Raw genomic sequence first — 56,613 nt, 5'->3', positions numbered from 1 at the left:
CATGTCGTTGATTACCGCATCGGTCAGCCGTCAGGTTGTGGCCGGTCTTGTTGCCTTTCACATTCTCATCATCATTGCCAGCAACTACCTGGTGCAGTTGCCGATCACCCTGTTCGGCTGGCACAGCACCTGGGGTGCGTTCAGCTTTCCGTTCATTTTCCTCGCCACCGACCTGAGCGTTCGACTGATGGGCAAGCAGGCCGCACGGCGGGTGATCGCCCGGGTCATGCTGCCGGCGCTGGTAGCCTCCTATGTGGTGTCGGTGCTGTTCCATGAGGCGCGCTTTGGTGGCCTGATGGCGCTCGGCGAATTCAACAGCTTTGTATTTCGCATCGCGCTGGCCAGCTTCCTCGCCTATGCCCTCGGTCAGCTGCTGGATATCCAGGTATTCGACCGCCTGCGCAACCTGCGCCAATGGTGGGTTGCACCAGCGGCCTCAACCCTGCTGGGCAATCTGCTGGATACTTATATGTTCTTCTCGGTGGCTTTCTGGCAGAGCAGCGATCCCTTTATGGCGGCCAACTGGGTGGAAATTGCCACGGTCGACTATGTGATCAAGCTGGCCATCAGCATGATGCTGTTCGTGCCGCTGTACGGCATGTTGCTGACAGCCATTGTGCGCCTGCTGCCAGCCCGGCAACTGGACGCCCTGGGAGCCAGAGGCTGAAGTCTACAGATTGACCAACGGGATACCCCAGTCACTAAGCAGGTCAGCCGCCTGCTGCACATCGTCACGGGTGCTGCCACGCATACGCAGCGCCTGGTCGGCACGCTCCGGCTGGAACACGAAACAGGCGCCGGCGCGGGCGCGCATGGCCACCCCGGCATTCGGCACCAGATCCAGGTTGTAGCCCTTGCTGGCAGCCACCATCACTGCCCGCCGCTGCACATACAGGGCCTCCAGCGTCGGGTCATCCAGCTCGGCCTCGGCCCAGCCCATCAGGTCACGCAAGTCGCGCTGATCAAACACATCCTGACTGTCGATCCGGGTGCCACGCAGGCGCCAGTCAAGCAGCTGCCGGCCATCCAGAAACAGTTCGGCATGCCGGTATTCGTGCATTGCCCCGCGCACCCGCGAGACATACTCGCGACGTCCTGGCGATAGCGCCTGGGCCAACGCGACGGTCAGCAGATCGTACTGGTGGGTGCACTGCTGCTTGGCATCAATACCCGACAAGCGGGAACTGATTCGCTGGCGCAGCGGTTGACCGACAAACGCCTGCAACTTGCGTTCGGCCTGCGGGCATACCGACCAGGGCGTGCGTTTGGCCTGACTGTGCACCGAGGTGATCTGCTCGCCATCGTGACCAACCGCCAGCTCGAAGCGGTGGTGTTCATCCTCCATCGCCACCCGGCACAGGCCGGGCTCGACCTCGAAGATCACACGGCGGTAGAACAGGTGGGGCGAATCAGCTGCAGACATGAAGAACTCCGTGGCATAAAAGAGAATCCATTCACCGCAGACCCATTCGGCGACATGGAGCGATGCCAGTCTAGCGCGGACAGCCATGATATGAACCAGCATTCCGGCCTTGAATATCGGCCTCTACGCCAAGTTGTCAGTTTTGGCCTATGCGGCTGACCTCAGCACCTCGCCGACCGCATCGGCCGAGGTTTCCCGGCGCAGCTGCTCGAACAGCGCAGCGGCCTCGGGATAGCCGCGGGTCAGCAAACCCAGCCACTGCTTGAAGCGTCCCGGCGCATGCCGATCCACCACCCGCTCGCGCACCTGGCGGTAGAACTCCAGCAACCACGGCTGCAGTTGTGCCCAGTCCAGCGGTTGCAGCGGCTGGCCATGCTGGACCTGGCGAATCTGCAAGGCCAGATCCGGGCGAGAAACCAGCCCGCGCCCGAGCATCACGTCGGCGCAGCCGCTGTCCTGGCGGATGCGCTGGTAATCCTCCAGGGTCCACACCTCGCCGTTCGCCACCACCGGCACACTGACCGCCGCGCGGATGCGCTCGATCCAGTCCCAATGCACCACCGGCCTGTAGCCTTCGAGCTTGGTCCGCCCATGTACCACGATACGCGCCGCGCCGGCATCCTGCAGGGCTCTGGCGCAGTCCAGGGTCAGGCGGGTATCACTGACACCCAGACGCATCTTGGCCGTCACCGGCACGCTGTCCGGCAACGCCTCGCGCACCGCACGGGTCAGGGCAAACAGGGTGTGAGGTTCTTCCAGCAGTACGGCACCACCCCGGTGACGGTTGACCGTCTTCGCTGGGCAACCAAAGTTCAAATCGACCACCGGAGCGCCCCAGTCGGCCAGCAGCGCGGCGTTATGCGCCATCCAGCGCAGATCCGAGCCGAGTAACTGGGCGTGCACCGGCGTGCCGGCAGGGGTTTGCCAGGCGTGGCGCATTTCCGGCACCAGCCTTTCCACGGCCGGGCGATGCAGCGGGCCGCCGGTGACCCGGATAAACTCGCTGACACACCAGTCGATACCGCCTATCCGGGTCAGCACATCGCGCATCGGCGCATCCACCAGCCCCTCCATCGGGGCCAGAATCACCTGTCCCGTCACGGCTGGATGCCGTGACTGGCGAGCAACTCAAGCAACTGTTGCTCGCTCCACACGGTGACTCCCAGTTGCTCGGCCTTGCCCAGCTTGCTGCCGGCACCGGGGCCGGCGACCACGCAATGGGTTTTCGCCGAAACACTGCCGGCAACCTTGGCGCCGAGGCTTTCCAGATGCGCCTTGGCGACATCCCGGGAGAAGGTTTCCAGGGTGCCGGTCAGCACCCAGGTCTGGCCGGCCAGCGGCTGACCCTCGCCAGCCTGCGCGCGCGGGCTGTCCCAGTGCATGCCGAACGCGCGCAGTTGCGCTTCGATGGCCTGTACCTGCTGACGCCGGCCTGCATCACGGAAAAACGCGCGCAGGCTTTGCTGGGCCTTCTCGGTCAAACGCTCGACTTGCTTGAGCTCCAGCCATTCTGCCTGCATCAGTTGATCCAGACTGCCAAAGCGGCTGGCCAGCCGCTCGGCGCCGGTTTTCGCGATATGTGGAATATTCAGCCGCTCGAGAAACTCGGCCAGCGTCACACAGGCGGCAAATTCGGCGGCGATATCGCCCTGCTCCTGCAGACTGACGCCACGTTCGAGCAACTGGGCGATCACCGTGCGATTGTGCTGATCGGCAAAGAAGCTGTGAATTTCGTGGGCCACTTCCAGCCCGACATCTGGCAGGTAGATCAGCACCTCTGGCAGGGCCTGACTGATCCGCTGCAGCGAGCCCAGCGCACGCGCCAGCAGTTTGGCGGTTTCCTCGCCGACATCGGGAATGCCGAGGGCGTAGATAAAGCGCGCCAGGGTCGGCGTCTTGCTGGCCTGAATGGCTGTCAGCAGGTTCTTGCTCGACAGCTCGGCAAAGCCATCCAGTGAGATCAGCTGCTCATAGGCCAGCAGGTAGAGGTCGGCTGGCGAGCTGACCAACCCGGCGTCCACCAGTTGCTCGACGATCTTTTCACCGAGACCGTCGATATCCATGGCACGGCGCGAGACGAAATGGATGATCGACTGCTTGAGCTGGGCCTGGCAGGTCAGCCGGCCAACACAGCGGTACACCGAACCTTCGCTGATGCTCTGCCCGCCCTTGCCGCGCTTGACCAGTTGGGTGCGCTCGACCGCCGAGCCGCACACCGGGCAATGTTCAGGAATCAGCACCGGGCGGGCATCGGCCGGGCGGCGCTCGGCTACCACCTGCATGACCTGCGGAATCACGTCACCGGCCCGCCGGATAATCACGCTGTCACCGATCATCAGCCCCAGCCGTGCCACTTCATCCATATTGTGCAGGGTGGCGTTGGATACGGTGACGCCGGCCACCCGCACCGGCTTCAGGCGCGCTACCGGGGTCACCGCACCGGTACGCCCGACCTGAAACTCGACATCCAGCAGCTCGGTAAGCTCTTCCATCGCCGGAAACTTGTGGGCGATCGCCCAACGTGGCTCGCGGGCACGAAAGCCCAGCTCACGCTGATACGCCAGTCGATTGACCTTGAACACCACGCCGTCAATCTCGTAGTCCAGCCCGGCGCGGCGCTCACCGATGTCACGGTAGTAGGCCAGGCACTGCTCTACCCCGCGGGCCAGCTTCAGCTCGCGACTGATCGCCAGCCCCCAGCCGCGCAGCTGCTCAAGAATAGCGGTCTGGCTGTCGGCCAGATCACCCTCAACCCGGCCAATGCCGTAGCAGCAGAACTCCAGCGGCCGGCTGGCGGTAATCTTCGGATCCAGCTGGCGCAGCGAGCCGGCAGCGGCATTGCGCGGGTTGGCAAAGGGCTTACCCCCGCTTTCGCGCTGACGCGCATTCAGCGCCTCGAAACCGGCCTTGCTGATAAACACTTCGCCGCGCACTTCCAGCACCGCCGGCCAGCCCTCACCGCAGAGCTTCAGCGGTACATTGCGGATGGTGCGCACATTGGCGCTGATATCCTCGCCAGTGCTGCCGTCACCCCGGGTGGCGCCGCGCACCAGCTGACCTTGCTCATACAACAGGCTGACCGCCAGGCCATCGAGCTTGGGCTCACAACAGTAGTCAACCTCTGCGCCACCCCCAAACAAGTCACCGCCTGGCAAATCCAGCCCCTCGCGCACCCGGCGGTCGAAGGCACGCAGGTCGTCCTCCTCGAAGGCGTTGCCCAGACTGAGCATGGGCACCTCGTGACGCACCTCGGCAAATGCCGACAAGGCCGCGCCGCCAACCCGCTGGGTCGGTGAGTCGGGGGTGATCAAGTGCGGGTTGTCTGCTTCCAGCGCCTTCAGCTGGTTGAACAGCCGATCGTACTCGGCATCCGGAATACTCGGCTGATCCAGTACGTAATAGCGATGGTTGTGCGTATTGAGCTGCTCGCGCAGCTGCTGGATGCGCTGCGCCGGATCGGCGGTTTCAGTCATGACGGGGTCCACTGCGGGCTGATGCGTCCGCCCGCACCTAGCGACGCTGGGCAAACTGCTTGCGTTCGAACTCGGCGATGCGCTGACGATAGTGTTCGATGGTCTGGGCTGTCAGCACGCTGCGCTGCTCGTCCTTCACATCCCCACCCAGCTCATGCGACAGCTTGCGCGCAGCGGCAATCATCAGATCCAGCGCCTGCTTGGGATGACGCGGGCCGGGCAGGCTCATAAAGAAGCTGACCGCCCGCACAGGGGTATCGTCCATAGCGTCGATATCAAAGGTGCCGGGCTTGAGCGCATTGGCCATGGAAAACAGGATATCGCCATTGCCGGACATGCTCTCGTGGCGATGGAAGATATCCATATCACCGTGCCGCAGGCCGCTCTCCATCACGTTCTGCAGCAAGGCGCCGCCGGGGAAGCCTTCCTCGTCACGCGCCACCACCAGGATCACCAGCACCTCCTCGGGCAGCGGCGCATCACTGAGTTTGGCCTGACGAACCGGCTCGGCGGCCTTGGGCTCTACCAGCGGCTCAGGTTCAACAGCGCTAAACCCGGTAGCCGGCTCGTCCGGGTCGAAATCCAGACCGACCTGCTGCGGCTCGCGCCAGTCGTCCGCCGCCTCATTAATAACGGAGCTCAGGGGATCATCACCGAGCTGCGGCTCGGTTCGCTCTCCGCGCGAAATTACACGAGGGGGGCCAAGCAACTCGTTATCGTTGTCCGGCAAATCGGGAATATTGCGTTCCAGCTTGAAACGGATCTTGGAGCGACCACCCATGCGTCGCCAACCGTCGATCAGAATGCCGACGATCACCAACAGACCGATGATGATGAGCCACTCGCGCAGACCGAAATCCATGAATATCTAGTTCCTGTTGTCCTGGAAAGCTGAAGTTGCGCAGTTTGCCGACAAACTGCGCCGCTGAAAAGACACTAACATGACTGTTGCGCAGTTTACACCGCCGCCAGCGCTGCCGCCTCCTCCACGTTAACTGTGACCAGCCGCGAGCAGCCTGGTTCATGCATGGTCACACCAAGCAACTGATCGGCCATTTCCATGGCGATCTTGTTATGGGTGATATAGATAAACTGCACACGATCGGACATCTCCTTGACCATGCGGGCGTAACGCCCGACGTTGGCATCGTCGAGCGGGGCATCGACCTCGTCGAGCATGCAGAACGGCGCCGGGTTCAGCTGGAAGATCGAGAACACCAAGGCAATCGCGGTCAGCGCTTTCTCACCACCGGAGAGCAGGTGAATGGTGCTGTTTTTCTTGCCCGGCGGCTGCGCCATGATCGCCACCCCGGTATCCAGCAAATCATCCCCAGTCAGCTCCAGACTGGCATTGCCACCACCGAACACCCGCGGAAACAGCGCCTGCAGGCCCTGATTGATACGATCGAAGGTTTCGCGAAAACGCGCACGGGTCTCGCGGTCTATGCGCCGGATCACCTGTTCAAGGGTATTCAGCGCTTCGACCAGATCGTCATTCTGTGCATCCAGATAGCGTTTGCGTTCGGACTGCTGCTGATATTCGTCAATCGCCGCCAGATTGATCGCACCCAGGCGCTGGATGCGCGCATCCAGCTGCGCCAGTTGCTGCTCCCAGCCGGCCTCGCTGGCCTCGGCCGGCAGACTGTCGAGCACGCCATGCAGGTCGTAGCCGGATTCCAGTAACTGCTCCTCCAGCGCCTGACGGCGGCTTTGCAGGTCACGCAGATCAAGGCGCTGCTCATCCAGCTGGCCACGCAGCTGCTGCGCTTGCTGTTCGGCACGGGTGCGCCGTTGCTCCTGCTCGCGCAGCTGCTGGTCGGCCTGCTCCATCGCCTGACGCGCCTGCGCCAGTTGTTGTTCAACCGCCAGCCGCTGCTCCAGCAACTCCTCCAGTTGCAGGCGCTGGTCTTCCTCGGGAGCCTGACTGTCCTCCAGGGTCATCTGCAACTGCTCGCGGCGCTCGGCCAGCCGCTCGATCTGCAGTTGCAGACGCTCAAGCGCCTGACCTGCAGAGCCCTGCTGGGCCCGTAGCGACTGCGCACGCAGGGCCAACTGGTGTGCCTGCTCTTTATTATACCGGGCCAACTGGCGCGCCTGATCCAGCCGCTCACGGACCTGATCGCGCCGGCCCAACAAGCGCTCGCGCTGCTCGCCATCGCTGGCCATGCGCTCCAGTGCCTCCTGCAGCAACAGGCGCGCCTCGGCCAGTTGCTCCTGCTCCTGCTCACGCTGGGCCTGCAGCTCCTGCAGGTCATCGGCAATGCGCTGGCGCCGCGCATTGACCTGCTCCACTCGCACCTGACGCGCCGACCACTGGGCCTTGAGCTCGCCGTGTTCACGGCCCAGCCGGGCCAGACCGTGCTGCAGCTGTTCACGCTGCTGCTCCAGCTGGCTGATGCCCTGGCGTTGCTGCTGCAATTTCTGCTCGCCATCGGCCAGCGCCTGTTCGGCCTGCTCCAGCTGTTGCTGCAGTTCGATAATCTGCTGCCGGCGCGCCAGCACGCCGGACCCGGCCTCCTCGCCACGCCGCAGGCGCAGCCAGTTGCGCCCCAGCCAGTGACCGTCGGCGGTTATCAATGACTCGCCCGGCCGCAGTGCATGACGGCGCTGCAGGGCCTCGGGCAAATCAGCGGCGGTGTACACCTGCGCCAGCCAGGGCGACAGGTCCAGCGTGCTGCTGACCTGTTGCAACAGGCTGCCATCCGCGAGCCCGCCGGAGTCGCCAGCCTGCAACTGCTCGACCAGCCGCAGACGGCCACGACTGAAGTCCTGCAGACTGTCGATCTGCTGATCCAGCTGCGTCAGACAGATGGCCTGCAGGTCCTCGGCCAACACCGTTTCCACGGCGCTCTCCCAGCCGGGCTGCACCTGCAGACACTCGGCCAGCCGCAGGCTGTCCTGCAGGCCATGGCGCTGCAACCACTCACGCACGCCCTGACCGTGCTGCAGGGCTTCCTGCTGCAAGGCCTCAAGCGAGGCCAGTCGGCCGCTGGCGCGCTGCTGCTCATTGCGGCGGATATCCTGCTCCTGACCGAGGGCCGTCTGGGTGTCGCGTTGCAGTTGCAACTGCTCGCCCAGTTCATCCAGCCGCTGACGGTCATCCTCGCTACGCAGGTCCAGTTCCGCCAGTTGCTCGGCAAGACTTTCAAGTTCTTCGTCCAGACTGCCGACCGACAACCCACCAGCCTCGTCCTGCAATCGGCGGATACGCTCACCCAAGCGTTCCAGTGCCTGCTCCAGATGACGAATGCGTGACTGCTCGACCTCGGCCTGCTGACGCGGCGCAGACGAGCTGTGGTTGAACTGGTCCCAGGCCTGTTGCCAGTCGTGCATGGCCTGCTCGGCTACCTGCAACTGTTCGCCGGCATCCTCCTCGGCCGCCGCCAGCAGCTCCAGTTGCGGCTCGATCTCGGCCAGCTCGCCAGCCAGATCGGCCTGCAGTGCCTGATCCTGGGTCAGGTGGCTGTGCGCCTCCTGCCAGGCCTGTTCGGTCTGTTGCAGGTCATTGCGCAGCTGTTGCTGGCGGTCTCGATTGAACTGCAGGGCCTGCTCGATACGGCTTATCTCTGCACCCAGGCTGTAGAAGCGCCCCTGCACCTGGTTGAACTCATCCCCCAGGCGGGCGTGCAGATCGCGCTGGGTCTCGATGGCGCTCTCGGCCTGGCGCTGATCGGCAATCAGGCCCTCGAAGGCCACTTCCAGGTTGGCCACGCGCTGCTGGTAATCGCCACTGCGGGCATCCAGTGCCTGCCAGCGCAGGGCCAGCAGCTGTGCCTTGAGCTGGCGTTCCTCGGCCTTGTATTCCTTATATTTCTCGGCGGCCTGGGCCTGGCGCTGCAGGTGCCCGAGCTGGCGCTCCAGTTCCTCGCGCAGATCAGTCAGGCGCGCCAGGTTCTCGTGGGTGCGGCGGATGCGGTTCTCGGTCTCGCGGCGGCGTTCCTTGTACTTGGAAATCCCCGCCGCCTCTTCGATAAACAGGCGTAGCTCGTCCGGCTTGGCCTCGATCAGCCGGGAAATCATGCCCTGCTCGATGATCGAGTAGCTGCGCGGGCCGAGGCCGGTGCCGAGGAAGATGTCGGTGATGTCGCGGCGCCGGCACTTGGTGCCATTGAGAAAGTACTGGTTCTGCGCTTCACGGGTGACCTTGCGGCGGATGGAAATCTCGGCATAACCGGCGTATTCGCCTTTCAGGCTGCCATCGCTGTTGTCGAACACCAGCTCGATCGAGGCCTGACCGACCGGCTTGCGACTGTTCGAGCCGTTGAAAATCACATCGGTCATCGACTCGCCGCGCAGGTTCTTTGCCGAACTTTCGCCCATGACCCAGCGCACCGCATCGATGATATTGGATTTACCACAGCCGTTGGGGCCGACCACGGCGCCCATATTGGTCGGGAAATACACGGTGGTGGGGTCGACGAACGACTTGAAGCCCGCCAGCTTGATGCATTTGAGTCGCATTGATCGGCCTGTCCCTGATGCTCGGCAGCGAATCCGGCATTTTTACCCGTGGCGCCGCCGGATACAACCGCTGACCGGTGTCTGTGGCCAAAGGCGAGTACCTGCGGCAGAATCAGCCATTCGAAATTTGCCTGGAGCCCGCATGCAAGACAGTTCACGCCTCGGACGACTGTACGACCTGATGGTTGAGCCCGAGGATAGCCGTGTCTGCCGCGACATTCCCGATAGCGCCTGTCATGAGGTACCGGGTAATTTCTTCCGCCAGCTGCTGGCGACCACCCTGACCAACCTGGGTGATACCCTGACCAGCCCGAAGACCACTTTGACCTGGCTGCTGGCCAGCGTTGGCGCACCTCTTGCTCTGGTTGCCTGGCTGGTACCTATCCGCGAATCCGGCTCGATGCTGCCACAACTGCTGATAGCCGCCTGGGTACGCACCAGACCACGGCGTGCCGGCATCTGGGTAGCCGGGAGCCTGTTGCAGGCACTGGCGATACTGCTGATGGGATTGGCTGCCTGGCTGACCCGTGGTGCGCTGGCCGGCGCACTTATTGTTGCCTGCCTGGTGCTGTTCAGCCTGGCCCGAGGCTTCTGTTCGGTGGCAAGCAAGGATGTAATCGGCAAGACCATTCCCAAGACCCGGCGCGGCCGCCTGAATGGCATGGCCTCAAGCCTTTCCGGCTGGCTGGTGCTTGGCGTCGGTGCCAGCTGGCTGCTGTGGCCACCCGACGATGATAACCGCTTGTTTCTGCTTGGCTTGCTGTTTGGCGCAGCACTGCTGTGGCTAGTGGCGGCATTATTGTATCAGGGCATCGACGAAGCCCCTGGAGCCACCGAAGGTGGCGCCAATGCAATAAACACCGCAGTTGCCAGCCTTGGCCTGCTGCGGACCGATGCGCCCTTCCGCCGCTTTGTGCTGGTGCGCGCCCTGCTGCTGTGCTCTGCACTGTCTGCCCCCTACTATGTGCTGCTTGGCCAGACTGCCAACAACGGCCTGGGTATGCTGGGTGCCTTTTTGCTGGCCAACGGCCTGGCCAGCAGCCTCAGCGGCGGTTTTTGGGGACGCCAGGCAGATGCGTCGAGTCGTCAGGTAATGATACGGGCGGCGCTGCTGGCGAGCCTGCTCGGCCCGCTGGTGATTGCACTGGATGCCAGCCAGTGGCTTTCACCCCGGCTGCAGGACTGGCTTTTCCCGTGCGCCTTTTTTGTGCTGGGCATCGCCCACAGTGGCGTGCGTGTGGCACGCAAGACCTATGTGCTGGATATGGCCGGCGGCAGCAAACGCACTGACTATGTTGCTGTGGGAAACAGCCTGATCGGGCTGATTCTGCTTGCTACCGGCCTGTTCGGTCTGCTTACACCACTGATCGGTGCCGCCGGCATGCTGTTGCTGCTGTCCGGTATTGGCCTGACCGGCGCCATCCTTGCGATTTCCCTGCCCGAGGTACAGAGTCCATGAGCAACACCTCCGCTACCAACGCCGCACCCATGGTACGCACCGGCATCCAACGCACGGGGCTGTGGCTGGGCCTGCTGTGGCTACTGGCCTGTCTTCTGCTGCCAGCGCCCGGCGAGATGTCGCTGACCGCCTGGCGCGCCCTCGGACTGATGCTGCTGATGGCCACCTGGTGGTCCACCGAGGCGATTCCGATTCCGGCTACGGCATTGCTGCCGATTCCGTTGATTCCGGCGTTGGACTTGGGTTCGGTCAGCCAGGCCAGTTCACCCTATGCCAACCCGATCATTTTCCTGTTTATGGGCGGCTTTGTGCTGGGACTGGCAATGCAGCGCTGGAACCTGCATCGCCGTATCGCGCTGGCCACCCTGCTGGCCGTCGGCAGCCAGCCGCGCCGGCAAATCGGCGGTTTTATGCTGGCCACCGCCTTTCTCAGCATGTGGGTTAGCAATACAGCCACTACCATCATGATGCTGCCAATCGGCCTGTCTGTGCTCAGCCTGCTGGACGGACAAAACCCTGAAGCCGTCAAACGCTTCGCCACCGCGCTGCTGCTGGCGATTGCCTATGCCGCCAGCGTTGGCGGTATAGCCACACTGATCGGCACCCCACCGAACGCCTTGCTGGCGGCCTGGCTGGCTGAAAACCAGGGCATCCAGGTCGGCTTTGCCCAATGGATGCTGATTGGCGTGCCGGTGGCCGCCAGTATGCTGTTACTGGTCTGGTGGTGGCTGACCCGCAAGGACTTTGGCCTCTCGGCAGAAACCGACAGCCAGTCGCTGCTGCGTGCGCAGTTGCATGAACTGGGTCCGATGGGCGTGCCCGAGCAACGGGTAGCGCTGCTGTTCGGCCTGACGGCGTTGGCCTGGATAGTCCAGCCACTGCTATCCGGCGCCGGACTGGCCTGGCTAAACGATACGTTGATTGCCATCGCTGCTGCCCTGCTGTTGTTTATCCTGCCAGCCGGCAATGGCCGCGACACGCTGATGGACTGGGAGAGCGCAGCAAAATTGCCCTGGGGCGTGCTGCTGCTGTTTGGCGGTGGCCTGAGCCTGGCCGGCGTGATCAGCAGCTCCGGGCTGGCCGAATGGATCGCCAGCAGTCTGGGCAGTCTGCAGGCCCTGCCGCTGATTGTGATGATGCTGCTGGTAGTGACGGTGATCATCTTCCTGACTGAAGTCACCAGCAACACCGCGACTGCCGCCGCTTTCCTGCCGCTGCTTGGCGCCCTGGCGATTGCCCAGGGCGTATCGCCTCTGCTGCTCACGGTACCGGCAGCCATTGCCGCCAGCTGTGCGTTCATGATGCCGGTCGCCACCCCGCCGAATGCCATCGTATTTGCCAGCGGGCATTTGCGTATCGGGCAGATGATCAGTGCCGGTCTGGCACTGAATATTGGCGGAATGGCTCTGGTGACCCTGATCAGCTACGCACTGGTCGGTCTGATATTCGGTCTTTGATCAGGAGGAAACGGCTGCCGGCCAAGCCGGCAGCCGGAGGATTTACTGCAAGGGTATTTCCACGCGCAGGCGGTACACCTGGTCATCACCGAGCAAGACCTCGGCAACCCGTCCTTCGTGACTGCTGTGCATGACATCACCACCCGGGGAAAGTCGTGCTATCAGTTGCAGACGCTGCCCGGACTGCAATCGCGTGCCTGGCAGCATGCTGTCCTCAGGGCCAAGCAACAAGGCTGCCGGCAATTCGTTCAGGGCAATACGCCGTGCCAATAATGGCATGCCTTCGCCTTCAAGTTCGCGAGCGAACAGGAACACAGCGGCCTGTTGCACATCCAGGTTATCTGCCAACCCCTCCGCCAGACTCAGCTCGATGCGAAGTTGCAGCTCTGCCTGATCTACCGCAGGTTCATCCCCCTGCTCCAGCAGACGCTGTGCCCGCTCGATACCCGACTCTATGGATCGCGCCCCATCACTTCCCGGTGGCATCCCCTTGAGCAGCTCACCCCAATACTGGATGGCTGCCGGGTAATCCCCCGCTTCGAAGGAAGCAATGCCAAGCAGCCCCAAGGCCGTTGGCTCCTGCGGATTCAATTCCAGTGCACGATCCAGCGCGGCCACTGCACGGCTATCGAGCTGGTTATCGGCAGCGAAGAAACGCGCCTGAGCCATCTGTGCAAGAATCTCCGGGTGTTCGCCCAGCACCTGCATGCTGCGTTCGAAAGCCGCTACCGCAGCCTGCGGCTGGCGGGTAGACAACAGTGCACGCCCGAGCATGAACCAGGCTTCGCCATTATCCGGCTGGATGCTGGTAATCCGCTGCATGCGTTCGGCCACTTCCTGCATGCTCTGTGGTTCCGGCTGATCCTGAATCTCGCGATACAAAGCCAGTGCCGGCAAACTGCCCCAGGTGTTGTACAGGGTAACCACTGCCACTGGCAGCAGACCGGCCAGAACCAGCAGCAGGATACCGGCAGCACGCGAAGGCCTGAAAGGCAAGCGGGGCTGATCCGTCTCTTCGGTATCCTCCAGCAACAATCTCGAGGCCTCGTCACGGGTAGCGACAAATTGCCCCTCACTCAGCTCACCGGCATCGCGCTGGGCTTGCAGTTCGGCCACGCGTTCCTCGAAAAGCGCCACGTTCAGTGCATTTCGGTCGACATGATGCTGCTTGCGGGCACGCCATACCGGCCAGAGCATAACCAGCATGCCGGCCAGTACCAGCAGTGCTGCATATATCCAGAAATCGGTCATTACTCGCCTTTTTCTTTGAGAAGTTTGTGCAATTGCTGCTGTTCCGCCTCGCTTAGCTGGCTCTGATCTGCGGCAATATCGTTACCACGACGCCTGATCAGCATGAACACCAGAATACCTATGGCGCCGAACAGGAATACTCCGGGCGCCAGCCACAGGGCTGCTGTCTGTGCATTGAAAGCCGGCCGGTAGCGCACGAAGTCGCCATAGCGCATCACCATGTAATCAATGATTTCGCGATTGTCGTGGCCTTCGCTGAGCAAACGGAACACCTCGTTGCGCAGGTCCTCGGCAATCGGCGCATCCGAATCGGCTATGTTCTGGTTCTGGCACTTGGGACAGCGCAGCTCATTGCCAAGTTGATAGAAGCGCTGGCGCTGCTCCTCGCTTTCAAATTCGAAAGTCACTATGCCGGCCTGTGCCACGCCGGCAAGGCAACTGATCAGAATGCCAAGCAACAATCCTCTCATGGTTCCACCTCATCCAGCAGGGCCTGGTAACGGGCCGCCAGCTCCCTGGTCCACAGCTTTTCGTCTACCACACCCACCACCTTGTGCCGAACAATGCCACGCGCATCAATCAGATAGGTTTCAGGTGCGCCGTAAACGCCCAGATCCAGCCCCAGACGACCACGATCATCGAAGATATTCAGCACATAGGGGTCATGCAGGTCACGCAGCCAGCGGCGTGCCGACTCCAGGTCGTCCTTGTAGTTGACTCCATGGATAACCACCCCTTGCTCCGCCAGCTTGTTCAGCACCGGATGCTCAACCCGACAGGCCACGCACCAGGTCGCCCAGACATTCACCAGCGCCGGACGTCCCAGCAGATCCTCGCGGGTATAGCGGCGCTCCGGGTCCTCGACGCTGGCAAGATCGAACTCGGGGAACGGCTTGCCGATCAGTGCCGACGGCAGATTCTCGTTGTCGAGAAAGAGTCCCTTGAACAGGAATACTGCCATCAACAAAAAGACTACCAACGGCAACAGCAGCAGCAGCCGACGCATCAGGCAGCCCCCCGCGCCAGCGCTGCACCGACCCGACGGCGCACCGCCAGCCGGTAGCGCTTGTCAGAGGCGGCCAGCACACCACCAAGACTCATCAAGATGCCGCCAAGCCAGATCCAGCGTACAAAGGGCTTGATATGAATCCGGATAGCCCAGGCCTCGCCACCCAGCGGTTCGCCCATGGCAACGAACAGGTCACGGGTGAAACCGGCATGGATACCCGCCTCGGTCATCACCATGGTCTGCACCGTGTACTGGCGCTTTTCCGGGCGCAGGGTAGTCACCTGACGCTCGCCGCGGAGTACATCAATCACCGCCTTGTCGGACACCCAGTTGGAGCCCTCGCGATGTGACAATTCGCGGTAGATAAAGGTGTAGCCACCCAGCTCCAGACTGTCGCCAGGCGACATGCGCAGGTCACGCTGCTGGTCGAACAGGCTGACCGAGACGATGCCCACGGCACACACGGCCACACCAATATGCCCCAACACCATGCCCCAGTAACTGCGGGTCAGCCCACGTAATCCGGTCAACAAGCCTTTGTGACGGGTCTTGTCGAGGATGTCGCGGATGCTCATACCGGTCACCCAGAACACCAGCAACAACATGCTGCCGACCGACAGGTAGTGGTCACCTACCCACAGGGCGATCAGTACCGCACCCACCGCGCTGAGCACCAGCACCCACTTGCACTGGCCGAACAGCCATTGCAGCGGGGTATCCTTCCAGCGACTGACAATACCGAGACCCAATGCCGCCATCAGCACCGCCATCAGTGGCAGGAACAACGCGTTGAAATAGGGTGGTCCTACCGACACCATGGCGCCGGTCATGGCATCCAGTGCCAGCGGATACAAGGTACCGAGCAGCACCATCAGCGTGGTGACCACCAGAATCACGTTGTTCAACAGCAGGAAGAACTCACGGGAAAACAGCGTAAAGCCGATCTTGCTCTTCACCGACGGCGCACGCAGTGCGTACAGCAGCAGGGAACCACCGACCACCAACAACAGGAAGGCAAGAATAAACACGCCACGCTCGGGGTCTGTGGCAAAGGCATGCACCGAGGTCAGCACACCGGAACGCACCAGGAAGGCACCAAGCAAACTCAGCGAGAAAGTGGCAATCGCCAGCAGCACTGTCCAGCTCTTGAATACGCCACGCTTCTCGGTCACTGCCAGCGAGTGGATCAGCGCCGTGCCGACCAGCCAGGGCATAAAGGACGCATTCTCCACCGGATCCCAGAACCACCAGCCGCCCCAGCCCAGTTCGTAATAGGCCCACCAGGAGCCCAGCAGGATACCCATGGTCAGAAAGGCCCAGGCGATCAGTGTCCAGGGCCGCGACCAGCGTGCCCAGGCCGCATCCAGCCGCCCGCCAAGCAAGGCGGCGATGGCGAAGGCGAAGGCCACCGAAAAGCCTACATAGCCCATGTACAGCATCGGCGGATGCAGAATCAGACCAATGTCCTGCAATAGCGGATTGAGGTCACGGCCATCCGTCGGGTGGAACGGCAGCTCACGGTCGAAGGGGTTGGACGTCATGATCATGAACAGCAGGAAGCCGATGGTGATCATACCCATCACGGCCAGCACGCGGCTCTGCACATCTTCCGGCAGGTCGCGCGAGAAGATCGCCACTGCCGCACCCCACAAGGTCAGCAACCAGGCCCACAGCAACAATGACCCTTCATGGCCACCCCACACTGCACTCACACGGTAGTACCAGGGCAACGCGGTATTCGAGTTCATCGCCACGTAGCTGACACTGAAGTCATTGGTCACAAAGGCGTGTACCAGACAGGCAAAAGCAAAGCCGACAAACAGGCACTGCGCAATGGCTGCCGGCTGGGCAAAGCCCATGGCCAGGGTGTCACCACGCCAGGCACCGTACAGTGGAATCACTGACTGCAGAATCGCCAGCACCAGCGCGATGATCAGGGCCACCTGGCCAAGTTCGGGAATCATGCTGCCTCCGTATCAATATTGGGCTTGGGCGTTACTGCCGTGAAACTGGTTCTGGTTGACCTTTTCCATGGCCCGGTTGATTTCTGGCGGCATGTACTCCTCGTCATGCTTGGCCAATACCTCGTCGGCGATCAGTACACGGTTCTCGTTAAGGCGACCGAGTGCAACAATCCCCTGCCCCTCACGGAACAGATCGGGAAGAATGCCGTTAAACGCCACTGTGACGAATTCCTGGCCATCAGTAACCTGGAACTCCACATCCAGATTGGTATCCGAGCGCTTCACACTACCCTCGGCAACCAGTCCACCGGCGCGGATGCGCGCATCCTGCGGCGCCAGACCCTCGGCAATCTCGGTAGGGCTGTAGAACAGGTTGATATTTTGCTGAAGGGCGGTCAGCGCCAGGGCTATGGCAATCCCCAAGCCGGCGACCGACAGCAGAATCAACGACAATTTTTTCTTGCGTTGCGGATGCATATCAACGTACCTCCCGGCGCAAACGGCGCGCCTCTTCTTTAACCAGTTGCCGCCGTGCCAGCCAGGGCTGCACGACATTCAGCAGCAACACCACGAAAGTAATCGCGTAGGCGGACCAGACATAGGGGCCATGACCACCCATGGCAATGAAATCGGCCAGTGCGTTCATGCGTGCTTCTCCATTTCCTCGCGCACCCAGCGGGTACGTTGTTCGCGGCGCAACACTTCAAGGCGCATGCGCATCAGCAGGCTGACGGTGAACAGGGCATAAAAGCCCAGCACTGTGAGCAGCAGCGGCAGCCACATTTCCATCGGCATCGCCGGCTTGGCAGTGACCTTGAAGGTGGCCGGCTGGTGCAGGGTATTCCACCAGTCCACCGAGTACTTGATGATCGGGATGTTGATGACCCCGACAATTGCCAGCACTGCCGTGGCCTTGGCTGCCGTATCGCGGTTGCTGATCGCCTGCCCCAAGGCAATGATGCCGAAGTACAGGAACAACAGGATCAGCATAGAGGTCAGGCGCGCATCCCAGACCCAGTAGGTACCCCAGGTCGGCTTGCCCCAGATGGCACCGGTGACCAATGCGATAAAGGTCATCCAGGCGCCGATCGGTGCCGCGCACTGTAGCGCCACATCGGCCAGCTTCATGCGCCAGACCAGCCCGATAGTACCGGCCACCGCCAGCATCACATAGCAGGACTGGGCGACAAAAGCCGCCGGCACGTGGATATAGATGATGCGGAAGCTGTTGCCCTGCTGGTAATCCTCAGGGGCAAAGGCCAGGCCCCACACCACCCCGACGGCCAGCAACAGCACAGTGGCCACGGCGAACCATGGCAACCAGCGGCCGCTGATGTCGTAGAACCACTTGGGTGATCCCAGCTTGTAGAAAAAGGTCCAGTTCATCCGTTCTATGCTCCTCGCCTCATTCACTCACACCGATACGCAGACCTGCGGCAATGCCCAGCGGGGCCAGACTGATCGCCAGCATGCTCAGACAGCCCATCCACAACAGATAACCGGCCACCGGCAAACCCTGGGTGGCCGCTTCGACCGCGCCGGTACCAAGCACCAGCACCGGAATGTACAGGGGCAGGATCAGCAGTGCCAGAAGCACGCCGCCGCCCTTCAGGCCGACTGTCAGCGCCGCGCCTACAGCGCCAAGCAGGCTCAATACCGGCGTACCCAGCAACAGGCTCAGGCACAGCACCGGCAACACATTCAGAGGCAGCGCCAGCATCAGTGCAAACAATGGCGCCAGCAGCACCAGCGGCAGGCCGGACAACAGCCAATGATGCAATACCTTGACCAGCACCATCATGGACAGCGGATGCGGCGACACGACCCATTGCTCCAGCGAACCATCCTCGTAATCACTGCGGAACATGCCATCCAGCGACAGCAGGGTGGCCAGCAGTGCAGCGACCCAGACCACGCCGGGCGCCATGATCTGCAACATGCCCGGCTCAGGACCCACTGCCAGCGGAAACAAACTGATGACAATGGCAAAGAACACCAACGGATTGAGCAGATCGCCCGGGCGTCGCCAGGCCAGCAACCACTCGCGACGGAACAGCAACCAGATCACCTGTCGCATCAGCAGCCCTCCCGCAGATCCAGCACCTGCACCTGCGGCAGGTGTTCAAGGCTGTGGTGGGTGGTAAGTATCACGCTGCCGCCTGCATCCGCGTGAGCCAGCACATGCTGTTCCAGACCGGCCACACCGGACTTGTCGATAGCAGTAAATGGCTCATCGAGAATCCATACCGGCAGCGGTTGCAAATAGAGGCGTGCCAGAGCCACGCGTCGGTGCTGGCCGGCCGAGAGATTGCGACTGGGCACATCCTCGAAGCCGCGCAACCCGACCTGCTCAAGAGCCGACCAGATCGCCTTGCGACTGACCGGCTGCTTCAGGGCACACAGCCATGCAAGGTTCTCTTCCGGGGTAAGCATTGCCTTGACCGCCGGCTGATGGCCGATATAGAGCGTGTTTTGCCGCCACTGCTCGCGGCCCTGCCCGGAAAAGATCGAGGCTCCGTCGTAGCGCACGTCTCCCTCCGCGGCTGGCAGCAGCCCGGCAAGGATACGCAGCAGGCTGGTCTTGCCGGAACCGTTGGGGCCGGCCACCTGCAGTACCTTGCCAGGCTCCAGGCGGAAGCTCAGGCCGCTGAACAGCTCGCGCAGATCGCGCTCGCAGCTCAAGGTATCGACTTCAAGGGTCCGGGCGCTCACCATCACTCCAGGCTGGACGGCACTATTGGCAAAATCGAATTCGGGTTTGCCCGCACAGCACCGCTATACTGACCAGACACCAAGTCTGCCGGTGCCGTATTGGGCGCCATTATACATACAGCCCCTACCCCCAGACCCGTGATTTACATCAACATGTGACAACATGACGCTGGAATTCAACCCTTTGCCGCCGGGCAGCTCCGCTGCCACGTCAGGCAGCTCGTCAACGGCGTCACGCACGCCACCGATAAGTCTGCAGACCCTTGGTCCGCTGGACCCGTCACTGTTTGCCCGTGGCAGCAGGCAAGCCGAGGTAATCAGCGCTCTGGCCGCCAGCGCTGGCGGATTCCGTCTGTTGCTTCGGCTGGCTGGCGATGGCAATCAGCCGCCTGGCGACCTGACACTGCTCAGCCAGCAGAACATTGCCACCGGTAGCCGCCTGCAACTGGAGCAGGTCAATGTCACCAGTCTGCTGGCCCGACTGGCACCAGCAGCCCCACTGCTGACACGCCTCGACCCTGCCAACTTCCCGGCAGGGACCCGGGTAACCCTGCAGATAACCAGCCAGCAAGCACTGGCTGAAGGCAAAGGGTTTCTTCTGACTGCAACCACCAGCAGCCCGCAGGCCGGCAGCCAGTTACAACTGCGCAGCCTGCATCCGGTTGAGCCGGGCACACGGCTGCAAGCAGTGGTTGGCCAGACAGGGGAGTTGAAGCTGACCAGCGTTGGCGAGCGCCAACGCCAGCTGCAACTGCTTGAGGGTCTGCGCGACACCTTGCAGCGCCAGGCCGCGCCGGAGCAACTGCTGCAACGCGCCAGCCAGTTACTGGATAACACCTCCAGCCGCTTGCCGCCGTCGCTTAATCAGGCGCTTGCCCAGGTACTCAGCCAGATACCCGAGAGCAGCCAACTGGGCACGCCCCAGGGGCTTGCCAGCGCACTGCAACGCAGCGGGTTATTTATGGAGCAGGGACTGCAACAGCTTCTGAGTGCACTCAAAAGCGCAGGCAACCCGGTTGAACTGGCGCGGCTGCTCGCAGCTGTCAGCCAGCTTCCGGTATCGGCAGAGCAGGCTGCCCCGCCTGGCGCCGATCTCAAGGCCAACCTGCTCAATCTGTTACTGACCCTGCAGGCCCAACTACCGGCCGCGCAAACTGCCGCCGCACTGCAAGCCGGCCAGCATTGGCCAATGGCCTCGCAGCAATTGCGCCCCGGCCTTTTCCCCATACCGGCACGTGCGCTGCAGGCACTAGGTGAAACCGGCGATCTGGGCAGCCTGCTGCGTCTGACCGCAGCACTGCTGTCACGTATCCAGCACCACCAGTTCCAGAGCCTTGGCCAGACCCAGAGCTTTGCTGACGGCAGCAGCCAGACAGTCTGGCAGCTGGATGTGCCGATGCGCGAACAACAGCAGTTCAGTCATATCCAGCTGCGTATCCAGCGCGACGACCCCGGTGCTGAAAAGGGCAAGAAGCGCAAGCAACCGCAATGGGAGATACGCCTGCAGTTCCATCTGGAGCAGCTTGGACCCTTGCAAGCGGTTGCTCACCTTCAATCCGGGCAGGTCAGTGCAGAACTCTGGGCGGAAAAGCTCAGCACGGTACAGCTCATTCGTGCGGAAACCGAAGTCTTGCGTGAACGCCTGCAAGCACAGGGATTGCAGATCGGCACGCTCACCTGCCGCCGAGGCAGCCCGCCGGAACCGGTCAGCAGCGTGCAACAACACTGGATAGACGAGGTCACCTGATGAAAGCCTCAACAGAAGCGATCGCTCTGGTGTATGACGGCGCGCAGGCACCAACGGTCAGCGCCAAAGGCGAGGATGAGCTGGCACAGGAAATAATTCGACTGGCCATGGAGCACGAGGTGCCCATCTACCAGAATGCGGATCTGGCCCGCATGCTGGTACAACTGGAGCTGGGAGACCAGATACCGGTTGAGCTATACCGCACCATTGCCGAGATCATCGCCTTTGCCTGGTATCTGAAAGGCAAGGCACCGCCGGGATTCAATCCTGAGGACAAGGCCGTTCAAGCGTTACAGCTGGAATCACCGCAGCACCCGCGAGACTGACTCAGCGCGCGTGCATCTTGATCAGCAAATCAGCTTCAGCCTTGGTGATACCGCAGGCCTGGGTAAGATCGTCAGCACTGGCACCCAAGCCGACCAAGCGGGATGCCTGGCTGTAGGAGACACTGACCGGGTCCTGCTGCTCGACCTGCTGCTGACGTTCTTGCAACCGTTTGATCTGCTGGTTGAGGACGGTCAACTGCTCACCCATCTGGATATTGGTCTGCTGAAAGCCAGCCAGTTCAGAAGCCAGCAGGCGTTGCTGGCTCTGCAGCTCATCAAAACGTTGCTGCAGACGACGGCCGGTATCGATACTCCCGCGCAACAACCAGAACAGGGCAACTACTGCAGCCAGCAGCAGCCCCGCAACAAGGCCTGCCAATATCAGCACGCCGTCGCCCTGCACCTCAGAAGCCCTGCAGCTCTGCCCACTCGTCCTCGGTCATCATCTTTTCCAGATCGACGAGGATCAGCAGTTCGTTGTTCTTGTTGCACACACCCTGAATGAACTTGGCCGACTCATCGGTGCCGACATTCGGGGCCGTCTCGATCTCGGATTGGCGCAGGTAGACAACCTCTGCAACGCTATCCACCAGAATCCCGATCACCTGCTTGTCAGCCTCGATGATCACGATCCGGCTGTTGTCGGTAATCGGCGTGGAGCCAAGTCCGAAGCGCTGGCGGGTATCGATTACGGTAACAACGTTGCCGCGCAGGTTGATAATACCCAGCACATAGGCCGGCGCACCCGGCACCGGTGCAATCTCGCTATAACGCAAGACTTCCTGCACCTGCATCACGTTGATGCCATAGGTTTCATTGTCGAGACGGAAGGTCACCCATTGCAGGATCGGATCTTCAGTGCTCTTGGCGGTATTGTTGGACATATGGATAGTTCCCGATCAGTTGTGATGTCGACCTGCATCCCGAACCAGGCCACCCGTGGCGTAGCGCGAAAGCCGGCAGTGCATGCCATTCATCCTAATGCCGAAGTGCCGCCTTTGCCAGTCCTGCTGCCGCTATCAAGCAATACCGACAGCTGCGACACATCAAGCAGGGCACACATGTGTTCGATCACGGTGCCGGCCAGCCAGGCGCGCTTACCCTGTTGCGAGCGCCATTTGATCTGTCCTTGCGTCAAATGTATGGATTCTCTTACCGCATGTACCGCCAGTGCCCAGTCGCAACCCTGGATGGAAATAACGTAGCGGATATTATCGCGCAACTCCGGGCGATAACGCTCGGGCATCACCAGACGCGCCGTATCCACGACCTTCAGGTTACCTGCAGGCGTGGACAGCAAGCCAAGAAACCAGCCTGGCTGACCGAACAACGGGGTTATCTCGCTGTCCAGCGTATGAATGCTGCCAAGCTCCAGCAGTGGAACCGCCAGCGACAGGCCGGCCACATCAAACAGCAATGCCTCGAACGGCTGCTCACGCCAGACAGGTGCGTCACTGACTGCCGGAGGCACAGCAGGAGGCTGGCTAGCCAGCGGCATATGCCGGGGCAACGCAGCAACCGGCGGCGTTTCCACCGCCAACTCCGCAGTTGCCACAACCACTGGCTCAGGCTCGGCAAGGCTGGCCGCAGCCTCCTGCAGCATCGAATCCAGATAGGATTGCAATGCCTGTTCCGGAACGTATTGCTCGACCTTGGTCAACTTGCTCATTTTTTCACCGCATGCTCAGCCGTGCGCTGCTGCGCATCGATCAATGTCTTGGCCAACAGATAACGCAACAATGCACGGTAGGCAAGCACCCCGCGCGCGCCAGGCTCCAGCCGTGAGGGCACGACGCCGGCCAGACTGGCATCGCGGAACTTGGTGTCAACCGGAATGAACGCCTGCCAGAGATTCGCCGCATACTTGGTCCGCAATACCCGCAAGGCATTCAGTGACGCCTGGGTACGCCGGTCAAACAGTGTCGGCACAATGGTGTAGGGTAAATCCTGCTGACGCGACCGGTTGATCATATCCAGCGTACTGATCATTCGCTCCAGCCCCTTCAGAGCCAGGTGTTCTGTCTGTACCGGGATCACCAACTGCTCGCAGGCTGCCAGCGCGTTGATCATCGACACACCCAGCAAGGGCGGGCTGTCGAGCAGAACAAAGTCGAACTGATCATTCAGCTGGGCCAGCGATTTTGACAGCACCAACCCGTAGCCACCCTGCCCCGCCGTCTGGCGTTCAAGGGTTGCCAGCGCCGTGCTGGCAGGAATCAGACGGATATTTTCGTGCGATGTATCCAGCAGTAAAGCCTCAGCCAGTCCATCGGGAACTTGACCGGCGTGCTGAAACAGGTTGAACACGCTGAGTGTCAGGCTGTCGGGATCATGCCCGAAATAGCTGGTCAGCGAGCCATGCGGATCCAGATCGACCAGCAACACCCGCTGACCCTGGTCGGCCAGCAAGCCCGCAAGGGAAACCACACTGGTGGTTTTGCCGACTCCGCCCTTCTGGTTGGCTACCGCCCAGACTCTCATGCATTTTCTCCTGTCAGACAGCCCGCGGCGATTGGTTCGACACTCATGGCTGCGCTCCACCGGATGCCCGGCTTCTGGCTTCGCGCATGCCATCCACACCCTCGGCACCACTGAATGGCGTATGGCGTTGTTCAAGGTAACGCGACACCAGCAGCACTACCCGCCGGTTCGCACGCCGACCGGCGGCGGTAGCGTTATCGGCTATCGGGCGGAATTCGCCATAACCCACCGCCGCCATCCGTTCAGGCGCCACGCCACCGTTGGCCAGCATGCGTACCACAGTAGCAGCCCGTGCTGCCGAGAGCTCCCAGTTGGTTGGGTAGGCCCGCGAATTGATCGGCAGATTATCAGTGAAGCCCTCGACGTGAATCGGGTTTTCGTAGGAACCCAGAATGGAGGCTATTCGCTCGACCACCGGAAAGGCTTCATTCAAAGGCAAGGCATCCGCACTGGGAAACAACAGGGAAGAGTTCAACTCGATCTCGATCCACAGCTCATTACCACGCACTTCGAGATCACCGTCACTGATCAGGTCGCCAAAAGCCTCACGCAATGCCGAAGCCATCTGTTCCAGAGGATCAGCACTACCCGCCCCGCTGGAGCCACCCTCCATCTCACCCTGCTGGACCCCGCGCGGTGTCTGATCGCCAACCTGAATCGGATTTACCGTACGCTGCGGCTGATTGAACACACCGGTGAGTGCATCGGAAAGGACCTTGTATTTCCCTTCGTTGACGGAAGAAATCGAATACATAACCACAAAAAATGCAAACAACAGGGTAATGAAGTCGGCGTAGGACACCAGCCAGCGTTCGTGGTTTTCATGCTCCTGTGGACGGCGGCGGCGCATGATTACTCCAGGAAGCCCTCAAGCTTCATCTCGATGGAGCGTGGGTTTTCACCCTCGGAAATAGCCAGCAAGCCCTCGAGCATCATCTCGCGATACCGCGACTGCTGCATGACCAGGGATTTCAGCTTGTTGGCTACCGGCAACAGAAAGAGGTTGGCCAACGCCACGCCATAGATGGTGGCAACAAAGGCTACCGCAATACCGGAACCAAGCAGAGAAGGGTCAGACAGGTTGCCCATGACATGAATCAACCCCATCACCGCGCCAATAATGCCGATTGTCGGTGAGTAACCGCCCATGCTCTCGTAAACCTTGGCCGCCATCAGGTCGTGATTCTCGCGCGTCAGCAGATCAACTTCGAGAATACTGCGAAGCGACTCCGGCTCGCTGCCATCAACCAGCAACTGCAAGCCCTTGCGAGCGTAAGCATCTGGCTCACTGTCAGCCAGCGGCTCCAGCCCCAGCAAACCTTCCTTGCGAGCAATGGTGCTCCAGTTGACGATCTGAGCAATGCCTTCGCGCATACGACTTGCAGGCGGAAAGAATATCCAGGGCACTATCACCAACGACCGCTTGAAAACCGCCAATGGAGTCTGAATGAACGCAGCTGCCAGGGTTCCACCGAGCACAATCAAGGCTGCAGGCCCGTTCAGCAAAGCACCAGCATGACCGCCTTCCAGGTAGTTGCCTCCCAGAATGGCCACAAAAGCCAGAATGACGCCGATGATGCTGAGAATATCCATCAGCCCAACTCTGCCAGGTACTGGCCGATATCATCCAGACTGTAAATACCATCAGCCAGATTGGCCTTGGCTACCGCCATCGGCATGCCATAGATCACACAACTGGCCTCGTCCTGCGCCCAGACACTGCTGCCGGCCTGCTTGAGCATGCGCGCCCCCTCCCGACCGTCTGCGCCCATACCGGTCAGAACTACCGCCAGCACCTTGTCACCGAATGCCTTGGCCGCCGCACCGAAGGTGATATCAACACACGGCTTGTAGTTGAGTCGCTCATCACCGGGAAGAATCCGTACCGTGCCACGCGCATCAACCATCATTTGCTTCCCGCCGGGCGCCAGCAGCGCCACACCGGGGCGCAATTGATCACCATCCTCGGCTTCCTTGACAGTAATGCGGCACAACTTGTCCAGCCGCTCGGCAAAGGCCTTGGTAAAGGCCGCCGGCATATGCTGGATCAACAGCAAGGGAGCCGGAAAACTCGCAGGCAAACGGGTTAGCACCTTCTGCAAGGCCACCGGCCCACCGGTTGAGGTGCCGATTGCGACAAGGCGGTAACTGCGTTTTTTTGGCGCTACCGACGCACTGGCACGTGCGGCTGGCGCAGGCGCCCGCTCTGATGACGCGACTTGAACCGACGCGGCCGGTCTGGCCGCCCGCTCGCTGGCGCGCGGCGGGCTGGATGCAGGGATTGAACTGGCAGGCGGCGCAGCGGGGGCAGGGCTGCTCATGCCGAGGGAGCGACGATTACTGCGTGCCAGCGTGTGAACCCGCTCGCAGAGCAGTTGTTTGACCCGCTCAGGGTTGCGCGAGATGTCCTCGAAGTTCTTCGGCAGAAAATCAGCAGCACCCGCCTCGAGCGCATCCAGGCTGACCCGCGCGCCCTCATACGTCAGCGAAGAGAACATCAGAACAGGCGTCGGACAGCGCTGCATGATCTGTTTGACCGCAGTAATGCCGTCCATCAGCGGCATTTCGTAATCCATGGTGATCACGTCAGGCCGCAACTGCTGCGCCTTGTCTACCGCTTCCTGCCCGTTGCTGGCAGTACCCACGACCACAATATCAGGGTCCTGGCCGAGAATTTCCGTCACACGCCGACGAAAAAACCCTGAATCGTCAACCACCAGCACCTTGACCTGCATACTCTCTCCTGAAACCGCAGCAATAAGGTGCTGCGACTGAAAAACACCGTTCCCTCAGACAGCCGCAGCAGAGCTGCTAGCCGCCTCAGATACGCCGCGCATAGCGCTTCAGCAGTCCTGGAACATCAAGAATCAAGGCAATGCGCCCGTCACCGGTAATAGTCGCCCCGGCCATGCCCGCAGTTCCCTGCAGCATCCGCCCAAGCGGTTTGATGACCACTTCTTCCTGCCCGACCAACTGGTCAACCACAAAGCCGACACGCTGGGTGCCAACCGAGACGATCACCACACTGGCTGCAGCATGGTTGGTAATTTCGTCGCCCGGCATCAACCAGCGCTTGAGGTAGAACAGGGGTAATGGCTTGTTGCGAACAATGATTACTTCCTGTCCGTCCACCACATTGGTACGCGACAGGTCCAGACTGTAGATTTCGTTGACGCTGACCAACGGCAGTGCAAAGGCCTGACGACCGAGCATCACCATCAGCGTCGGCATAATAGCCAGGGTCAAGGGCACCTTGATGGCGATCCGCGATCCCTTGCCCTTGGTCGACTCGATATTGATGGTGCCGTTAAGCTGGGAAATCTTGGTTTTCACCACATCCATGCCGACACCGCGGCCGGACACATCGGAAATTTCCGTCTTGGTCGAGAAGCCCGGGGCCAGAATCAGGTTGAAGCATTCGGCTTCACTCAAGCGTTCTGCTGCATCCTTGTCCATCATGCCCTTTTCCACGGCCTTGGCACGCAGAATCTCGGGATCCATGCCTTTGCCATCGTCCGTGATGGTCAGCAGAATGTGGTCACCTTCCTGAGCGGCCGCCAGCACTACCTTGCCGGTACGCGATTTGCCTGCCTGCTCGCGCTCCTCGGGCGATTCGATGCCATGATCTACCGAGTTACGCACCAGGTGCACCAAAGGATCCGCCAGCGCCTCAACCAGATTTTTGTCCAGATCGGTTTCTTCACCAATCAGTTCAAGGTTGATTTCCTTTTTCAGGTTACGCGCAAGATCCCTCACCACCCGCGGGAAGCGGCCGAAAACTTTCTTGATCGGCTGCATGCGGGTTTTCATCACCGCCATCTGCAAATCACCGGTGACCACATCCAGGTTGGCAACTGCCTTGCCCAGTTCTTCATCACCGCTGCTTACGCCCAGACGCACCAGCCGGTTACGCACCAGAACCAGCTCACCCACCATATTCATGATGTCGTCAAGACGCGCCGTATCCACGCGCACCGTGGTTTCCGCAGTCGCTGCCTCGGCAGGCGCAGCAGGCGACTTTTCACGCACAGCGGCCGGAGCCGGGGCACTCGTGCCGGTTACAGCAGCCGGCTTGGCAGCAGCTGCGGGGGCTGGCGGAGGTTCAATGCGTGGCTGGCTGGCCGGTACAGACGACGCTGCCTCTGCAGCCGCCTTGCCCGGCGCGCTTCCCTTGCCGTGAAGCTGATCCAGCAGCGCTTCAAACTCGTCATCGGTAATCTGGTCATCAGCACCCGCAGCTGGCGGTGACGCTGCTGCAGCCGCTGGCTGGGCCGGCTCTGCTGCCGCACCTTTACCCGGCGCGCCACCCTTGCCATGCAACTGATCGAGTAACGCCTCGAACTCGTCATCATTGATTTCATCGGTAGTCGGGGCGGCTGCATCTGCAGCGAGCAAGTCGGCAGCCGAGGGCCCCTTACCAGGGCCATGCAGCTCATCCAGCAGGGACTCAAACTCATCGTCGCTGATCACATCAGCAGCACTGCCCACGCCTTCATCCCCTTCAGGATCGGCATGCAATGCGTCCAGCAATTGCTCAAATTCATCGTCGGTAATGTCACCCTGGGAATCGGGCGTGACAGAAGTCGCCGCAGGTGCGACCGGAGACGGAGCCTCAACCGGGGCAGCCGTGACCACCGGGGCCGGCTCAGGTGCCGCTGCGCCGGGCTGCGCCAGTTGCGCCAGTGCCTGTAGCAGTGCCGGATCAGCCGGCTGAACCTCGCTGCGCTCACGCACCTGGGCAAACATCGCATTCACACTATCAAGCGCCTGCAACACCACGTCCATCAGATCAGAGGTAACCTGACGTTCACCCTTGCGCAGGATGTCGAACACGTTCTCGGCAATGTGGCAGCACGCCACCAACGGATCCAGCTGCAAAAAGCCGGCACCGCCCTTGACCGTATGAAAGCCGCGAAAAATGGCATTCAGCAGGTCCATGTCGTCGGGACGGTTTTCCAACTCCACCAGTTGCTCGGACAGCTGGTCCAGAATCTCTCCGGCTTCAACCAGAAAGTCCTGGAGAATCTCTTCATCCGCTTCAAAGCTCATGCGTCTTTCCCCTTAGAAGCCCAGGCTGGACAACAGGTCATCCACCTCGTCCTGACCTGACACTACATCTTCACGCGTCTCGGCATTCATCTGCGGACCTTCGCCCTGCGAGGAGCCGGTGTTCTGCTCAACACCTTCGGCATGCTGGATGCCTGCCATCTTGTCCACCTGTCCGGCCATACGCACAAGGCTTACCAGACTTTCTTCCACGTCATGTACAAGCGTGATAACCCGCTTGATCACCTGGCCGGTCAGATCCTGATAGTCCTGGGCCAGAAGAATCTCGTTGAGATTGCCATTGAGCTGATCAGTCGAGTGTTCGGTGTGTTCAAGGAAGGCGCCGATACGGCGATAAAGATCTCGGAATTCCGCTGGTCCGATCTCGCGACGCTGAAGACGTTGCCACTCAGCCTTCAACGACGTCGCCTGCTCACCCAGCGCACTCACCACCGGCGCACTGTTTTCAACCAGATCCATAGTACGATTGGCAGCCTTGTCGGTCAGCCTGACCACATAATCCAGCCGGTCCGATGCATCGGTGATGCGCGATACATCTTCAGTCTCGCCCTCGCCGAGTGCGTGCGTGGTATCAATCTGGAAGTTGACGATTGCATTGTGCAAGGCACGGGTAAGCTTGCCGACTTCGTAATAGAGGCCACGATCACGCGCCTGATTGATCGCGTGAATAACCAGGATAGCCTCACCGAAACTGCCCTGTTCTATCAGGTCGACCAGCTGGCGCGCGTTTTCCCTGAGAGAATCTTCATACTCCTGCGCGGTCAACTGTCCGGGATCTTTACTCAAAGCCATATCTGTACCCCGGTTGTTTTACGATTGCACGCGTTCGAAAATCTTCTCGATCTTTTCTTTCAGGGCTTGAGCGGTAAAAGGCTTGACCACGTAACCGTTGACGCCGGCCTGGGCTGCCTCGATGATCTGGTCACGCTTGGCCTCGGCAGTCACCATCAATACAGGCAAATGCTTGAGCCGGTCATCCGCACGCACTGCACGCAACAGGTCGATACCTGTCATGCCCGGCATGTTCCAGTCAGTAATGAGAAAATCGAAATTGCCACTCTGCAGCATAGGCAACGCGGAAGTGCCGTCATCTGCCTCGGCTGTATTGGTAAAGCCCAGGTCCCGCAGCAGATTCTTGATGATGCGCCGCATCGTGGAAAAATCGTCCACGATGAGAATTTTCATGTTCTTGTCCAAGCGGACCTCCGTACAAACCAGAGCCAAGCGCTTCAGCGCACGCCGTTAACCCATGCTGTCTCCGAGCACCCTCACTGGCACATCGGATACCTCCGTCACTGCCGCCGCGGGCGAACTTGCGCCGGAGCATCAGACCGGCATTGTCCGATGCCGGGTAACAACCATTCAAGTACTCTGCCAGTCAGCCAGTCTTGCGCGCAATCGCGCTGCACACTGACTGTGCAACTGACTAACGCGTGACTCACTGACGCCCAGTATGGCACCGATTTCCTTGAGATTGAGTTCCTGCTCGTAATACAGCGACAACAACAGACGCTCACGCTCCGGCAGACCGTCAATGGCCTCTACCAGAGCACTTCTGAAGCGTTCGTCCTGCAACCCTTCAAACGGGCTGCCATCGCCACTGCCTTCCTCCTGGTGCCCCGCCTCAAGCAAATCCTCAAAACTGAACAGCTTGCTGCCGCGGGTGTCACTGAGTATGGCGTAATATTCCTCAATACTCACCCCCATATGTTCGGCAACTTCGATATCTCGCGCATCCCGACCCAGCCGGGACTCAACCGCGCGTATGGCTTCACTGACCATACGGCTGTTGCGATGTACCGAACGAGGCGCCCAGTCGCCTCGGCGCACCTCGTCCAGCATGGCGCCACGAATGCGAATGCCGGCAAAGGTTTCAAAGCTGGCACCCTTGCCTTGCTCGAACTTGCGTGCTGCCTCAAGCAGACCAATCATGCCGGCCTGCATCAGGTCATCCACCTGCACACTGGCTGGCAGACGCCCCAACAAATGATAGGCAATACGCTTCACCAGCGGAGCAAAACGCTCCAGCAACTGGTCCTGCGAATCTCTGCCCACCCCTGCTCGGGTATACATGCTCAAGCCACCTGCATTCATTGTCAGAGACCGCTTCCGGTCTGCCCTACCAGACGCTCGACGAAAAACTCCAGATGTCCGCGCGGGCTACCGGTAAGCGGCCAACTGTCGACTTTCTGGGCAATTGCCCGAATCGCCTGCGAAGCCTTGCTGCGCGGATAGGCTTCGTACAGTGCACGCTGCTTCTGTACGGCCTTGCGTACGTTTTCGTCGTAGGGAACCGCACCCACATACTGCAAGGCGACATCAAGGAAACGATCGGTCACTTTTGCCAGTTTGGCAAATACTGCGCGACCCTCATGTGGCGTATGCACCATATTGGCCAACACCCGGAAACGGGTCATACCATGATCGCGGTTGAGCAACTTGATCAACGCATAGGCATCAGTGATCGAGGTCGGCTCGTCACACACCACCACCAGCACCTCTTGTGCGGCGCGCACAAAGCTCACAACCGAATCACCAATACCTGCTGCCGTGTCCACCATCAGCACGTCGATGTCATCGCCGATATCACTGAATGCCTGGATCAATCCGGCGTGCTCGCGCGGGTCGAGCTGCGCCATACGTGCCGCACCCGAGGCCGCCGGCACTATACGTATGCCGCCCGGCCCCTTGACCAGCACATCGCGCAGATCGCACTTCCCGTCCAGCACATCCGCCAGCGTGGCCTTGGGTTTGAGCCCGAGCAGCACGTCGACGTTGGCCAGCCCAAGGTCAGCATCCAGCAGCACGACACGCCGACCAAGCTCGGCCAGTGCGATGCTCAGATTGACCGACACATTGGTCTTGCCGACACCGCCCTTGCCGCCGGTGATCGCGATTACCTGAACCGGATGATTGCTGCCCATCTGTCTGATTATCCTGTTGGTCTGTTTGGGGACCTGCGCCTTTGCAAACGCCAGCCCCGTGATCATCATGCTTGGCGAACAATCGCCTCAACCGGCGCGTTGTGAATGCAGTATACCGGCAAAAACATCTGACATTGCCTGATCGGCCGGAGCCTCACTGGTCGCCAGACTGACTGCGCGACTGACCAGCTGATGACCGACGGCCACACTCAAGTCATCGGGAATGCGCTGGCCATCTGCCAGATAGGCTACCGGCAAACTCTGCTCCATGGCCAGCCCCAAAACCTCACCAAGGCTCGCCGCCTCATCAATCTTGCTCAACACACAACCAACCGGGTTGCTGGCCTTGTAGGTATGCCAGGCGGCCTTGAGCACCCGATAATGACTGGTAGCCGCCATCACCAGCAAGGTCCGCACCCGACGCCCCTGCTGCGCAAGCACCTCAAGCTGGCTACGCAGATGGGGATCCTGGGCCTGCAGACCGGCCGTATCCACCAACACCAGACGCTTGCCGGAAAACTCCTCAAGCACCTGCTCCAGGCTGTTCTGCTCATCAACCACACGCACCGGCACGTTCAGAATACGACCCAGCGTCCGCAATTGCTCGTGGGCACCAATACGATAGGTGTCCATGGTTACCAAAGCCACATGCTGGCTGCCATGCTTGAGTACATAGCGGGCGGCCAGCTTGCCCAAGGTGGTGGTCTTGCCGGCACCAGTAGGGCCAACCAGGGCAAATACGCCGCCCCGATCAATAATTTCGCCAGGCATTACCGGCACCTGATGGGCAAGATGAGCCAGCAGCATACGCCAGGCCTTGCGCGCATCAGGCTCATCAGCAACCAGCGCCAGCAACTCTTCGCAGATACTGGCCGGCAAACCCAGCTGGGTCAGCTTGCGCCACAGGTTGGCCTGCATCGGCTGCTTCTGGCGGACGTTCCCCCAGGCCAGCCCGCCAAGCTGTGTTTCCAGAAGCTCACGAAGCCCCGCCAACTCGGCACGCATGGCATTCAAGCTTTCCGGCTCGGCAACCGCTGGAGCCACGTCGGAGGCAGTCCCGATCACGCCTTCCGACTCCGCAGAGCTGCGCTCACGGCGCAGGCGGGCAAGCAGGTCACGCGCCACCGGCGAGCCATCCTCGGCAGCCCGCTGCATGCTCTCGCCAAACAGTTGACGGTTGACCTGCGGCTGCCCGGCCGGACGCTCTCCGGCTTCCAGACCCGCACGGGCCGTAGCAATCTGCTGACGGGTGCGATCCAACTCCTGCTCGAGCCCTGCAGCCGGCACACTCAGGCGTGCTGGTTGGTAGTCCAGTGCCGCTGTCAGTTCGACGCCACCGGCAACACGGCGATTGGCCAGGATTGCCGCCTCCGGCCCCAGTTCATCACGCACCAGCTTCATGGCCTGGCGCATGTCTGCAGCGAAGAAACGTTTGACTTTCATACTGACCTCACCTGTTTTAGCTCTGGCCCACAGTTGCCACTATGGTGACCTGCTTGCTGTCGGGTATTTCCTGGTAGGACAGAACATGGGCTGCCGGTGCCGCATACCGCACAAAACGCGCCAGCATGCTGCGGATCTGTCCGGCTACCAGCAGTACCGCCGGCTTGCCGAGCATTTCCTGGCGCTGCACCGCATCAGCCAGTGAGCGTTGCAGCTTTTCCGCCATCCCGGGCTCCAGCAAAATTCCGTCATCACTGCCCTGTCCTGCCCGTTGAACACTCTGAAGCAACATTTGTTCCAACTTTGGATCCAAAGTGATCACAGGTAGCTCGGAGTCAAGCCCGACAATGCTTTGCACGATTGAGCGCGACAATGCGATGCGCACCGCGTTGATGATCGTGCCAGTATCCTGACTCTTGCCAGCCTGGTTGGCGATGGCCTCGGCAATGGTACGGATATCACGTACTGGCACTTGCTCCTGCAACAACCCTTGCAGCACCTTGAGCAGCCCGGACAGGGAAATAAGACCCGGCACCAGCTCCTCCGCCAGTTTTGGCGAGGCCTTTGCCAGCACTTGCATCAGCTGCTGCACTTCCTCGTGACCAATCAGCTCGTGGGCATGCTTGTGCAGTATCTGGTTAAGGTGGGTAGCGACCACCGTACTGGCATCCACCACCGTATAGCCGAGCGACTGCGCCTGGTCTTTCTGCGCCGCCTCGATCCACACCGCATCAAGGCCAAACGCCGGATCCTTGCCGGGGATACCGCGCACCTCGCCAAAAACCTGACCAGGGTTGATCGCCAAATCACGGTCCGGATGAATTTCGGCCTCAGCCACCCCCACGCCCATCAGGGTAATACGGTAGGCATTCGGCGCCAGATCAAGGTTGTCGCGGATATGCACCGAGGGCATCAGGAAACCCAGCTCCTGCGACAACTTTTTGCGCACACCCTTGATTCGCGCCAGCAACTGACCTCCCTGATTACGGTCAACCAGCGGAATCAAGCGGTAGCCAACTTCCAGCCCGACCATATCCACAGGCGTCACATCATCCCAGCCCAGCTCCCGTGTTTCTGGCCGTGGCGCTGCCGGCGCCTCGGTTTGCTGACGCTCTACCTCGGCCTCCGCTGCCACCTTTTGCTGCTGTTTACGGGCGATCAGCCAGGCCGCACCGGCTGCCATGGCACCAAGACTGAGAAAGGCGAAATGCGGCATACCCGGAATGCTGCCCATCACCAGCAGAATCGCTGCGGCAATCGCCAGCGCCTTGGGCGAGGCAAACATCTGTCGCTGGACCTGCTCACCCATATCCTCGGAGGTCGAGACCCGGGTAACCATGATGGCCGCCGCCGTGGACAGCAGCAACGAAGGAATCTGCGCCACCAGACCGTCACCGATGGTCAGCAGCACGTAGATACGCCCGGCATCGGCAAAGGCCAGATTGTGCTGGACCATGCCAATCGCCAGGCCGCCAATGATATTGATCGCCAGAATCAGCAGACCAGCCACCGCATCACCACGCACGAACTTGCTGGCACCGTCCATCGAGCCATAGAAGTCGGCTTCCTGCGACACCTCCTGACGACGGAGCTTGGCTTCTTCCTGGGTAACAAGACCGGCGTTCAGATCAGCATCAATGGCCATCTGCTTGCCGGGCATGGCGTCCAGGGTAAAACGCGCGCTGACCTCGGAGATGCGCCCGGCACCCTTGGTCACCACCACGAAGTTGATGATCATCAGAATGGCGAACACCACCAGACCGACCACATAGTTGCCACCGATCACCACCTCACCGAAGGCCTTGATCACCTTGCCGGCAGCATCACCCCCCTCATGACCATAGAGCAGAACCACCCGCGTCGAAGCAACGTTCAGCGCCAGACGCAGCAGCGTGGCTACCAGCAGGATGGTCGGGAATACTGCAAAATCCAGCGGTCTCAGGGCATAGGCGCAAACCAGCAGCACTACCAGCGCCAGAGCGATATTGAAGGTAAAGAACACGTCGAGCAGGAATGGCGGAACCGGCAGCATCATCATGCCGAGAATCACCAGCAACAGAATCGGCACGCCGAGACTGCCATGCCGCAGCCCGGACAGACCGGTCCGCATGTTTCCCATCAGTTGAGCGCGATCGACAGCCATGCCACTGAATTCCCGAACAGATTATTGACGCTGGTTAGTGTTGCACACCTACTTTGCAAGAAATATTCCACATTACAGAGGACCCTATTGCAATCGACTGCCCAAACCGCCGGCAGCTTTGCGCCATGCGTTGAATCTATTGGCTAGCCGTTGCGAAACAGTTATCGTCGCAACACCTTTTTTGAGCCAGCTTCCACAAATGAAATGCTTTCCCGATGCCGGGCAAGATCGCGCCCTGCTGCCTGCAGACCGCCATCTTTCAGCGGTTTGCAGTTACTTCAAACGTCTTCGCGGCATAGCCGGCCTGCTGTTGCTGCTCGGGGCCGCCAGTCTGGGGCTGGGCGGCTGCAGCACAGCACCGGTCAGCAACGACTTGCCCGGCTACGATACCCGGCATACGGCCGGAAAGGACGTCTGGACAGAGCTGTCCAGACAATTTGCGATACCGCTACCAACAGAGGCGGCAGGCCGCGCCAGAGTGCAACGCTACGTCGACTTTTACCTGCTCAACAGCAACATCGTCACCGTTTCTCTAGAGCGCTCCGAACCCTGGGCTGAATATCTGCTGAGTGAGCTCAAGCGCCGCAACCTGCCCGGCGAGCTTTTTCTGGTTCCATTGATCGAATCAGGCTTTTCGGCGCGCGCCACCAGCCCGAGCGGCGCTGCCGGGATATGGCAGTTCATGCCAGCAACAGGTGCGCATTATGGGTTGCGCCAAACCACAGATTTCGATGGACGGCGCGATGTCTTTGCCTCCACCGATGCAGCCCTGGATTACCTGGAAAGTCTGTACAACCGCTTTGGCGATTGGCAGCTGGTGCTTGCAGCCTTCAACTACGGACAGGGCAACGTGGCGCGCGCGATGGAAGCCAACCAGCTGGCTGGCAGAAAAACCGATTACTGGTCGCTGCAACTTTCCTCTGATGCGATGGGCTATGTACCGAAAATTCTCGCCCTGCGCCAGATCCTCGAGAGCCGCCGCATTCAGCCACCGGCGTACCGGCCTGAAAACGCGGTGGTCGGCATCCCTGTCGATGCCAGCCTTGATCTGCACCGGGTTGCTGGTCTGACCAATGTATCGCTCGACGACTTGCGAAACCTCAATCCAGCAACCCGCACGACCGAACTGCCGACGGTTCCCGGAACCCGGCTTGCCATTCCCCGCACAGCATTAGCCGACCTGGCACGACATGATCCCAGGAGAATCAACACACGCGACCCCATTGAATCCGCTCGCGCGGGCCTGCTGGCGAAAGCCTCTGCAACCCGGTCACAGCGGGTCAACACACCCGTCCCGGCGCGCCATGGCAACGCGCTGCGCGAACACATTGTGCAGCCGGGCGAAACGCTCTGGGGCATTGCCGCGCGCCACCATGTCGACCTTGGAGAACTGGGCGAGATCAACACCTTGCCGCGTGGCGCCATCCTTAGTCCCGGCCAGCGCCTGATGCTTCCAGCGCCACAAAGCCCGGCTGCAACGCAACAATTCCACCGAATTCAACCCGGCGACACACTGAACGCCATCGCCCGTCTCTACGGGGTCACGCTGGATGCACTGCGTGAGGCAAACCATATTCCCGGCGAGTTGTTGCGTGTTGGTGAAACACTGGCCATACCTGCCCGGCGCTGACCGTCCTGCAGAGAAAAAGCCCACTTCCCAGTCAACAGCGAATCTGCTAAAAAGGCGCCACGCGGGTGTAGCTCAATGGTAGAGCTTTTGGTTCCCAACCAAATGACGAGGGTTCGATTCCCTTCACCCGCTCCACGATGACTTTCCAGGGTCTTCCGCCGAACGCCAGGGAACGTCGTAAGTCATTGTCAGGATTGAGGATTTTCACCCAATCTCGATCCACTGACATCCAGCGAAATCCACTCACAGCCGGTTCCAACTGGTACGTTGAGTGGTACATTGGCAATGCGGAGGTTCCCAAAACCGTATTGTTGCTGGAGGAGCCGGGGTTCCGTCGGGAACATGGCATCCAACTCGTTTCGCAGGAGTTGGGCTCATGCTTTCAGACCTCCAGGTTCGACAGGCCAAGGTGACCGGCAAGGCGTATTCGCTTGTCGATTTCGACGGTCTCTACTTCCATATCTCAGCCACCGGCTTCAAGGCCTGGCACTTCCGCTTCACTTGGGGCGGCAAGCGCGAGCGCATGTCCTTCGGCGGCTATCCCGCGCTTTCCCTGAAAGATGCCCGTCATCTGCGCGACGAGGCCCGGGCCATGCTGGCCAAGGACATCAACCCGCATTCGGAACGCAAGCGCAAACGCCACGTGATTGTCCTGGCGGGCGAGCACACCTTCCAGGCCATCTACGACAAATGGCTGGCCCACCGCAGCCTCTCTCTGGAAAATGAGGGCCGCCAGAGCACGCCCAAACAGATCGGGCGCGTCTTCGCCAAGGATGTGTTTCCCGTATTGCGCCACCTGACCGTCTACGACGTCACTCGCGCCCACCTGCTGGACATCATCGACAGAGTGGAAAAACGTGGCTCGCTGTCGGTCGCCGAGAAGCTGCGCACCTGGTTCAGCCAGCTATTCACCTACGCCTCGGTGGTGGTGCCCAACATGGGCGACAACCCGGCCAAGGATTTGGATGTGGTGGCGATGCCGCTGCCGCCGGTGGAGAACAACCCCTTTTTGCGCATGCCCGAACTGCCGGCAATGCTGCAGACGTTGCGCAAGTACAGCGGCCGCCTGAATACGCAACTGGGTCTACGTCTGCTGCTGCTCACGGGCGTGCGCACCGGTGAATTGCGCTACGCCACGCCCGATCAGTTCGATCTGGAGCGCGGTCTGTGGATCATCCCGGTTGTCAGGCTCAAGCAACGCAAGCAGCTCACCAAGAAGAAGCGCCAGCGTTTCGCCGACATCCCGCCGTACATCGTGCCACTGTCGTTGCAGGCACAAGAAGTCGTTCGTCATCTGCTGGGAAATCTGAAGCCAGCGCAGGTCTATCTCATTCCCGGTGATTGGTGCCTGAAAAAACCTCTCAGCGAGAACACGCTCAATGGCGCGCTCAAGCGCATGGGCTATGAAGATCAGCTCACTGGGCACGGCGTTCGCGCCACCATATCGACCGCGCTCAATGAATTGGGCTATCCGCCCAAGTGGGTAGACGCCCAACTCTCGCATGCCGATCCGGATCGGATCAGCGCGACCTACAACCACGCCGAGTACGTCGAGCAGCGCCGCGTCATGATGCAAGACTGGGCCGACCGCCTGGACTTGTTCGAGCAGAATCAGGTCGAAGTTGCCAGCACGCACCTGACCATCACGCTGCAGGGTCTGCCCACGATTGCCGGACAGGCGGCAGCGCAGCCGCCCGCCATGAATCCAAACGCCCCTCAGTTGATCGTTGCGCCTGCACCGGATGCGCCAGCGGTTCCAGCTTCCGTCTATCGACTTTCGGCGGTGCATCTGCCCGAGTACGCGCGACCCACGCTGTCAGAGGTGCAGCGCGAGCGCTTGCAATTGCTGGAGATGTTCGAGGCATCCCACAACCTGTCGGTGGCCGACTACGCCAAGCTGGTTGGCAAGTCCCGCCGCTGGATCACTTACGAGATTCAGGCTGGCAATCTCCTGTCGATCCATCTGGGTCACCGTGGACAGCGCGTCCCGGACTGGCAACTCGACCCCATCAAACGCAAGCTGATTCAGGCTGTCCTGAAGCTGGTGCCGCGCGGCATCGACACCTGGCACATCTATCACGCACTGCTGCGGCCATACGATGCCCTGGGCAAGTGTCCAGTCATCGAGGCAGTCGATCCGACCAACCTGCATCTTGCAGCTCGACTGGTCGCCGCACATGCCATAGAAACCGATGAGCTTGCAGAGCAATCGGAAGTATCTCCGGTGCTGGCCAGGCAGACTGTAGAGCGCCTGGTAAAAACGGCAATGTTGGTTGATACGCCCGAAGATCTGGTCGCCCGTTGAGCTGAGGCCGGACGGCAGCCCGTCCGGTCAAGGTCCAAGCAGGGAACCAATAGGTCGATCGTTGCATGACCACCCGCCAACTCGCGATTTCCAAGTATTGGCAGGCAGTGTTTAGCGTCGAATCTGCGCTTGGCAGTCACCATAGGCGACTTCTCTGTGATGCTATCTCGCTATATCAGTATCCTGATCGGATATGACGCCAGCGGATTTCCGCAGCCAATCCCAAGCCCCGCAGGCAAAGCCAGAGTCCGATCCGATGCGGCCACGACCCCGCAGGGCTGCGCTCGGCCCTGTGCCGGGATTCGGTGAGAAATGGCTACGCACTGAGCCGCTGCGTGGCCCCGCGATGTCGAAAACCCACGCATGAACCCCCGATCTGTGCCCGATCTGTGCCCAAAGCGGCGCTTGCGCGGCCGCTTCCTACCTGCCAGACTCGCCAAAAAGGGCGGTTGAACTTCCTATACCCCAACTCGCGTGATTTCGTCCACACGGCCTAGATATTCCTGTTTGATTGCGGGAAGCCGATTGCCAACCGGCACTGCGCAAGGTTGTAGGTGGGCTTCATAGCCGCGGCGGCAGCCCAAACCGTTTAGCGTACGAATAGTGGTTTTGTCGCACACGGCAACGGATGGGGGAGTAAACTTGGAGACATCAGAGGCATTATTGCTGCTCGAGGCCTTGGGCATCGGACTTCTGATCGGGATCGAGCGCGAGCGGAATGCAGGCGTGACCGGGGGGCTTGTCCCGGCAGGCGTGCGCACCTTTGCGCTCGCCTCACTGACCGGTGCGCTGAGTCAGATTGCCGGTGGATGGCCAATGCTCGCCGTCGCCGTCGCCGTCATCGGCGGCCTTCGCATGGCGACGCACCTGTCCCAACCGGATCGCCAAGCGGGCCTGACCACCAGCCTTGCCCTGTTGATCGTGGTCGTGCTGGGTGCGCTGTCAATCGAGCACACGTTCCTTGCGGCGGCATCGGGCGTCCTGGTTGCGGCGCTCTTGGCTGCGCGCACGGTGCTGCGCGACTTCAGCCGCTCGGTGCTAAACGATTTCGAGATCCGCGACGGTCTCATCCTCGGCGTCTCGGCGCTCCTGATCCTGCCGATCCTGCCCAACGAAGCATTGGGTCCGGGCGGGGCGATCAATCCACAGAAACTGTTCGTGATCGTCATTCTTGTCATGGCGATCGGCGCTGTCGGCCACATCTGCACACGGGTCTTCGGTTCACGGCTGGGTCTGCCATTAAGCGGTTTCCTCTCCGGGTTCGTGTCGAGCACCGCCACCGTGGTGGCTATGTTGAAGAAGGTGCAGGATCGGCCGCTCGAGGCCTATCCCGCCGCTGCGGGTGTTACGTTCTCCTCAGTTTCGTCGCTCGCGCAGACCGGTATCGTACTGCTGTTTCTCAGCCCTTCGATGTTCACACTTGCAGCCCCGATCCTGATCATCCCTTCGCTAGTGGCATTGCTCTACGGGACCGTGCTTGCACGCATCGGATCGCGCGGCGGCGGAGCAGAGCCCGATGGGCTCGAACTTCCCAGTCGGATATTCAGCGTCCGGGGCGCCGTGAGCTTTGCGGCTATGGTGGCAACAGTCATTGTCGTCTCCGCTGTCCTGAACGAGTATTTCGGAAGCGAGGCCATCTTGGTGTCGGCGGCACTCGCTGGGCTGGTGAGCACGGGATCCGCTGCGGTTGCGTTGGCCTCGCTGGTTGTGGCCGGACAGCTGCCCGCATCCGAGGCGGTCGTGCCGCTGGCAGCAGCGATCAGCGTGAATGCCGGGGTACGGATCGTCCTGGCCTTGCGGGGAGGAGCGGCGGCGTTCGGCTGGTCTGTTGCCGGCGGCCTGATGCTGACGGCCGCTGCTGTCTGGGCGGGGTGGTGGTTTGCAGCAGCCATCAGCATAATGGTCGCGCCCTGAGCCTCATGCCGCGGCGCAAACGCGTAAATCGCTACACATCAGGAATGGGATGGTCCAAAAACAACTTCGCGGCGAAGATGTCGGCTCTGAGGCTCTGAGATAGCCGAGCTGTTGGTCTTTGATTGACCCCAAGCGAAGCAGTATGCCGTTCTGTTTTTTGCGGAGAAGGTTGTCTTTCAGGCCCGTCCCCTCCGCCACTTTCCCCCGCGAAAGCGTTCTCCCGATCCGGCTGTGGCCAGATTTTTCCGTTGTTTTCGAGGGTTATGCGTATGGGGCTGTTCAGCGGCGTCGGTGCCAGGAGGTCCGGTAGAGGTCTCTCATGGCCGATATTCTCCGGACCTCATGACTGCGCGGATTTGGTGAATTTGTTGCAAATATCTGGATTTGCGAGACTTTTTCTACGTCGCAGCTGGGCACATCGACACCAGTGGCGTTCGCTGAAATGGAACAGAACTCGAACTTTTGCTACAGCCAGCCGGCACGGTCGTCTCACGCATCAACTTCCGCGATGCGGACCGTACCGCCTTCAGACCTTCGACGGCGTCCACCCCATCGCTTACGGCTCATCGCTGCTCTGCGTCGCCTCACTGTGATGACGGCAGCCTGCGAACAAGGCACTCGTCATTCGCCCATGGACTGTGCGTCGGCCTGCAGCGTTGTCCCCTTCAACCACCCACGCCACAACGAGCAGCCCAATCGGCACTGCCCTCTACAAGATGTTGCTCATGAGGGTGTCGTTGTGCCATGTTGACCGTGACCCGATCTTGAATTCATACGGAGCAACGCAGCAACAGAGTCTTCGTTCATCTTAGACACTCATTAACGTCGATTGGCGCAAATTCGGCAGCAGCGTGGAGCGACGCCCCCGAAACCATGACACAAACTCCTCGTAGTGATGCCAACCAGAATATAGAAAAACAAGAGCAGGGAGAACGTCCGTACATGTCATTCCGTTATATCGGATCAAAGGCCCGTGTCGTCGACACCATCATCGACCGGATCGGGTCGCCGGATAGCGGGATGTTCATTGATGCATTTTCGGGGACTGGTGCGGTTGCGGAAGCTGCTTCCAGAGCCGGTTGGAAAGTACATGTAAACGATCATCTGAGTTCGTCGGCCATCATGTCATTCGCGAGGCTGGTCTCCAAAGCCGACGTTCTGTTTTCCGGGCTCGGGGGGTATGCCAGTGCCGTCGATGTGCTGAACTCGCTCAAGCCACAGCGCGGCTTCATCTGGCGTGAATACAGCCACAACATTGTTCTGTGTCCCGCATGTATTTCACGGAAGGCAATGCCCAGAAGATCGGTGCAATCCGCAGCCAGATCCGCGAATGGCGCTCTCGTGAAGACATAAACCAGAGTGAAGAACGTGTTCTGATCGCAGACCTAGGTCATGTTGACAAATGGCGGAGCCAGAGGCGGATCGACGTGATGTCGATGAAGCCCAGGAAGCTTTCGGCGGTCTTGTCGTAGCGGGTGGCGACGCGACGGGCATTCTTGAGCTTGTTGAAGCACCGCTCAACGAGATTGCGCAGGCGGTAGAGCCTGCGGTCAACGGCGACCCGTAGCTTCCGGGTTTTGCGCATGGGGATGACCGGCACCACGTCGCGCACCTCCATGGTCTTGCGGATGTTGTCGGAGTCGTAGACGCGGTCTGCGAGCAGAACGCTTGGCTCGGGCAGGTTGTCAGCCATGACCAGATCGAAGCCGAGGTAGTCCGATGTCTGCCCGGCCGTGATCTCGGTTCTCATGGGCAGGCCTGCCGCATTGACCCGCAGATGGATCTTGGTCGTGAAGCCACCTCGCGAGCGGCCGAAACCTTGGCGCGGAGTCCCCCTTTATGGATGGCCCGCCCCACTTCGAGAAGCACGGCGCGCTGGAGCAAGCGCACTACCGGCCCGCAGCGCGCGCGCCGCCGCCGGCCGCGTGACGAGGTGCCGGCCACACAGCCGGCAGCCAAGCCAGAGTCCGATCCGATGCGGCCACGCCCCCGCAGGGCTGCGCTCGGCCCTGTGCCGGGATTCGGTGAGAAATGGCTACGCACTGAGCCGCTGCGTGGCCCCGCGATGTCGAAAACCCACGCATGAACCCCCGATCTGTGCCCGATCTGTGCCCAAAGCGGCGCTTGCGCGGCCGCTTCCTACCTGCCAGACTCGCCAAAAAGGGCGGTTGAACTTCCTATACCCGGATGGCTCATGTCGGCATAAATCAGCCGATCACCGCGCAACTCGCCAGGCCAAACGGCCACGACGCGCCTGGAGTGAGCCAGCCGCCTGACGAGGTCAAGCGGGTTGATCTGTAGGCTGGGCTCGAACAGCAACTCAAGATTGTCGAGCAGCAGCGGGGCTTCGCCTCGTTCCCCGAATGTTTCAAGCAGCGCAATCTCACGCAGCAGTTCGCCTGCCGAGAAGCCGCGCTTGTTGTTCGGCGTGGCGGCCAATCGGCGCCCCAGTTCCAGGCCGACGTTGAGTGGCTCGATGTTGAGCTTGTTGCCGAGCTGGCGCAGCAGTTGGGTTTTGCCACTGCGGCTGGAGCCGACCAGCAGGATCAACTTGCTGTTGAGGTCGCCAATTTCGCTGATGAGTCGTTCGAGTTTTGCGAGCATGCTTATCCCATCAGTCCATCTCGGCTTCGAGCCGTTGTTGATCAGGGGAGCGGTAACCCGGCGCCAGCACCGCATTGCGCACGCCGTAGATCGCCAGATGGTCCTTCAACCAAAGCCGGTACTCCGGGCCGCGCAGGCGATGGTCGGGGGAGCAGTCCACACTCCATTTGCGCAGGATGTAGCCCGCCGTGGCGGCGCGCAGCTTCATGTGCAGTGCACCACCCTGCATGCCGTAGTCCATTTCGGTGATTTCTGGCCGTGGCTGGTCGGGATGAGGAACCAGCTCCAGCTCGACAATCCGGGTCCACTGGATGTCTTGACCGCTCATCTCGTGGGACTCTACGGGCTGCCCCTTGCGCACCACAGGGCGCTTGATCCGGGTGAGGACGAAATCGCGGAACTCCTGCGATTTGCGGTCGAAGGCGCGGACGTGCCAGCGCAGGCCGTTGTCGATCAGCGCGAACGGGACGATCTCCCGCGCGGTGCGACCGCTGGAGATGGAGTGGTACTCGATGCCGAGCGGGCACTCGTAATGAATGGCCCGAGTGACGCTCGCCAAGATTGTTAGGTCAGGGTGAGTGAGCCGGGACGGGCTCTCGCTGGCCACCCACGCCTTGATGTGCATCGGTTCACCGTCGCCAAACCCCTGGGTCAGCCACGACAACACTCGCTCGGGTGGGAAATCGAAGATCTGCTGGAAGCTCGAACCCAGGACGTAGAACTTGCCTTTGCCGTCGTAGTCGATATTGCCCGGAGCCAAGTCCTTGTACAGCGCCAGGTCCCTGGACGCGGCAGCGGACTGGATACCAAAACGCGCGACCAAGTCCTGGCGGCGCATCTCCCCAATGAAGCGCAGACGCAATTCCACGAACGCGAGACGGTCACGCTGTGGCTGGGTGAGATCGGCAAGCTGTTGGTGGGGCATCCTGACTGGCTCGTTCGGGTTAGCGAATGCTCGTGTAAATTTCTGCAGAAAGTATATGGTCTGCGTGGAAAGACGTCTATAAATCTAAGTTGATTCACTAGTTAGCTGCATTGTGATAACCATTTTTGAGATGCAAATGAGTGATCCTGCGTGGACTGGCAGGCGCTTCAGTCCAGCGCAGCGCGCCAGGAGTGACGTGGACTGGACGTGCATCCAGCAGGTCACTGCGGACGAGAGCTGGTGCGAATAGATCGCTGATACGGAACAGGAGCACGGCCCATGGAACTGCGACACCTTCGCTGCTTTGTGGCTCTCGCAGAAGAGCTGCACTTCACACGGGCCGCAGAGCGCCTGCATATCGAACAGCCACCCTTGTCCCGCGCCATCAAAGAGCTTGAGGATGACCTGGGCGTGGTGCTCTTCGAGCGCAACCGCCGAGGCACGGTACTGACCGAAGCGGGTGCAACGTTCCTGCAAGATGTGCGCAGGGTGTTCGCCGTCCTCAAACAGGCTCAGGAGAACGTCCGGGCGGTCGCTGCGGGCTTGAGCGGAAGCCTTCGCATCGCCGTGTCCGACGGCGCAATCGATCCCAGGCTGTCGGCCCTCCTGGCCCGCTGCCGCGAGGAAGAGCCGGAGATCGAGATTCGCCTGTCCGAAGTGCCGTTGGCCGATCAGTTGCGTGGTTTGCGCTCAGGTGACTTCTCGATCGGGTTTGCGCACACGGCGGAAGTCGGCGACGACATCGTTACCGAGCCACTCTGGCACGATCCGCTGGTGGTAGCCGTGCCCGCCCGGCATCCTTTACTTTCACACAAGGCTGTTCCGCTGCATCAGCTTGCGATCTACCCACTGGTCTTATGTGACCCGCAGGCATGCGAAGGCTACCATCGTGAACTGGCGCGGCTGCTGCGGCCTTTGGAGCGTCCACCCGACGTCGCCGAGCACGTGTCGTCATTGGACATGATGCTCACCCTGGTCGGTGCCGGCTACGGGGTAGGCTTCATCACCGAAACCAGGATCGCGGCGAACCTGCGCCCCGACGTGGTGATCCGCCCTCTGGCCATGGATTCCGCAGTCATCACGACCTACTTGCTACGGCCCGCCGGCGAGGACTCGCCGGTGTCGGTGGAGCGATTCATCGCGCGCCTGCGCGCGCACTCGGACGATTGATCCGCAGCGGCCAGGACTGGCTGCCTGAAGCCTGCCAGTGCGGTATCCGGAGGAGAAGTCTCGTCAATAATGTTCACTGGTGGTAAAATTCCAGGGTACTTACGCTCGTCGCAACCCGTGAGAAAGCAAGCGCCATGAATGTTGGACAAGCCATTCGACTGTGCCGAACGCAACGGGGCGTCTCTCAAAGCACCATTGCGAACCGAGCCAATTGCTCCGTGTCGTACTTGTCGATGCTTGAGAACAATAAGCGCGACCCGACACTTTCGACGGTTACAAGAATTGCCGAGGCATTGCATGTGCCTGTCGGCCTGCTGTTCGTTCTGGCTGCCGACCAAAGCGAACTGGGTGCGATAGACGAGCACGTCGCCGATCAGTTAATGCAGTCTGCGCTGGCATCACTGGGAGCATCGGCCAACATGACAGCGCAGGTGGGAGGCCACTATGGCTAATGCCGAACAACTCAAGGCGTTGGTGAAATCCCATATCGAGCGGGATGACCAGCATTTCTATTCTGTTGCCATGCAGGTCGCGGCCCGTGAAGCGAAGGTAGGTCACGGCAAGCTTGCCGAAGAACTCCGCGACATGATCGACGCGGCAAAAGCCCGTGTCTCGCCGGGTGGCCCCGAGGGCAAACTGGTGCCGTTGGCCCGTCCTCGCGGTGAGCTGGCAAACTTGCTGACGGTTTCCTATCCGAAGAATCGTCTGTCGGACATGGTGCTTGATGCGGAGATGGCCGAACAACTTGGTCGCATCATGAAAGAGCAGAGGCATCATTTGCGCATCCGCGAGCATGGCCTGTCGCCGAGACGCAAACTGCTGCTGGTCGGGCCTCCGGGCACCGGCAAGACGATGACCGCCTCTGTGTTGGCCGGTGAACTTGGCATTCCGCTGTTCTCCGTTCGACTGGATGCACTGATCACCAAGTTCATGGGGGAGACCGCCGCCAAGCTGCGTCAAATATTCGATGCCATCAATGATGTGCGAGGCGTCTACTTCTTTGACGAATTCGACGCCATCGGCTCACAAAGAGGGCTGGCCAATGACGTGGGTGAGATTCGGCGGGTACTGAACAGTTTTCTGCAAATGATCGAGAGCGACCAATCTCATAGCTTGATCGTTGCAGCAACGAACCATGTTGAGATCCTTGACTACGCGCTTTTTCGCCGATTTGATGACGTGATCGAGTATCGGCTCCCGAGCGCGCCGCAGGCCACCAAGCTGATCCAGTCGCGGCTTGGGAAGTTCGCGCCCAAGCCCTTTCCGCTCAAGGCCATCACAGCCAAGGCAGAAGGCTTGAGCTACGCGGAGATCAGACGTGCCGTAGATGAATCCATCAAGGAAGCCGTGATGCACGACGAGGAGCGCGTAAAAGCAGATGTGCTGACACGTGCTTTCGATGAGCGCCGCAAATTGAACCTCAGAATGAACAACAAGAAGGTCGCACCGAGCAATGCCGGATCAACTACAAGCTAAGCGCCCACATTTCATTCTTCGAGACACATCTCAAGCCGTCGAGTTCAAAGCGCACTCTGCTGGCGGTGGATCGACACGCAGCGTGCCGACGTTGCCCCGGCAGCAGCACGGTGCATCCCTTCGCGACCAGGTTGAAAACTTGAAGCCCGCTGCAGCAGAGGCGGTGCAAGGTCAGCGAGACCTGCAACTGGAAAGCGGGTTGGGCTTGCAAATCCAGTTTTCCAGCCAACCTGATGTCGAGTTGGCATTCGAGAGCTTGGCGAACGAAACCAGGAACATTGAACTTCTCAGTGTTCGTCGCGAAGGCAACCAGACCTTCGCCAATGTCTTCGTTCCTGATGGAAAGCTGGCGCACTTCGAGAAATACATATCCGACTATCTGGAGGAGAAGAAGGACAGTCGCGGTCAAGCGCGCGATCACCGGAAGCTGTTGGATGCCATCGAATCCATCCGAACTGCAGAAATCAGGGCTCTGTGGACTGACGCTCCCGAACTGCTGCCTGACGATCTTGCGACCGCCTTCTGGTGGGAGGTATGGCTTCCGGTTCGAGGGGCGGGGCAGCGGCAAGTCGTTGTAGAGGACTTCAAGAAGCTTGCTCGATTGGCGGAATGTGTCGTCAGTGACAAGCAGGTCAATTTTCCCGAACGCACGGTGTTGTTGATGTATGGGTCGCAGCAGCAGTTCTCGCGGTCGGTGATGACGCTGAACTGTGTCGCTGAACTTCGCTACGCCAAGGAGACGGCCGAGTTCTTCGACGGCATGGGCATCAGTGAACAACGGGAGTGGGCGGACGACTTGCTGCATCGCGCCCAGTTGAGGCCATCAGGCGACACCGCTCCGCGAGTCTGCTTATTGGATTCCGGCGTGACGCGCGCGCATCCGCTCTTGGAGCCGTTGATGGATGCGAGCGATTTGCATACCGTGGAGCCGGCCTGGGGCGTGGATGATGAGGCCAATCATGGCACTGGCTTGGCGGGCTTGGCTGCCTATGGCGATCTCACAGACGCCCTGGCGTCTGCGGATTCGATCAACGTCCCTCATCGGCTGGAGTCAGTCAAGCTGATACCGGCGGAAGGTGCGAATGAAGGCGATGCGCGCCACCATGCTTACCTTTTCATGGAAGGCGTTGCGCGGCCTGAAATCTCCGCTCCGAATCGGTCGCGCGTGTTCGCTTCGGCGGTGACAGCCTCGGACTACCGTGATCGTGGTCGTCCTTCCTCGTGGTCTGCTGCCGTCGATAGCCTTGCTGCGGATACCGATGGGGTCGGTGAAAGCCCGCGTCTGTTCGTGCTGTCCGCCGGCAACACGCGCGACCCCAATGCATGGGCGGGATATCCAGATAGCCTTTCCACCAATCTCGTGCATGACCCTGGCCAGGCATGGAACGCGATCACGGTGGGCGCTTTTACCGACAAGATCGACACGGAAGGTCATCCTTCCTTGAAGCCCGTTGCCGAAGCCGGCGGCCTCAGCCCTTTCACGACAACAACCAGGACGTGGGATCGCGCATGGCCCTTGAAACCCGAAGTGGTGCTGGAAGGAGGCAATGCAGCCAAGGATGAGCTGGGGGCGGTAGGCATGGCCAGCCTGAACTTGTTGACGACCCATAACCAGCCGTTGGATCGCTTGTTCACTACCAGCAATGCCACCAGTGCCGCATCGGCATTGTGCGCGGGAATGGCGGCGCAGATCATGGCGGCCTATCCGCACCTCCGACCTGAAACCGTGCGTGCGTTGCTGGTACATTCGGCGCAATGGAGCGAGGCCATGCGGGGGATGTACCAGCGCCCGAGGACTATCAGACTCAGGTCAAGCAAAGCGTGCAGCGGCTGGTTCAAAATGCCATCGTGGCAAATGCCCAAGAAAGCATGGCGAACCGGTAACGGGGGGAATGGGGGTGTCGCCAGACTCAGGTGTTTGCGGCCACCCGAAGCGCCCTCTGTACGAATCGCTCTGTCGCAGGATGGAGATGTCCGGTGGGCCTGAGCAAGTGGGCCACGACCTCATAGGGCCCATCCGCCAATGGGCGCAGGCAGATTCCCCACGCCTGCGCCTGGGTGATGCGCGAATGAGCGGAAATCCCCACACCGAGTCCTGCCACAACCATCATGACCATCATCTCGAATGAGGTGACGACCTGGATGGAGAACCTCCTTCTGGCCATAGAAATTCGCTCGTCCAAAGCTGCGCACGGTTCGCCCTGCCAGCGCAGCAAAGAAACATCCATCAGTTCATCCAGCGCGATGAGCTTGTGACTCGCCAGTGGAGATTGAGGAGGGAGTGCCACAGCCAGGTTGGCTCGCCACAGCGGCACACCGTGTAGCGGTAACGGCACATCCTCCTGCAGGGAGATCCCGAGATCGTAGCGACCATCTTGAAGTCCTGAAAGCGACTCACCCGCCGATACCAAGAGTGGTTCGACAGGCGTTTGAGGCTCCTCTGCACGTTGGGATGCCAACAGCTTGGCCAGGCTGGCAGAAGGCACTCCCTCAGTGACAGCGAGCTTGATGAATGTGTCAGGCCTGGAAGCGGACATGCACGCCCTCTCAACAGGTGGGGTTGGTCGAGAAACTAACGACTCATCATAACAAGAGTTAAATTTAACGTGGTTTAGATTGGGCTGCCGAACGACGCTTTTGTTGATGCAAAAGCACACAGTCAAGCGAGGTCGCCCCGCCGGATCAACCACCTTCCAAGCAGAGCCTGCGATCGCTTTTGGTCAGGCCGTTCGAGCATTGTGCGGATTCCACGCCATTCGGACACCCAGTCCAGGCTTATCCGGACAGTCGTTCCACGCTCATCCGGACAGGCAGTCGGAGCGCAGCGACGCAGGGGTGGCATTCTTAGTCCGAGGTGCTCGGTGCCGTCAACTGCTTTGGCCGGCGGCGCATCGATTCGCCCTTGAGGTTGATCCGGTAAGCGTTGTGCACCAGGCGATCGAGGATGGCGTCGGCTAGAGTCGGGTCGCCAATCAGTTCGTGCCAGTTATCCACTGGCATCTGGCTGGTCACCAAGGTCGAGCGCTGGCCGTAGCGATCGTCCAGTAGCTCCAGCATGTCGCGGCGCTGTTCAGCGCTGAACGGGGCCAGCCCCCAGTCATCGAGGATCAGCAGGTCGGTCTTGGCGTAGGCATTCATCAGCTTGGTGAAGCGCCCGTCGCCATGGGCCAGTCCCAGTTCCTCCAGCAGACGTGGCAGGCGCAGGTAGCGCACGCTATAGCCTTGCCGGCAGGCCTGATTAGCCAGAGCGCAGGCCAGCCAGGTCTTGCCCACGCCGGTGGCACCGCTGATGATCAGGTTGAGTCCGTCGCGCAACCACTGACCGCTGCCCAGTTGCAGGATCAGCGCCTTGTCCAGCCCTCGCTGGCTGCGGTAGTCAATGTCTTCGAGGCAGGCGTTGTGGCGTAGCCTGGCCTGGCGCAGGCGGCTGCTCAGGCGCTTGTCGTCGCGTTCGGTGAGTTCACGGTCGACCAGCAGGCCAAGACGCTCCTCGAAGCTCAGGCTGTCGATGTCAGGGGTTTTCAGTTGCTCGGCGAGGGCCTTAAGCATGCCATTGAGGCGCAGGGTCTGGAGCTTGTCCAGGGTTGGATGGGGCAGCATGGTGGGATTCCTTTGTTCAGTGGTAGTAGCCGGGACCGCGCAGGTTGGCGTGGTCGTCCGGCAGTAGGGGCAGGTTCTGTTGCGCCAAGGGTAGGCTCTCCAGACCCTGACGCAGGATGGATTCGAGGCTCTTGTAGCTGCACGCGCCAAGGCTCAGGGCGCGTCGGCAGGCCAGCTCCAAACGCACTTCGCCATGGGCCTTGCTAAGGCGCAGGATGCCCAGGCAGGCGCGGTAGCCATGCTGTGGATGGACGCGCCGTTCGAGGATGTGGCCTATGACCCCGGCGGTGTTCGGGCCGGTCTGTTCAGCCCAGCGGATCAGCCGTTGCGGCGTCCACTCGGCATGCTCGCGATGGCTCTTGGGCATGTGCTCGACCTGCGTGCTGTGACGGCCCTTGTGCTGGGAGCGTACGTGGCTGGCCACCCGTTGGTTGGCGTGGAAGCACTCTACGGTGCGGGCCGTCAGGCGAACCTCCAGCTGCTTTTTCACCAGCTGGTAGGGCACCGAGTAGTAATGCCCGTCGACCTCGACGTGGTAGTCGATGTGCACTCGCGCTTTCTTCCACTCGGCGTAGACGTAGGGCTGCTCCGGCAGCGGGCGCAGGGCCGGACGATCCAGGCTGTTGAAGGCCGACTGGCGGGAGCCCGGCAGTTTCTTGAAGGGCCGATGATTGAGCCGCTCCAGCAACACAGCGATGGCGGTGTTGAGCTCGTCCAGGGAGAAGAACTGGCGATGGCGCAGGGCGGCGAGGATCCAGCGCTCGACCACCTGCACGCCAACCTCGGCCTTGGCCTTGTCGCGAGGCTTACGCGCCCGCGCCGGCACTACCGCCACGCCATAGTGCTCGGCCAGGTCGCGGTAGCTGGGGTTGATGTCCGGCTCGTAACGATGGGCCTTGCTCACCGCACTGCGCAGGTTGTCCGGCACCACGATCTCCGGCACTCCGCCAAGGAAGGCGAAGCAGCAGGCATGGGAGCCCAGCCAGTCCGGCAACTGCTGCGACCAGGTGGCCTCGGCGAAGGTGTAGCTGGAAGCGCCGAGCACTGCGACAAACACCTGCGCCTGACGGATCTCGCCGCTGTGGGGGTCGATCACCGGTACCGTCTGCCCGGCGTAGTCGACGAACAGCTTCTCGCCGACGCGGTGCTCCTGGCGCATCACCACATCCAGCTTGCCCTGCCAGGCCCGGTAGTGGTCACAGAACCAGCTGTACTGATAGCCCTGCGGGTGCACCAGCCGGTATTCCTGCCAGAGCAGTGCCAGGGTCACGCCAGGGCGGCGCAGTTCGGCATGTACCCAAGACCAATCGGGCAGTGGCCGCTGCTCGCTGGGTACCACCGGGGTCGGCTGGAACAGCTGCTGTTCCAGCTCAACATCGGACAACGCACAGGGCCAAGTGAGGCCGCTGGCGGCAAAGCGGCTGAGATAGTCGCCGACGGTGCTGCGGCCAACGCCAAGGCTGCGGGCGATTTTGCGGACGGACAGACCGCAGTCGAACTTGAGGCGCAGCACCTCTCGAATCTTACGCATAGATAAACGCTCCACAATGACCCCTTCGCTTCGAAAAAGAGGCCGATGATAGTGAGTTATCCTGCGTCGCTGCTTGCCTGAAAAGTGTCCGAATGGCCGTGGAATCGGTGTCCGGATACTCGTGGAATAAGTGTCCGGATCAGCCTGGAATCACTGTCCGGATGCGCGTGGAATGGGTGTCCGAGTCAGCGTGGAATACGCAAGCATTGCGAGCAGAGCGAGGTATTGCCCAGGAAGAGATGGCAGCCTTGGCTAATATCGAGCGTTCTCACATGGGGAAGATCGAGCGTGGAGAGCACATGCCGACGCTTGCATTGATACTTAAGATCGCGGCGGCGCTGGATGTTTCGGCTGCTGACTTGATGGCTGTGACCGAATCGAATCTTCGTTCAAAGACGGAAAACTAGAGCGAAGAAGTTCCAGGGGCACTTGTGTCGTCCTCAGTCTCAGTAAGTGCATGAAGACGAGCGACAAATTCATCCAGATAGGTCGGAGTGCTGTTGCTTTCGGAACGCAACAGGGGGCACTGAACTACCGTCCGCCGCGTCAGGGACGCAATCCCAAGACCGGCCAAAAGGTCGAGATCCCGGCCAAGCATGTCCCGCATTTCAAGGCAGGGAAAGAATTGCGCGATCGAGTTGATGCCACCGTTGCGCCGGATACCAAGCAGCAGCGCAAATACACCCTCGACAAGTTGCTGGCCCAGTGCAAATCAGACGCCCCGTCGCCGCGGATATCCGGCTGGGACGACATGGCGCCGCTAGGAAAGGAGCTCCTGTAAGTTGCTTTGGCGAAACGGCATTTGCGTCGCGGAGCATTATCGGCGACCGCGGGAGAACAATCAGACGCCTTATCGGTTGCTCGGTGTCTGATTCGATGGCGCCCACATCCGGAGATGGACATTGGATGACTTCTGCCTTCCTTGGTCAGCGGCATCGTGCGACACGACTTGATTGAGAGGCATCGGAAGATGACAGAAATCCTTGGCTGTCTCACCCCGGCTGGTGTCCCGCATGAGGCTGACCGCCGTCGACCGCTGGGTCATCTGCCGGATACACGAAGGGCGGACGCCTGATGGGAATCTCGAGCCGCAGGTTTTTGCTGGATCAGGACGATCGCCTGTACCAACTGCCCCACTCAACGTACGAGCGGATGCGGCAAGACCCGGGCAGTCACCCTATTACCCGCTTCGCAAGTCAGCGCGTACGCATGGCAGACCTGCTGGTTGAACTTGTGGATCGTCAGCCGATTCGCGTCGTTCGCTGTGCCTATGGCATTTTTACCTTCACTGCAGATGGGTGTTTTGACCCAAGCACGTTCGAGCGCCAGCAATGGGCGCGTGCCGAACAAGCATTGGCGCCGCTGTCCGCCAAGCTTGACGGCACATCAACCGTCGTCGACGCCAAAACACGCTTCGTCGCCCAAGGGGGGCACTGGACCCCATCGCAGACGTTGGCGTCTCGAATCCGCGATGCTGCGCTGGAGCAAGGGGATTACACACGATTGGTCGTGAGCCCTTCGCGGTCTGTGCCTTCCGTCCGGTGAGTCCCATGCAGGAATCACCTGAACAAGCGATCAAGCGTTACGTGCAAAGCGGTGAGTACGACACGCACTTCCGGGCATGGTCAGGGGACAGCTACCTCGGCCGCGCCCAGCACGGGGATGCGGCCCTGCGTAAGGCGCTGAAATCGGCGGTCCACGAGCGAGCCACGTGCGCCTCCGCTCCAGCGGCCCTGGACGAATTGGATGTTGCCGCGCTCACCCGCCGGAAGGTACTCCCCATGGTTCAGGGACTCTTTCCCCGCTACGAACAGGCGTGCGTCCTCGAAATGCTCGAGCGTTCGTTGGTCTTTCTCACGCCGGTGATGATTGATCAGGTGCTCGAACAGAGTCAATGGCTCCACACGGCTTGGACTCTGGCAAACCTCTTTCTCGCCGGCGTCAAGGCCGAAATCCTTTCCGACGATGCCCCCTACCTTGTGGGTCTGAGCGAGGAGACGACCTGCTACCTCTCGGCAGCATACTTCGACGCATCGGGGCGCTTCGACGACTTTCTGGTGCACGAGGTGGCCCATATTTTTCACAACTGCAAGCGCCGCACCATTGGGTTACGCGAGACCCGGCAGCGTGAGTGGCTGCTGGAGATCGACTACGCCAAGCGCGAGACCTTCGCTTACGCCTGCGAGACTTACAGCCGCATTCACCCGTTGGGCAAGGGGCCACGAGCACGACAGATGCTGCTTGCGGAATATGCGCAGGGGCCAATGCCGGCAGACGACCGGGTGGATGTCGCTGAGTACCTCGATATCCTCGGCGAGGCCGTGGTCGCGCGCAATGGCTGGAAACGCATCCTGACGCGCTGCGCGCCGCCCCGACATCGGCAGAGCGAGATGCCTCAATGACTGATCTGACAAAACTTCGGAAGGAACTGCGCGGGCTGCGCCGATGCGACCTGCTCATCATTGCTGAGCGCGCCGGCGAACTCGTGTCCAAGGCCAATCTAAAGCCACTTTTGAGTGACTTCATGCATGTCGATGTTCTGGTGGCACCAGGGACAATGCCAGTTCCTTTAATCGAAGAAATCCAGAAGTTCTACAGCGAGAGCTGCGACGGCCGGTACTTCGAGCAGTTTGAGGCCAATGCCAAGAACTACAAGGAACACTCAAGGGGCACGGACGCGTTTGTTGCCGAACTCGACCGCTTACTACGCAAGTGTGTCCAAGCAGTCGGGCGTCAACCGGGCGCCTCAGTACGCGAAGCCTTCGAGTTCCTCTTCCGGCTGCTACGTCGTATCGATGAAGCACCCGATGATGTGGTCTACTTCGCCGAGGAAGCCGGCTCATGGCAGCTTGGCGTCAACTGGCAAGTGGTATTCCCCGCCTACTTTCGATGCTTGGCTGAGATGGCATCCCCCGAAGAATTCGCCAGAACCATTGATCAGATGATCCGTGCCTTCGCTGAGCATGAGCGGCCACTGCATCTGAGAACGGCACACCAGGTGGCGTCAGCCGCGCAGCAGGCCGCACTTCGAGCACTGAGCGGGACGGGTGGATGACAGCGATAGTCATTAGAGGAGGTCGATCAGCGAAAGCCACTGAAGATTAGCGTGGGCCACCGACAGTTGCGCGCAGGCCAAGCGTCAGCTTTCAGGTAGAGAACAATCTCTTGCCCAAGTGACAGCAGTCGGCCACCTGCTGCCGTTGGGCTTTCCCGGTTCAACGTCAGGAGCAGACTGATTGCTGTCGCTCAGGCTTCGGGGCCGGCTGAGTTTTCTCGACCCAATCCGGACTTTGTGCGTCAGACCGGAATATGGCGGTAATGAGCCAGACAGCCGCCACTCAACTGGCTTCAATCTTACTGGAAGCGGTGTGATTCAGCTGGCTATTGAAGGAACGCATAGACCGCTGGCGGATCGCTGCGGCATCGTCGGTTGCCATAGGCACTGCAAGCATTCGCTGGAAAAGCCGTCTGTCAGCCAGTGCGACCGCCGCGCCTTTGTCAAGGCTGGCTCAGTATCGCTTCGGAACGTACAACTCCGGCGGCATCACGCTTCGTTCGTAGTCCGGGTTGAAAACCCGATCGGGCAGAACGACAGGGGTTTGTGGAACGTCCTCGTAGGGGATGTGCTCAAGCAGGTGTGAAATGCAGTTAAGGCGGGCGCGCTTCTTGTCGTTGGCCTCGACGATGTACCACGGTGCCTCGGGGATGTTCGTCCGTGCGAGCATGTCCTCCTTCGCCTTCGTATAGTCCTCCCAGCGAACACGGGATTGCAGGTCCATCGGACTGAGTTTCCATTGTTTCAGCGGATCATGAATGCGCATCAGGAAGCGCAGCTGTTGTTCCTCGTCGGCAAGGGAGAACCAGTATTTGACTAGACGAATGCCTGAACGCACGAGCATGCGCTCGAATTCGGGAACGTCTTCGAAAAACTGTTGCACCTCGTCCGGTGAAGCGAAGCCCATTACGCGCTCGACGCCAGCACGGTTGTACCAAGAACGGTCGAAGAGGACGATCTCTCCAGCAGCGGGCAAGTGAGGTACGTAGCGCTGGAAATACCACTGGGTCATTTCCCGCTCGGTTGGCTTGGCTAGTGCCGCCACGCGGCAGACGCGTGGGTT

At 60.7% G+C, this 56,613-nt stretch carries 52 protein-coding genes, 1 tRNA gene and 1 pseudogene (1 of these 54 running past the window's edge); 19 read left to right on the top strand and 35 right to left on the bottom strand.

The features are described 5' to 3' along the window. Position 1 precedes the first annotated feature (1 nt). The gene (locus tag BMZ23_RS01385) at positions 2-667 is read left to right on the top strand and encodes a 7-cyano-7-deazaguanine/7-aminomethyl-7-deazaguanine transporter (RefSeq protein WP_093471630.1); all 666 of its coding nucleotides are present in this window, start codon (positions 2-4) and stop codon (positions 665-667) included. Positions 668-670: 3 nt separating this feature from the next. On the opposite strand, the gene BMZ23_RS01380 is transcribed toward BMZ23_RS01385, so the two are convergent. The 5 genes from BMZ23_RS01380 to smc form a co-directional block, all read right to left on the bottom strand. Further along, the gene (locus BMZ23_RS01380; RefSeq protein WP_177197185.1) at positions 671-1,423 is read right to left on the bottom strand and encodes a DUF2889 domain-containing protein; all 753 of its coding nucleotides are present in this window, start codon (positions 1,421-1,423) and stop codon (positions 671-673) included. 147 nt (positions 1,424-1,570) lie between these two features. After that, a complete protein-coding gene (locus tag BMZ23_RS01375; protein ID WP_093472114.1) occupies positions 1,571-2,497 on the bottom strand; it encodes a tRNA dihydrouridine synthase in 927 nt (308 codons plus the stop codon). A 23-nt stretch (positions 2,498-2,520) separates the two neighbouring features. Then, on the bottom strand, positions 2,521-4,896 hold the full coding sequence (ligA, locus tag BMZ23_RS01370; RefSeq protein WP_093471624.1) for an NAD-dependent DNA ligase LigA: 2,376 nt from the start codon (positions 4,894-4,896) through the stop codon (positions 2,521-2,523). A 37-nt stretch (positions 4,897-4,933) separates the two neighbouring features. Then, the gene (gene zipA / locus BMZ23_RS01365; protein ID WP_093471621.1) at positions 4,934-5,758 is read right to left on the bottom strand and encodes a cell division protein ZipA; all 825 of its coding nucleotides are present in this window, start codon (positions 5,756-5,758) and stop codon (positions 4,934-4,936) included. Between the two features lie 95 nt (positions 5,759-5,853). Next, positions 5,854-9,357, bottom strand: coding sequence for a chromosome segregation protein SMC (smc, locus tag BMZ23_RS01360; protein ID WP_093471618.1), 3,504 nt, complete (start codon positions 9,355-9,357; stop codon positions 5,854-5,856). 142 nt (positions 9,358-9,499) lie between these two features. Here smc and BMZ23_RS01355 point away from each other — a divergent pair, with 142 nt between their 5' ends. Then, entirely contained in the window at positions 9,500-10,816 is a 1,317-nt protein-coding gene (locus BMZ23_RS01355; protein WP_093471615.1) for an MFS transporter, read from the top strand. Beyond that, complete coding sequence (locus tag BMZ23_RS01350) at positions 10,813-12,273, top strand: SLC13 family permease (protein ID WP_093471612.1); 1,461 nt, start codon at positions 10,813-10,815, stop codon at positions 12,271-12,273. Before BMZ23_RS01355 ends, BMZ23_RS01350 begins: the two co-directional genes overlap by 4 nt. Positions 12,274-12,315: 42 nt before the next feature. Here BMZ23_RS01350 and ccmI read toward each other — a convergent pair whose 3' ends face one another. The 9 genes from ccmI to ccmA are packed head-to-tail and all read right to left on the bottom strand — an operon-like array spanning position 12,316 to position 19,209. Next, positions 12,316-13,524, bottom strand: a complete 1,209-nt coding sequence (ccmI, locus tag BMZ23_RS01345; protein WP_093471609.1) for a c-type cytochrome biogenesis protein CcmI — start codon at positions 13,522-13,524, stop codon at positions 12,316-12,318. Further along, entirely contained in the window at positions 13,524-13,994 is a 471-nt protein-coding gene (locus tag BMZ23_RS01340; protein WP_093471606.1) for a cytochrome c-type biogenesis protein, read from the bottom strand. Before BMZ23_RS01340 ends, ccmI begins: the two co-directional genes overlap by 1 nt. Continuing rightward, a complete protein-coding gene (locus BMZ23_RS01335) occupies positions 13,991-14,530 on the bottom strand; it encodes a DsbE family thiol:disulfide interchange protein (RefSeq protein ID WP_093471603.1) in 540 nt (179 codons plus the stop codon). The genes BMZ23_RS01340 and BMZ23_RS01335 overlap by 4 nt, the downstream gene beginning before the upstream one ends. Continuing rightward, a complete protein-coding gene (locus tag BMZ23_RS01330; protein WP_093471601.1) occupies positions 14,530-16,497 on the bottom strand; it encodes a heme lyase CcmF/NrfE family subunit in 1,968 nt (655 codons plus the stop codon). Before BMZ23_RS01330 ends, BMZ23_RS01335 begins: the two co-directional genes overlap by 1 nt. Positions 16,498-16,509: 12 nt before the next feature. Next, entirely contained in the window at positions 16,510-16,974 is a 465-nt protein-coding gene (gene ccmE, locus BMZ23_RS01325; protein ID WP_093471599.1) for a cytochrome c maturation protein CcmE, read from the bottom strand. 1 nt (position 16,975) lies between these two features. Next, positions 16,976-17,143, bottom strand: a complete 168-nt coding sequence (gene ccmD, locus BMZ23_RS01320; protein ID WP_093471597.1) for a heme exporter protein CcmD — start codon at positions 17,141-17,143, stop codon at positions 16,976-16,978. Next, the gene (locus tag BMZ23_RS01315) at positions 17,140-17,883 is read right to left on the bottom strand and encodes a heme ABC transporter permease (RefSeq protein ID WP_093471595.1); all 744 of its coding nucleotides are present in this window, start codon (positions 17,881-17,883) and stop codon (positions 17,140-17,142) included. Before BMZ23_RS01315 ends, ccmD begins: the two co-directional genes overlap by 4 nt. Positions 17,884-17,902: 19 nt before the next feature. Further along, positions 17,903-18,574, bottom strand: coding sequence for a heme exporter protein CcmB (ccmB, locus tag BMZ23_RS01310; RefSeq protein WP_093471593.1), 672 nt, complete (start codon positions 18,572-18,574; stop codon positions 17,903-17,905). Further along, a complete protein-coding gene (gene ccmA / locus BMZ23_RS01305) occupies positions 18,574-19,209 on the bottom strand; it encodes a cytochrome c biogenesis heme-transporting ATPase CcmA (protein WP_093472111.1) in 636 nt (211 codons plus the stop codon). The genes ccmB and ccmA overlap by 1 nt, the downstream gene beginning before the upstream one ends. 163 nt (positions 19,210-19,372) lie before the next feature. Between ccmA and fliK the strand changes: the two genes are divergently transcribed. After that, on the top strand, positions 19,373-20,956 hold the full coding sequence (gene fliK, locus BMZ23_RS01300; RefSeq protein WP_093471591.1) for a flagellar hook-length control protein FliK: 1,584 nt from the start codon (positions 19,373-19,375) through the stop codon (positions 20,954-20,956). Beyond that, a complete protein-coding gene (locus tag BMZ23_RS01295; protein ID WP_093471589.1) occupies positions 20,956-21,282 on the top strand; it encodes an EscU/YscU/HrcU family type III secretion system export apparatus switch protein in 327 nt (108 codons plus the stop codon). The genes fliK and BMZ23_RS01295 overlap by 1 nt, the downstream gene beginning before the upstream one ends. A 1-nt stretch (position 21,283) precedes the next feature. On the opposite strand, the gene BMZ23_RS01290 is transcribed toward BMZ23_RS01295, so the two are convergent. The 14 genes from BMZ23_RS01290 to flhA all read right to left on the bottom strand — a co-directional run bounded on the left by BMZ23_RS01290 (position 21,284) and on the right by flhA (position 35,340). Next, positions 21,284-21,670 (bottom strand): DUF2802 domain-containing protein, encoded by a 387-nt coding sequence (locus BMZ23_RS01290; RefSeq protein WP_143069543.1) that lies wholly within the window; start codon positions 21,668-21,670, stop codon positions 21,284-21,286. Between the two features lie 16 nt (positions 21,671-21,686). Then, complete coding sequence (locus BMZ23_RS01285; RefSeq protein ID WP_093471584.1) at positions 21,687-22,166, bottom strand: chemotaxis protein CheW; 480 nt, start codon at positions 22,164-22,166, stop codon at positions 21,687-21,689. A gap of 89 nt (positions 22,167-22,255) precedes the next feature. After that, a complete protein-coding gene (locus BMZ23_RS01280; RefSeq protein WP_093471582.1) occupies positions 22,256-22,951 on the bottom strand; it encodes a chemotaxis protein CheW in 696 nt (231 codons plus the stop codon). Then, the gene (locus tag BMZ23_RS01275; protein WP_093471580.1) at positions 22,948-23,763 is read right to left on the bottom strand and encodes a ParA family protein; all 816 of its coding nucleotides are present in this window, start codon (positions 23,761-23,763) and stop codon (positions 22,948-22,950) included. The genes BMZ23_RS01280 and BMZ23_RS01275 overlap by 4 nt, the downstream gene beginning before the upstream one ends. A 43-nt stretch (positions 23,764-23,806) precedes the next feature. Beyond that, positions 23,807-24,613, bottom strand: a complete 807-nt coding sequence (gene motD / locus BMZ23_RS01270; RefSeq protein ID WP_093471578.1) for a flagellar motor protein MotD — start codon at positions 24,611-24,613, stop codon at positions 23,807-23,809. 2 nt (positions 24,614-24,615) lie between these two features. Next, the gene (locus tag BMZ23_RS01265) at positions 24,616-25,356 is read right to left on the bottom strand and encodes a flagellar motor protein (protein WP_093471576.1); all 741 of its coding nucleotides are present in this window, start codon (positions 25,354-25,356) and stop codon (positions 24,616-24,618) included. Continuing rightward, positions 25,356-26,498 (bottom strand): protein-glutamate methylesterase/protein-glutamine glutaminase, encoded by a 1,143-nt coding sequence (locus BMZ23_RS01260; RefSeq protein WP_093471574.1) that lies wholly within the window; start codon positions 26,496-26,498, stop codon positions 25,356-25,358. The genes BMZ23_RS01265 and BMZ23_RS01260 overlap by 1 nt, the downstream gene beginning before the upstream one ends. An 85-nt stretch (positions 26,499-26,583) precedes the next feature. After that, positions 26,584-28,812: a chemotaxis protein CheA gene (locus BMZ23_RS01255; RefSeq protein WP_093471572.1), complete on the bottom strand. Its 2,229-nt coding sequence runs from the start codon at positions 28,810-28,812 to the stop codon at positions 26,584-26,586. Positions 28,813-28,824: 12 nt separating this feature from the next. Next, a complete protein-coding gene (locus tag BMZ23_RS01250) occupies positions 28,825-29,622 on the bottom strand; it encodes a protein phosphatase CheZ (RefSeq protein WP_093471570.1) in 798 nt (265 codons plus the stop codon). 18 nt (positions 29,623-29,640) lie between these two features. Then, positions 29,641-30,015 carry a chemotaxis response regulator CheY gene (locus tag BMZ23_RS01245; protein WP_093472108.1) on the bottom strand — a complete coding sequence of 125 codons (375 nt, stop codon included), beginning with the start codon at positions 30,013-30,015 and terminating at the stop codon, positions 29,641-29,643. A gap of 177 nt (positions 30,016-30,192) precedes the next feature. Further along, entirely contained in the window at positions 30,193-30,924 is a 732-nt protein-coding gene (locus BMZ23_RS01240; RefSeq protein ID WP_177197184.1) for an RNA polymerase sigma factor FliA, read from the bottom strand. Between the two features lie 2 nt (positions 30,925-30,926). Beyond that, positions 30,927-31,763 carry a flagellar synthesis regulator FleN gene (fleN, locus tag BMZ23_RS01235; RefSeq protein WP_177197198.1) on the bottom strand — a complete coding sequence of 279 codons (837 nt, stop codon included), beginning with the start codon at positions 31,761-31,763 and terminating at the stop codon, positions 30,927-30,929. Between the two features lie 78 nt (positions 31,764-31,841). Continuing rightward, positions 31,842-33,197 (bottom strand): flagellar biosynthesis GTPase FlhF, encoded by a 1,356-nt coding sequence (gene flhF, locus BMZ23_RS01230; RefSeq protein WP_093471564.1) that lies wholly within the window; start codon positions 33,195-33,197, stop codon positions 31,842-31,844. Positions 33,198-33,213: 16 nt separating this feature from the next. After that, complete coding sequence (gene flhA, locus BMZ23_RS01225) at positions 33,214-35,340, bottom strand: flagellar biosynthesis protein FlhA (RefSeq protein ID WP_093471562.1); 2,127 nt, start codon at positions 35,338-35,340, stop codon at positions 33,214-33,216. Between the two features lie 37 nt (positions 35,341-35,377). Between flhA and BMZ23_RS01220 the strand changes: the two genes are divergently transcribed. The 5 genes from BMZ23_RS01220 (at position 35,378) to BMZ23_RS01195 (ending at position 42,542) form a co-directional block, all read left to right on the top strand. Further along, positions 35,378-36,970 carry a LysM peptidoglycan-binding domain-containing protein gene (locus tag BMZ23_RS01220; RefSeq protein ID WP_218143536.1) on the top strand — a complete coding sequence of 531 codons (1,593 nt, stop codon included), beginning with the start codon at positions 35,378-35,380 and terminating at the stop codon, positions 36,968-36,970. Positions 36,971-37,031: 61 nt separating this feature from the next. Next, positions 37,032-37,105: transfer RNA gene (locus BMZ23_RS01215), tRNA-Gly, on the top strand. Positions 37,106-37,346: 241 nt separating this feature from the next. Then, the gene (locus BMZ23_RS01210; RefSeq protein ID WP_093471557.1) at positions 37,347-39,275 is read left to right on the top strand and encodes a tyrosine-type recombinase/integrase; all 1,929 of its coding nucleotides are present in this window, start codon (positions 37,347-37,349) and stop codon (positions 39,273-39,275) included. Positions 39,276-39,917: 642 nt separating this feature from the next. Then, the gene (locus tag BMZ23_RS01200; protein WP_143069541.1) at positions 39,918-41,189 is read left to right on the top strand and encodes an MgtC/SapB family protein; all 1,272 of its coding nucleotides are present in this window, start codon (positions 39,918-39,920) and stop codon (positions 41,187-41,189) included. 942 nt (positions 41,190-42,131) lie between these two features. Continuing rightward, positions 42,132-42,542 carry a DNA adenine methylase gene (locus BMZ23_RS01195; protein WP_169958919.1) on the top strand — a complete coding sequence of 137 codons (411 nt, stop codon included), beginning with the start codon at positions 42,132-42,134 and terminating at the stop codon, positions 42,540-42,542. Positions 42,543-42,579: 37 nt separating this feature from the next. Here BMZ23_RS01195 and BMZ23_RS01190 read toward each other — a convergent pair. The 3 genes and pseudogenes from BMZ23_RS01190 to BMZ23_RS01175 all read right to left on the bottom strand — a co-directional run. Beyond that, positions 42,580-43,026, bottom strand: a pseudogene (locus tag BMZ23_RS01190) (IS5-like element ISPme2 family transposase); the annotation flags it as partial. A gap of 302 nt (positions 43,027-43,328) precedes the next feature. Then, the gene (gene brxF, locus BMZ23_RS01180; RefSeq protein ID WP_093471548.1) at positions 43,329-43,793 is read right to left on the bottom strand and encodes a BREX-3 system P-loop-containing protein BrxF; all 465 of its coding nucleotides are present in this window, start codon (positions 43,791-43,793) and stop codon (positions 43,329-43,331) included. 10 nt (positions 43,794-43,803) lie between these two features. Then, the gene (locus BMZ23_RS01175; protein WP_093471546.1) at positions 43,804-44,718 is read right to left on the bottom strand and encodes a WYL domain-containing transcriptional regulator; all 915 of its coding nucleotides are present in this window, start codon (positions 44,716-44,718) and stop codon (positions 43,804-43,806) included. A 279-nt stretch (positions 44,719-44,997) separates the two neighbouring features. Here BMZ23_RS01175 and BMZ23_RS01170 point away from each other — a divergent pair, with 279 nt between their 5' ends. From BMZ23_RS01170 to BMZ23_RS01155, 4 genes are all read left to right on the top strand, one after another. Next, complete coding sequence (locus BMZ23_RS01170) at positions 44,998-45,888, top strand: LysR family transcriptional regulator (RefSeq protein ID WP_093471544.1); 891 nt, start codon at positions 44,998-45,000, stop codon at positions 45,886-45,888. 134 nt (positions 45,889-46,022) lie between these two features. Then, a complete protein-coding gene (locus BMZ23_RS01165) occupies positions 46,023-46,340 on the top strand; it encodes a helix-turn-helix domain-containing protein (protein ID WP_023464296.1) in 318 nt (105 codons plus the stop codon). Next, positions 46,333-47,364 (top strand): AAA family ATPase, encoded by a 1,032-nt coding sequence (locus BMZ23_RS01160; RefSeq protein WP_023112391.1) that lies wholly within the window; start codon positions 46,333-46,335, stop codon positions 47,362-47,364. The genes BMZ23_RS01165 and BMZ23_RS01160 overlap by 8 nt, the downstream gene beginning before the upstream one ends. Beyond that, positions 47,342-49,351 (top strand): S8 family peptidase, encoded by a 2,010-nt coding sequence (locus BMZ23_RS01155; RefSeq protein WP_245748082.1) that lies wholly within the window; start codon positions 47,342-47,344, stop codon positions 49,349-49,351. Before BMZ23_RS01160 ends, BMZ23_RS01155 begins: the two co-directional genes overlap by 23 nt. Here BMZ23_RS01155 and BMZ23_RS01150 read toward each other — a convergent pair. The 3 genes from BMZ23_RS01150 to istA all read right to left on the bottom strand — a co-directional run bounded on the left by BMZ23_RS01150 (position 49,275) and on the right by istA (position 52,495). Further along, positions 49,275-49,901, bottom strand: a complete 627-nt coding sequence (locus BMZ23_RS01150; RefSeq protein WP_093471541.1) for a substrate-binding domain-containing protein — start codon at positions 49,899-49,901, stop codon at positions 49,275-49,277. The two genes, BMZ23_RS01155 and BMZ23_RS01150, sit on opposite strands and share 77 nt — an antisense overlap. A 307-nt stretch (positions 49,902-50,208) precedes the next feature. Further along, the gene (gene istB / locus BMZ23_RS01140; RefSeq protein ID WP_083724417.1) at positions 50,209-50,964 is read right to left on the bottom strand and encodes an IS21-like element helper ATPase IstB; all 756 of its coding nucleotides are present in this window, start codon (positions 50,962-50,964) and stop codon (positions 50,209-50,211) included. 16 nt (positions 50,965-50,980) lie between these two features. Next, positions 50,981-52,495, bottom strand: coding sequence for an IS21 family transposase (istA, locus tag BMZ23_RS01135; protein ID WP_143069540.1), 1,515 nt, complete (start codon positions 52,493-52,495; stop codon positions 50,981-50,983). Positions 52,496-52,656: 161 nt separating this feature from the next. On the opposite strand from istA, the gene BMZ23_RS01130 reads away from it, so the two are divergent. The 5 genes from BMZ23_RS01130 to BMZ23_RS01110 all read left to right on the top strand — a co-directional run bounded on the left by BMZ23_RS01130 (position 52,657) and on the right by BMZ23_RS01110 (position 55,550). Beyond that, positions 52,657-52,902: a helix-turn-helix domain-containing protein gene (locus tag BMZ23_RS01130; RefSeq protein ID WP_093471535.1), complete on the top strand. Its 246-nt coding sequence runs from the start codon at positions 52,657-52,659 to the stop codon at positions 52,900-52,902. Positions 52,903-52,952: 50 nt separating this feature from the next. Continuing rightward, the gene (locus tag BMZ23_RS15340; protein ID WP_093471532.1) at positions 52,953-53,276 is read left to right on the top strand and encodes an HU family DNA-binding protein; all 324 of its coding nucleotides are present in this window, start codon (positions 52,953-52,955) and stop codon (positions 53,274-53,276) included. A 293-nt stretch (positions 53,277-53,569) separates the two neighbouring features. Further along, positions 53,570-54,040, top strand: coding sequence for a hypothetical protein (locus tag BMZ23_RS01120; protein WP_218143533.1), 471 nt, complete (start codon positions 53,570-53,572; stop codon positions 54,038-54,040). A 5-nt stretch (positions 54,041-54,045) separates the two neighbouring features. Further along, positions 54,046-54,897: a hypothetical protein gene (locus BMZ23_RS01115; RefSeq protein ID WP_093471529.1), complete on the top strand. Its 852-nt coding sequence runs from the start codon at positions 54,046-54,048 to the stop codon at positions 54,895-54,897. Beyond that, positions 54,894-55,550: a hypothetical protein gene (locus BMZ23_RS01110; RefSeq protein WP_093471526.1), complete on the top strand. Its 657-nt coding sequence runs from the start codon at positions 54,894-54,896 to the stop codon at positions 55,548-55,550. Before BMZ23_RS01115 ends, BMZ23_RS01110 begins: the two co-directional genes overlap by 4 nt. Before the next feature lie 454 nt (positions 55,551-56,004). Here the strand turns inward: BMZ23_RS01110 and ppk2 are convergent, their stop codons facing one another. Continuing rightward, positions 56,005-56,613, bottom strand: partial view of a polyphosphate kinase 2 gene (ppk2, locus tag BMZ23_RS01105; RefSeq protein ID WP_075146809.1) — the 3' portion only. The gene runs 306 nt beyond the window's last position; the window shows 609 of its 915 coding nt (coding positions 307-915); its start codon lies off the right edge, out of view — the gene reads right to left on this strand; it ends in the stop codon at positions 56,005-56,007.

It is taken from the genome of Halopseudomonas yangmingensis (assembly GCF_900114825.1).
Classification (GTDB): domain Bacteria; phylum Pseudomonadota; class Gammaproteobacteria; order Pseudomonadales; family Pseudomonadaceae; genus Halopseudomonas; species Halopseudomonas yangmingensis.
The sequence above is the reverse complement of the archived record's forward strand: the minus strand, read 5'-3'. Positions and strand labels throughout refer to the sequence as shown.

Excerpts from the sequence above, each read along its gene's own strand:
- BMZ23_RS01350 (WP_093471612.1), top strand. The coding sequence starts at position 10,813 with ATGAGCAACACCTCCGCTACCAACGCCGCACCCATGGTACGCACCGGC.
- BMZ23_RS01240 (WP_177197184.1), bottom strand. The coding sequence starts at position 30,924 with ATGAATGCAGGTGGCTTGAGCATGTATACCCGAGCAGGGGTGGGCAGA.
- istA (WP_143069540.1), bottom strand. The coding sequence starts at position 52,495 with ATGCGTAAGATTCGAGAGGTGCTGCGCCTCAAGTTCGACTGCGGTCTG.
- BMZ23_RS01245 (WP_093472108.1), bottom strand. The coding sequence starts at position 30,015 with ATGAAAATTCTCATCGTGGACGATTTTTCCACGATGCGGCGCATCATC.
- BMZ23_RS01150 (WP_093471541.1), bottom strand. The coding sequence starts at position 49,901 with ATGTCCGCTTCCAGGCCTGACACATTCATCAAGCTCGCTGTCACTGAG.
- BMZ23_RS01250 (WP_093471570.1), bottom strand. The coding sequence starts at position 29,622 with ATGGCTTTGAGTAAAGATCCCGGACAGTTGACCGCGCAGGAGTATGAA.
- BMZ23_RS01160 (WP_023112391.1), top strand. The coding sequence starts at position 46,333 with ATGGCTAATGCCGAACAACTCAAGGCGTTGGTGAAATCCCATATCGAG.
- BMZ23_RS01275 (WP_093471580.1), bottom strand. The coding sequence starts at position 23,763 with ATGAGAGTCTGGGCGGTAGCCAACCAGAAGGGCGGAGTCGGCAAAACC.
- ccmI (WP_093471609.1), bottom strand. The coding sequence starts at position 13,524 with ATGACCGATTTCTGGATATATGCAGCACTGCTGGTACTGGCCGGCATG.
- BMZ23_RS01380 (WP_177197185.1), bottom strand. The coding sequence starts at position 1,423 with ATGTCTGCAGCTGATTCGCCCCACCTGTTCTACCGCCGTGTGATCTTC.
- BMZ23_RS01375 (WP_093472114.1), bottom strand. The coding sequence starts at position 2,497 with ATGGAGGGGCTGGTGGATGCGCCGATGCGCGATGTGCTGACCCGGATA.
- brxF (WP_093471548.1), bottom strand. The coding sequence starts at position 43,793 with ATGCTCGCAAAACTCGAACGACTCATCAGCGAAATTGGCGACCTCAAC.
- BMZ23_RS01195 (WP_169958919.1), top strand. The coding sequence starts at position 42,132 with ATGTCATTCCGTTATATCGGATCAAAGGCCCGTGTCGTCGACACCATC.
- BMZ23_RS15340 (WP_093471532.1), top strand. The coding sequence starts at position 52,953 with ATGAAGACGAGCGACAAATTCATCCAGATAGGTCGGAGTGCTGTTGCT.
- BMZ23_RS01175 (WP_093471546.1), bottom strand. The coding sequence starts at position 44,718 with ATGCCCCACCAACAGCTTGCCGATCTCACCCAGCCACAGCGTGACCGT.
- BMZ23_RS01335 (WP_093471603.1), bottom strand. The coding sequence starts at position 14,530 with ATGCGTCGGCTGCTGCTGCTGTTGCCGTTGGTAGTCTTTTTGTTGATG.
- smc (WP_093471618.1), bottom strand. The coding sequence starts at position 9,357 with ATGCGACTCAAATGCATCAAGCTGGCGGGCTTCAAGTCGTTCGTCGAC.
- BMZ23_RS01330 (WP_093471601.1), bottom strand. The coding sequence starts at position 16,497 with ATGATTCCCGAACTTGGCCAGGTGGCCCTGATCATCGCGCTGGTGCTG.
- ccmE (WP_093471599.1), bottom strand. The coding sequence starts at position 16,974 with ATGCATCCGCAACGCAAGAAAAAATTGTCGTTGATTCTGCTGTCGGTC.
- BMZ23_RS01155 (WP_245748082.1), top strand. The coding sequence starts at position 47,342 with ATGCCGGATCAACTACAAGCTAAGCGCCCACATTTCATTCTTCGAGAC.
- zipA (WP_093471621.1), bottom strand. The coding sequence starts at position 5,758 with ATGGATTTCGGTCTGCGCGAGTGGCTCATCATCATCGGTCTGTTGGTG.
- BMZ23_RS01115 (WP_093471529.1), top strand. The coding sequence starts at position 54,046 with ATGCAGGAATCACCTGAACAAGCGATCAAGCGTTACGTGCAAAGCGGT.
- ccmD (WP_093471597.1), bottom strand. The coding sequence starts at position 17,143 with ATGAACGCACTGGCCGATTTCATTGCCATGGGTGGTCATGGCCCCTAT.
- BMZ23_RS01130 (WP_093471535.1), top strand. The coding sequence starts at position 52,657 with ATGCGCGTGGAATGGGTGTCCGAGTCAGCGTGGAATACGCAAGCATTG.
- BMZ23_RS01315 (WP_093471595.1), bottom strand. The coding sequence starts at position 17,883 with ATGAACTGGACCTTTTTCTACAAGCTGGGATCACCCAAGTGGTTCTAC.
- flhF (WP_093471564.1), bottom strand. The coding sequence starts at position 33,197 with ATGAAAGTCAAACGTTTCTTCGCTGCAGACATGCGCCAGGCCATGAAG.
- BMZ23_RS01385 (WP_093471630.1), top strand. The coding sequence starts at position 2 with ATGTCGTTGATTACCGCATCGGTCAGCCGTCAGGTTGTGGCCGGTCTT.
- BMZ23_RS01340 (WP_093471606.1), bottom strand. The coding sequence starts at position 13,994 with ATGAGAGGATTGTTGCTTGGCATTCTGATCAGTTGCCTTGCCGGCGTG.
- motD (WP_093471578.1), bottom strand. The coding sequence starts at position 24,613 with ATGCGCCGCCGCCGTCCACAGGAGCATGAAAACCACGAACGCTGGCTG.
- BMZ23_RS01210 (WP_093471557.1), top strand. The coding sequence starts at position 37,347 with ATGCTTTCAGACCTCCAGGTTCGACAGGCCAAGGTGACCGGCAAGGCG.
- BMZ23_RS01285 (WP_093471584.1), bottom strand. The coding sequence starts at position 22,166 with ATGTCCAACAATACCGCCAAGAGCACTGAAGATCCGATCCTGCAATGG.
- BMZ23_RS01355 (WP_093471615.1), top strand. The coding sequence starts at position 9,500 with ATGCAAGACAGTTCACGCCTCGGACGACTGTACGACCTGATGGTTGAG.
- ligA (WP_093471624.1), bottom strand. The coding sequence starts at position 4,896 with ATGACTGAAACCGCCGATCCGGCGCAGCGCATCCAGCAGCTGCGCGAG.
- istB (WP_083724417.1), bottom strand. The coding sequence starts at position 50,964 with ATGCTGCCCCATCCAACCCTGGACAAGCTCCAGACCCTGCGCCTCAAT.
- BMZ23_RS01120 (WP_218143533.1), top strand. The coding sequence starts at position 53,570 with ATGGGAATCTCGAGCCGCAGGTTTTTGCTGGATCAGGACGATCGCCTG.
- BMZ23_RS01170 (WP_093471544.1), top strand. The coding sequence starts at position 44,998 with ATGGAACTGCGACACCTTCGCTGCTTTGTGGCTCTCGCAGAAGAGCTG.
- BMZ23_RS01295 (WP_093471589.1), top strand. The coding sequence starts at position 20,956 with ATGAAAGCCTCAACAGAAGCGATCGCTCTGGTGTATGACGGCGCGCAG.
- flhA (WP_093471562.1), bottom strand. The coding sequence starts at position 35,340 with ATGGCTGTCGATCGCGCTCAACTGATGGGAAACATGCGGACCGGTCTG.
- ccmB (WP_093471593.1), bottom strand. The coding sequence starts at position 18,574 with ATGCGACAGGTGATCTGGTTGCTGTTCCGTCGCGAGTGGTTGCTGGCC.
- fliK (WP_093471591.1), top strand. The coding sequence starts at position 19,373 with ATGACGCTGGAATTCAACCCTTTGCCGCCGGGCAGCTCCGCTGCCACG.
- BMZ23_RS01255 (WP_093471572.1), bottom strand. The coding sequence starts at position 28,812 with ATGAGCTTTGAAGCGGATGAAGAGATTCTCCAGGACTTTCTGGTTGAA.
- BMZ23_RS01165 (WP_023464296.1), top strand. The coding sequence starts at position 46,023 with ATGAATGTTGGACAAGCCATTCGACTGTGCCGAACGCAACGGGGCGTC.
- BMZ23_RS01260 (WP_093471574.1), bottom strand. The coding sequence starts at position 26,498 with ATGCAGGTCAAGGTGCTGGTGGTTGACGATTCAGGGTTTTTTCGTCGG.
- BMZ23_RS01110 (WP_093471526.1), top strand. The coding sequence starts at position 54,894 with ATGACTGATCTGACAAAACTTCGGAAGGAACTGCGCGGGCTGCGCCGA.
- BMZ23_RS01265 (WP_093471576.1), bottom strand. The coding sequence starts at position 25,356 with ATGGATATTCTCAGCATCATCGGCGTCATTCTGGCTTTTGTGGCCATT.
- BMZ23_RS01280 (WP_093471582.1), bottom strand. The coding sequence starts at position 22,951 with ATGAGCAAGTTGACCAAGGTCGAGCAATACGTTCCGGAACAGGCATTG.